The following is a 57,671-nucleotide window of genomic DNA, read 5'->3' as shown; positions in this document are numbered from 1 at the left end:
TTGGTTGGGTTGATTTTGACAATTCCGGGATGTTCGGACTGTTTCTAAATTTTGAGGCGTTAAATTCATTTGTCATTAGTATGTTCTTAATCTACTTTGTGACAGGATATTTATTGTATGCAATGCTATATGCAGCTATGGGAGCAGTTGTATCTAAAACGGAAGATTTGCAAACTGTTGCAACGCCAATTATATTTTTAGCAATGGGCGCACTTTTCATTAGTATTAAAGCATTAACAGATCCAAATAGTACACTTGTTGTAATTAGTTCTTATATCCCATTCTTTACGCCGATGGTTACATTCTCTCGTATTGTTGCTGGTGAGGCAGGGGCTATAGAGATTAGTACTACATTAGCGATTTTATTCCTAACGATTGTAATCATTAATTGGATTGCAAGTCGCATTTATGTCAATGGTGTTATGAACTACTCTGATAAAGTGAAATTTAAAGATTTAGCTAAGTTTATGAAGCGTCAATAAGGATAAAAGCATGATTTTCTAAGGAGAATCATGCTTTTTCTTTATGTATAAAGAAGAAATGGTATATAATAGTATGTATGTTTTTTGATAGAATGAACGTAAAGGAGGGTGTGCAGATGGGAATTAGTAGCCGTTTTACAGTAGGTGTTCATATGTTAACGTTACTTGCGATCGATCGAAACTCTCGCTGTACCTCTGAATGGATTGCTGGTAGTGTAAATACAAATCCAGTTGTGATTCGCCGAATTACAGGAATGTTGAAAAGAGCAGGTCTTGTTGATGTTCAAGCTGGAAAAGGTGGTACATCACTTGCTCGTGATTTAGATGAAATTACATTACTTGATGTATATAAAGCGGTGGAAGTAGTAGAAGAAGGACATTTATTTTCCTTCCATGAAAATCCAAATGTCGAATGTCCAGTCGGAGCGAATATTCAATCGGTATTAGAAATTATTTTAATACAAGCACAAGAAGCAATGGAGCATGTACTTGCGAATGTAACAGTACAGCAGCTTGTGACAAGCTTACAATCGAAAATACAAAAATAAACAAGCGAGCCTTTCTACATAAGGCTCGCTTGTTTATTTATCATATTATTTTCAGTATTTAATACAAATCTCCCAACAATAACAGCAACGATACCACTAATAATTAGGGTAACAATAAACACTCATAATTGAGATACAGCCTCTCCACCAGCGAATAAAGCTGATGCAATATTATGAGCCGGGTTAACTGGCGTATCTGTTAAATGATAGGAATTAACACCGAATATCGGTGCTAATAAGAGCGTGGCATGAGTAATAAGCAGATAAGATAAGCTAAAAATCCTGTTCCAAAGCATAAGAACGCAATAACCCAGAGGATACGAATCATACTAGAGCTTATATCAAAATATCCACCTAAGCCCCCACATACACCGAATAGCATTTTATCAGTTTCAGACTTACGTAACTGTTTTGCCACTATACGCTCCTCTCCTTTCGTATGTGAATCACCTATTTTTATATATCGGTGATTCTATGTACTTTTATTGTATATAATATAGAGGGACAATTCAATTATATGAAATAAAAACGCGATATATATGTATCTCATACTAAATGAAGTAAAATTGTTTTCGTTTTCAGTTGATTATACGACTGGAAGGGATGTTACATTGACAGTTCCTATTTATAGGTATGTCATTCCAATCCCATTGTTAGATCAGAAAGATGTAAAAGTTGCATTGAGAACTGATAGTGTTACATGAAGAATATAAATTGCATACAAATGTGTATTCGCACACAAAATGTAGCCTATTTTCATTCACCACTCGTGCGCTTTGTTCATACAATATCTTGACTAAATAAAACACCCAACTTACACATGTACAGCTCTGGCTTAAGCAAGGAGGGTTATACCAGTTGAAGGATAAAGCGTATCAATCTAAACCGTTACTCACAAAGAGAGAGAGAGAAGTATTTGAATTATTAGTTCAAGATAAAACAACAAAAGAAATTGCAAGTGAACTATTTATTAGTGAAAAGACCGTACGCAACCATATATCAAATGCAATGCAAAAGCTAGGGGTTAAAGGACGCTCGCAAGCGGTTGTTGAGCTTCTTCGTATGGGAGAACTCGAGTTGTAATAGGTGAAGCCGATCTTTTTTAAAGGTCGGCTATTTTTTCTGTCTTGCAAATTGCGAAAAAAAGGAGCAAAATAAAAAAGGTCCTGGTCTATACAGGTACATATGAAAAATTGTGAACAGAGGTACTTTGTGAAATGAAATCGTAAAGTATATAGAATATATAAATAGAGAAACAGATGATGAATAAGAAATAGGTGATTATGTTGAATAGAGCGATTGGTGTCATTGATTCAGGAGTTGGTGGATTAACAGTAGCGAAGGAGTTAATTCGTCAGCTGCCGAAAGAGCGTATTATATATTTAGGAGACACAGCGAGATGTCCGTATGGCCCGCGCTCGCGTGAGGAAGTGCGTCAATTTACATGGGAAATGACGGAATATTTGCTAGCATTAAATATTAAAATGTTAGTGATTGCATGTAATACAGCTACAGCAGTTGTGCTGGAAGAAATGCAAAAACAATTACCAATTCCAGTTGTTGGTGTAATTCATCCGGGATCACGTACAGCTTTAAAAGTGACGAATACGTGCCATGTTGGGGTGATCGGCACGATTGGAACGGTAAAAAGCGGTGCGTATGAAGACGCATTAAAATCTATTAATAATCGGGTGATGGTAGAGAGTTTAGCTTGCCCGCCGTTTGTCGAACTTGTAGAAAGCGGGAATTTTGAAAGTGAAATGGCATATGAGGTTGTAAGAGAAACATTACAACCATTAAAGCATACTGAAATTGATACATTAATTTTAGGATGTACACATTATCCAATTTTAGGTCCGGTTATTAAGCGGGTAATGGGTGAGAAAGTACAGTTAATTAGTTCCGGAGACGAAACAGCGCGTGAAGTGAGTACCATTTTATATCATAGTAAGATGTTAAATGAGGGTGAAGAACAAAGTGACCACCTATTTTTAACGACAGGTAAAATAGATTTATTTAAAGAGATTGCATCTAAATGGTTTGGACAACCGATTGAGAATGTGAAACATATTGAGTTGGAAACAAAATAATAAATAGGTTCGTATAAAAACTCCTGATTTTGTTCAGGAGTTTTTATATTGGATCGATAATGATAAGAGAAGTTGTGATTGCGTGTTCTAAAAGATAACAGGCTTGTATACATATAGTACAAACTTAGATTTTAGGGGGAATTAGTATGCCAAAATCCACTTTCAAATGGCTTGCTTGTGTTACGGTAAGCACAGCATTGTTATCTGGGTGTGGTTTGCTAAATAAGGAGAACGAAATAGAACAGATTGATCCGCCAAAGAAAGTTTCCTACACAGACGGAGGAAAGAAAGAAGTAACAATGAAAGAAAAGCAAGGACAAACTATACAAAGAGAATTGTACCTTGTTGATAAAAATGGTTATGTCGTACCACAAACTTTAGCGTTGCCTATTCCAAAACAAAGTGAAGTTGTGAAACAAACGTTAGAATATCTTGTGAAGGATGGTCCAGTAGAAAATATATTACCAAATGGATTTCGAGCAGTTTTACCAGCAGACACAACTATGACAGTTGATTTGAAAAAAGATGGGACAGCGGTTATTGATTTTTCAAAGGAAATGCAAAACTATAAAAAAGAAGAAGAACGTCAAATCGTTGAATCCGTTGCATGGACGTTGACGCAATTTAAAGATATTAAACAGGTGAAGTTTCAAATGAACGGAGAGAAATTAACAAAGATGCCTGTTGGAGGAACCCCGCTTGGTGAGAGTGTGAGCCGTGCTGACGGTATTAATTTTGATGATGAACAAATAACAGATGTAACGAATACAAAGCCTGTGACACTTTATTTTATGGCGCAAAATAATAAAAGGCAGTACTATGTACCAGTAACGCGCCGCGTTGCGGAAGAGAAAGAAAATGAAGTGGAAACGATAATCAATGAACTTGTGAAAGGACCATCGCATTCTTCCTTGTTAAATGACTTTAATCCTGGGGTAAAACTCGTTAGTGAACCGAAAATACAAGATGGAAAGGTGACGTTAAACTTTAACGAAAATATATATGCAAATAAAGATAAAAATATGATTTCGAACTATGTGTTGCAGTCTCTCGTTTTATCTTTAACGGAAAAGCAAGGGGTAAAGAATGTATCTGTTGAAGTAAATGGGAAAGCCAATCTTATGAATGAAGAAGGAGAAAAATTAATAAAACCTGTTCAACGACCACAAAACGTGAATACTGGTAGTTTTTAATCATCAATAATTTGATATACTTATGTAAGAAAGGGGAATGTCTTTTTTGAATTCCCCTTCTTCTATTGTTATACATATCCTACATTTAAATTTGGCTATACTAACAAATAGTAGTTATGAGGGGGTTATTTTATGCGAGTAGATGGTAGAGAAGTAAGAGAATTACGCCATGTACATATTCATACAAATTATTTAAAACATCCAGAAGGTTCTGTGTTAATTGAAGTTGGAGATACGAAGGTGATTTGTTCGGCGACGGTTGAAGAACGAGTACCTCCATTTATGCGCGGTGAAGGAAAAGGCTGGGTAACAGCGGAATATGCGATGATTCCACGTGCAACGGAACAGCGTACCATTCGTGAGTCTAGTAAAGGGAAAGTAACAGGCCGTACAATGGAAATTCAACGTCTTATTGGACGCGCGCTGCGAGCGGTTGTTGATTTAGAAGTGCTTGGAGAAAGAACAGTGTGGATTGATTGTGATGTGATTCAAGCAGATGGTGGAACGCGAACAGCATCAATTACGGGCGCATATGTCGCAATGGTATTGGCATTTGAAAAGTTATTACAAGCAGAAAAAGTGACGAAAATTCCAGTGAAAGATTATTTAGCTGCGACATCAGTTGGAATTTTGGAAGAACAAGGCGTTGTTCTGGATTTGAATTACGCAGAAGATTCGAAAGCAGATGTTGATATGAATGTAATTATGACAGGAAAAGGACATTTTGTTGAAGTGCAAGGGACTGGCGAAGAAGCGACATTTAGCCGCGCTCAATTAAATGAATTACTTGATGCTGCAGAACATGGAATTTTACAGCTTATTGAGAAACAAAAAGAAGCATTAGGTGATATCGTATCTCATATTGAATAGGGGTGGAAGTATGAAACAGGTTGTAATTGCAACGAAAAATATGGGGAAAGTGCGCGAATTTGCTGAGCTATTTGAGAGATTTGATTTAGAAGTAAAATCTCTTCATGATTTCCCTCATATTGAAGAAGTAGAGGAAACTGGTGAAACGTTTGAAGAAAATGCAATTTTAAAAGCGGATAGTCTTTGTAAGCAATTAAACTCAATTGTCATTGCGGATGATTCCGGTTTAATTGTGGATGCTTTACATGGAAAGCCTGGCGTACGCTCTGCACGCTATGCAGGTGAACCAAAAGATGATCAAGCGAATATTGATAAAGTATTAAGCGAATTAGAAGGCGTTTCGCTTGAAAAGCGCACAGCACGTTTTTACTGTGCATTAGCGGTTGCTTTCCCTGAAGACGATAAAGAACCGGTCATTGTAAATGGAACGTGCGAAGGGAAAATTTTAGAACAGCGCCGTGGTCACAATGGCTTCGGATACGATCCCATTTTTTATGTAGAGGAATATAAAAAGGCGATGGCTGAGCTCAATTCAGATGAGAAAAACACCATTAGTCATCGCGGACGTGCACTTCGCAAGCTAGAAGAAAAAATCCCGGAATGGTTTTTAGAGGAGTAAGGGAGAGAGACTGATGAAGGCTTTAATTGTAAGTGATAGTCATGGTTCAGTAAAAGAATTACAGCAACTAAAAGAAATGTATGAAGGAAAAGTTGATGTGATGATTCATTGCGGTGACTCTGAATTAACTTCAGAGCATCAAGATATTCAAGGATTTCAAATTGTAAAAGGAAATTGCGATTTTCATAATGATTTTGAGAATGAGATTGTTATGGATGTGAAAGGCGTTCGCTTTTTAATTGTGCATGGTCATCGTCATAATGTGAAAATGACATTACAAACATTGGCCTACTATGCAGAAGAAGTAGCAGCTAACGTTATTTGCTTTGGACATTCGCACGTTTTAGGGGCAGAAATTTATAAGGATATGTTATTTATTAATCCGGGTAGCATTTTACTGCCGCGGACTCGTAAAGAAAAAACATTTGCGTTGCTGCAAATAAATGAACAAGAGATAGAAGTTCAGTTTAAAACTTTAGAAGGACAAGTTGTTGAACAAGTAACGTTTCAAAGAGGATAAAAAATTCTTATCCTCTTTGAAAAAAAGTATTGACTTTATCTTTACGTACAAATATAATAAACATTGTCGATAAGACGTCAGCAAAAAAATAAAATATGCGGGTGTAGTTTAGTGGTAAAACAAGAGCCTTCCAAGCTCTGGTCGAGAGTTCGATTCTCTTCACCCGCTCCATGTCCCAGTAGCTCAGCTGGATAGAGCAACGGCCTTCTAAGCCGTCGGTCGGGAGTTCGAATCTCTCCTGGGACGCTATAAAAAACCTTGTTATCATTGATAACAAGGTTTTTTGTTTGTAGATTAATTATTGATAAATTTTTCAAAGATAAAGCCATAGTCTTTTATGTTGTATTGTTTTTTTTGTATCGACAAGCCAATTGAATGCAATTTGATTTATTTTTTTTAAATTGTTCTGCTAAATTTAATTGTGCGTTTGTAATACGACTAAACGTATGAGAAGCCATATTTAAACCGTTATGAGCGTATTGTAAGGTAACGTCATTTTGAGAAATGTTTTATATGAACATTTTAATTAATAAATATGTTTTTTATGAACATCAATGGAGTAATATTCATCCCCCATATGAAATTTAATTTCTACATCTAAATCGATTGTACCAGCAGTTTCAAGCATTACGTTTTTAATTGGATATTTGCTGTAACTAAATCGTTTTAACGTACGCTTTTTACTTGTAGCATTCGTCCTATCTAAATGAATTCATCCTTTGTTTGTAAAGCAATATTCATCTGATTTTGATTTGATAAGAAAATAAGTTTTTTCTCCATCCTCATGCATCACATAATCATCAGCATCGACTTTATCATAATCTTTCGGTTTGATTACAGAACCTACATCACTTAAGCCGAGAATGGTCAAGAAAAGAATGTCGATTTTGTAACTCATGTAGAGAACTACCATGAAGGGTTGTGTCCCCAAAAAATAGGTTTCACTGATGTTTTGGATAGCCTAAAGAAATTTGTTCAAGTTTTCTACTCTACCATAAATGCAAAAGTTTTCCTAACACATATTTCAATAAATCTAAAATAATAAAGTTATTTTAAAAGGATAAATATTTTGTATATATTTTACGATCTAAATGTAATTAGAATACAATTTAAATGCTTAAAAGTTAAAAATATGCAATTATTATGGAAAATACTTGAAAAATAATTTGTATTTTTGTATGATTTTGGTAAATAAACTAATAGTGTACTTTAAATAACTTAAAGTTTTACGTAAGGAGGATACATGGGAATTATAGAAAGAAAAGAGAGGGAAAAAAAGATTCGTAGGGAGGATATTCTGAAAGCGGCAGAGGCGGTTTTTTTTGCCAAAGGCTATGAAGGTGCAACGATGGATGAAATTGCAAACGTAGCGGAGTACAGTAAAAGAACTCTATATTCGTATTTTCAAAGTAAGGAGCAATTGCTTCATGGAATCATTTATAGAGCGTATCAAGCTTTAAATAGAATTGTTAGTGATACTTTAGATGAACGGGAAGATTTAAATGGAATTATGAAGCTTAAGTTATTAGGAAAGGCATATGTGCGTTTTATCCAACTTCATCCGAAGTACTTTGAGATGATTGTGTTGTATAACGGAGCGATGAGTGAGTTACCTGCGGATGATGAATTTAAAGTTATGAGCGATTTAGAGGGTGAAAAAACATTTCATTATTTAGTAAATCTTCTTCAAGAAGGTATCAAGGATTCCAGTGTTCGAGCGGATATTGATGTGACGAAAACAGCGTTTGTTCTCTATGCGAATATTATTGGGATGTCCAATTTAGCCTTAAGTAAGGAAAGTTATCTGCTTGAACATGGGGTCGAAGCGAAGGAGTTTATTGCGGAGATGTTTTATTTTCTTGAACAATCCATTGCAAATCATAACGATTGAGGTGATGAAATGGAGGCGATAAAGTTGGTTAGCAGACGGAATTTTTTAAAGGGATCTGCTGTCGTAGGAGGGCTTTTAGCAGCTGGTGGGTTTTGGAGAGCAATTGATGCAGGGGTTTTTAATTCGGGGGAAGGCCTCGCTTATTCAGCTTGGAATACAAGTGCTCAAGGGATGGAAGAAATTGTGCGTGCGGCAACGTTAGCTGCAAATTCACATAATACACAGCCATGGTGCTTTGATATTGGAGATACATATATTCATATTTTTGCGGATAAAGCTAGAAATATCGGTACAGCCGATCCATTTTTGAGAGAAATGCATGCTAGTTTAGGATGTTCTCTTGAAAATTTAGTTATCGCTGCCGCAGCCAAAGGGTATTCTTCTGAAATTGAATATTTCCCTGATTCCTCACAGAAAAATCATATAGCAAAGGTCAATCTTTCAGAAGGAAAAACTGTTCGTTCAGAACTATATGATGCCATTCCGAAAAGGCATATGAATCGGGCTCCGTATGACACGGAGCGAACTGTATCGAAACATATGCTACAATCTTTACACAAATTAAACGAGGAAAAAGAAGAAGTGAAACTATTTTTATTTGATTTGTCGTCAGATAAGAAAATGATTAGTGAAGCGATGTTTGAGGCTACAGAAGCTTTTATTGCAGATCAAGATCAAGTAAATGATGATGCGAAGTGGATGAGACAAACTTGGGATGCGATTGAAGCACATAAAGATGGTATCACTTTAGATGCACAAGGATTATCTCCATTTATGAGGGTAGTTGCCAAAATGTTGCCTCCTCTTTCAGTAGAACAGAATAATGCATTTTGGTTAAAAACAGTGAAGGAGAAACAGCTTCCTACAGCAGCAGCTTTTGGCTTTATTGCAGTGCGCGATTTGAACAATTATGAGCAAGTAATTAAAGCGGGACAATTATGGCAAAGAATCCACCTTTTTGGTACGGCAAAAGGTCTTGCGTTGCAAGTATTAAATCAATTGTCAGAGCGCCGTGATAGGGAAATTTCTTTAGGGATAGAAACTAAAATCGGTAAGAAATTAAATGGGATTATAAATGACCCAAATTGGCAAAGTGTGATTCAATTTCGTTTAGGTTATCCGACGTTACAAGGATTACCGAGTCCGCGTCGTCCTGTTTCAGAAGTTGTCATCTCACGGTAATCATGCTTTTACACGACCCATTTCAAATATGAATCGAGGTAGTAGTGAATAAACAATTTTTGAATGGAGGGAAGAGTGTGCAAGCGATTATAAAAGGGAAATGGTTCATCCTAATCGGATGGATCATTGCGCTCGCGGTGTTACTTTCTACTGCTCCTAATATGATGGATCTTGTACGAGAAAAAGGACAGTTCAAACTTCCAGATGGTTCTTTATCGAAGACAGCAGCAGATTTGTCTTTGCAAAAAAGTAAAGATGAAAACCATCAAATTGCACTCGTTTTTTATAAGAATAAGAAAATAACGGGTGAAGATGAAGATAGTATGCGGAAGGCTGTTGCGAACATAGAAAAGAAAAAAGAAGAGTTGGGGATCTCTAAAATATTACATTATTTTGATAATAGTAAGCTGAAAAGTGAAATGCTATCCAAGGATGAGAAGACTGTATTAGTGTCCCTTTCGTTTCGGGATAAGGGGTTATCTGTGGATGCTGTGAAAAAGGGATTAGATAAAGCTTTACAGGGGGTGAAGGTGAAGTATTATTATACAGGAGCTTGGGTCATCACTGACGACGTATTGAAGAGTTCTGAAGAAGGGTTAAAGAAGACAGAAGGGATTACGGTTATATTTATTCTTGTTGTTTTAATCCTTGTCTTTCGTTCAATCGTTGCCCCATTTATTCCGCTTATTACCGTTGGTTTAAGCTATTTAGGATCGCAATCGATTGTTGCATTTTTAATTGACTGGATTGACTTTCCTTTATCGACATTTACGCAAATCTTTTTAGTTGTCGTTTTATTCGGAATTGGAACGGATTATTGTATTTTACTGTTAAGTCGTTATAAAGAGGAACTTACAACTTCAGATCATGTAGCAGATGCTATTGTAAAGACATATAAAACAGCTGGAAAGACCGTTTTATATAGTGGTATAGCGGTTATGATTGGTTTTGCAACAATCGGTTTTTCTCAATTTAAGTTATATCAATCTGCTCTTGCTGTCGCAGTTGGGGTAGCTATTTTATTAATCGCTTTGTTTACCATTGTGCCGTTCTTTATGGCGGTATTAAATCAAAAATTATTTTGGCCACAGAAAGGCTCTCTAGAACATAAGGAAAGTAAAATGTGGGAATTTTTTGGCAGAGTGTCCTTAAAGCGTCCATTTTTAACGATTGTATTTTTAAGTGTTTGTATCGCGCCATTTCTTTTTTTCTACGATGGAAAGTTATCATTTAATGATATGGATGAAATTGGTGAAAAGTACGATTCCGTAAAAGGATTTCAAGTAATCTCTGATAGCTTTAGCCCAGGGAAAGTGCTTTCCTCGACAATTGTACTAAAAAATGATGAACCGATGGATAATGAAAAGTATCTTCCGTTGTTTGAAAAGGTAAGTCGAGAAGTGAGTAAAGTGAGTGGGGTAGATTATTTGCGTAGTGCGACTCGACCGGTCGGGGAAGAAATTTCAGAATTATATGTGAAAAATCAAGTGAAGATAGTAGATGAAGGGCTCCAAAAAGGAAATGAAGGTATTCAAAAAGTTGCTGGTGGATTGAAGGATGCGAGTACATCTATTTTGAATTCGAAACCGAAAGTGGAAGAGGCAGCAAGCGGGGTTACAGACCTTATTAATGGAACAGAGAAATTAAAAGGTGGTATCGGTGAATTAAGTACCAATTTAAATCTGTTGGAACAGGGAATGACAAAAGGAGTAAAAGGAACCGGTGATGTAAAGAATGGGGTTGTTGAAATAAAGAAAAATGTAGAGAAGTTATTGGAAGGAAGCCAACTGTTGCATGAAAATTATAAACGAGTTGAGGAGGGCTTATCGATTCTCGCTAGTAAGTATGAAGAGGTAGGAGCGCAGTTTGGTAAATTTTCAGGAACGTTACAAGGTGCGGATCAAAAATTTGCTGAGGTTGAAAGTAGATATTCACAACTATCTCAAGATCAACAGTTCCAAATCGCAAGAAAGATGATTCAAGAATCGAATAAAGGTGTTGGGCAACTGACAGCAGGCATGCAAGTTTTAAATAAGGAACTTAATAAAGCAACAGCAGGAGTGAAAGAGGCAAATGCGGCATTAGGAAAAGTAAAGGAAGGACAACAGCAACTTACGAATGGACTCGAAAAGGTTATTTCTAGTTTAGGTGAGCTTGAACGTGGGATGAATCAAGTGACAGATGGCCAGAAAAAAATAATACAACAATTACCACAATTTAGTACAGGGCTTGAAAAATTAAAAGATGGTCAGAAACAGATCCAATCTGGTTTTTCGAGTTTCTCTGGGCAATTACAAGATTTATCCTCTGGTTTAAAAGAGGGGGTAAATGGATTAAATCAAGTTTCTGGCGGGATACAAAATGCAGGGGAATATTTTACGGCACTTTCACAAGCACCAGATAACCAGATGGCAGGATGGTTTATACCGAATGAAGTGTTAAAGAGTAACGATTTTCAAGAAGTATTTGAAACATATATGTCACCCGATAAAAAAACTGTAACGTTCGATGTCATATTTAAATACAATCCATACTCATTAGATGCGATGAATCAAATTGTAGAAATCGAATCAGCTGTTAAGAGAGCTGTAAAAGACTCCCCCCTTGAGAATGCGAAATTAGGAATTGGTGGCGTATCGAGTTCGCAAGCTGATCTTAGAAATATATCAAATGAAGATTATAATCGAACAGTCTTGCTTATGTTAGCGGGAGTTGGATTTATTCTTCTAATCTTACTTCGTTCGATTATTATGCCATTATATCTCATTTTATCACTTGTGATTACGTATTATACGTCTATGGCCGTTTCGGAAGTTGTGTTTGTTCATCTTCTAGGTTATAGCGGAATTAACTGGGTTGTTCCATTTTTTTCATTTGTTATATTAGTTGCATTAGGAGTGGATTATAGTATCTTCCTTATGTCTCGTTTTAATGAACATCGAGATATGAAACCTGAAGAGGCAATTGTACTTGCGATGAAAAAGATGGGAACCGTAATTGTTTCAGCAGCGATTATTTTAGGTGGAACATTTGCAGCGATGATTCCATCAGGTGTACTATCTTTATTACAGATTGCAACGATTGTTTTAACTGGCTTAATGTTATATGCATTATTGTTTTTGCCGTTATTTGTTCCTGTTATGGTGAAAGTATTTGGAGAGGCGAACTGGTGGCCGTTTAAGAATGATAAATAGTATGTACTATGTGTACGCATAGTAAGACTCCCTTCGTCTTAAGATTGTAAAGAGTTCATAAATTTTAAGACGAAGGAGATATTACTCGTATAAATCGGGATTGGTGAGGGAGAGGCGAAATGATAAGTACAAGCATTGTTCATATAATTTTGTGAATATATCGATAATTTTATATAACGTTATAAATATATAAAATGATAAAAGGTGTCATTTGTGAAGAATGAAGAAATTTCACGTTTTGTTTAGAAAAATCCATAGATTTTCTAAGGCTTTGAAAGGAGGAGATAGAAGAAAAATGCACGTTGTTTTGCTTTGATATAAATATTATATTTGCTACATTTGTTTCAACTCGTATAGATATGAAAAGATTCATAAATAGAAGAACTGGAGGAGTTTTATATGACTGTATATCGATTGAGTGAGAAAGATAAAATGTCGGTTTATAAATTAATAGCAAATGTAACAGGGCATCGTGTAGAAGATTTAGATACCGATATGTATCTTGAAAGCGATTTAGGATTAGATTCTATTAAAATGATTACATTAATGAATGAGCTAATTAAGTTGATTCCACAAGAACAAGTAGAGGATTTTATGTCTAAAAATCCAATTCAAGTGCTAATGTCGTTACAAACCATTCATGACATTATAGATATTATGGTGAAGTGGAAAGCAGAACAGCATGCAACGAATGGTTTGTCCAGCAGTATAAGTTCTGTAATAGAAATAAATGATAGCGATGATAAACATAAAAAAATAGATGAACCGAACATATATGATGAGCAAACGATTGCTTCTATTTTCTCGGTTATATCGAATGTAACAGGACACAATGTTGCTGACCTAGATGTGGGTTTATATCTTGAAAGTGATTTAGGAATAGATTCTATTAAAATGATTACGTTAATGAATGAATTGATGAAATTGATTCCACAAGGACAACTACAAGATTTCACAGAGAAACATCCGGTACAATTCCTTATGAATTTACAAACAATTGGCGATATCGCATGTATTTTTACCAAATGGAAAGGTGAGTTATCAACTTCTGTTCCTTTGAATCATAATTCTGGGTATACTAACTCGGAAAAGGTGGACACACTTGAAATGATACATGCGCAATACCCATTTTTAATATCTTACTTTGCTGTCTCAACGATTACCATTTCTTCAGGGGTAAAGGTCAAAGGAAGCTTGGATACAAATCTTTTAAAGCAAGCTTGGCAGGAATTAGTAGGGCGTCATCCAATATTGCAATCTGTATTTCAGGTACAACAAGGTGCAGAAAGTTTTAAAGAGTACTGTTTAAACATTGTGAAAGAAATCGAACTTCCTGAAATCCCAGTATTAGACCTCAGACATCTTGCTGTTGACATGCAAAAGAAAGCAATCAAACATCATTTTGAAACCTCACTAAATAAAAAGATTAATATTTTTCAATGGCCATTACATTTCGTTGAAGTGATTCGAACAAGAGATGAAGAATATGAAATAGTCCTCTCAATCAATCATACAATCTCAGATGGAATAGGAAACCAACAAATAATAAGAGAACTATTAGAATTATATAGCGCTAAAGTGCATCACACGCCTAGTGGCTTAACAGAATCTATTTCGGCATCTGAATACAATCGTATCGTATCGCAAATGAATGAGTGGGTAGATGAAATAGAGCAAAAACGTCTTGAACAATTTTTGAACCATCAAGGGAGAGAGCAATACTTTTTCAATCCGTATCAAGTTGGTAAAGAAGCAATGACAAAACCGTTTGCTGGAGTAACAACGAAAACGCAAAAATTTTGGTTAGATGAAGAGTTAACAACTTCTTTAATGACTTGTGCAAAATTGCTAGAAACATCGCTGTTTACCTTATTGCTGAGCGCGTATATAAAAACGGTTAAGCAATATGACGTGGAAAATAAGAATTTGATTTTGAATATACCTACAAGTGGAAAAGTATACCCGAATGTTGATGCGACGGGAGTACTAGGAGCATTTGCACAAAATTTAGCATTGACATTTGATTATACACATACAGATTGGAAAACATTTGTCAACAAAATAGATACAGAAATGAAACGAAACGTTACATCGGGAATTGATCGAGCACAAACGTATAAAGCTGCCAAAGAAGCGAAGGAATATATTCAATTGCAGGACGGAAAGTTATCTGATACAGTGGCTCAGTTTGTTCGTTCAACGTTGAAATCAAATCTTTACTTTTCTTTTATAGGAAATACGAATCTCAAGAAAAACTATGGCGGTTTGGAAGTATATGATTATGAGGCTTATACATGTACAAATTACAGGGCAATTGATAATGTAATGGAATTATTCCATGGGAAAATTATGATTACTTCTAATTACGACGGTGATTTTTTTAATGAATCATTTATAAGAGAATATATAGATGCTTTTATTTATAACATAAAGGATCTTGTTGCATATGCGCAATCCATTCATCAAAATATACGGCAACCGATCATTATAAATGAAGATGCTGAGGTGAAGGGGGCAGTTTGTAACATTGTCGAAGAAGTATGTGCAAGACCTATTTTGTTAGGAGATATGGATAAAGATTTAGATGTGGTGTTTGGAATGGATTCTTTACAACGAATTCGTGTCATCACTCGGATAGAGAAAGAATTTGGAAATTGTGATCAAGAAAAGATATTTGGATGCAGAACGATACGTGAAATGGTTTCAATCATTAGTGAAAAAAAGGGGCGTCAGCTTGTAGAAAGTGTAGAAGTTCCATATTTTCATATTATGGAACAATGTAAACAAACACCACAAGCTATTGCTATTGAGTATGGTGACGAGAAAGTTACGTATTCTGAGCTTGATCATCTATCGAACCGTTTGGCCCATTGTTTAAGAGAGAAAGGAGTCAAGCGGGGAGACTTAATTGGAATCATGACGAATCCTGGTCCATATATGTTAATTGGAATGTTAGGGATTTTAAAATCTGGTGCTGCATATGTACCGCTTGATCCATCTTATCCGTTAAATCGCATCCATTATATTTTAAACCATGCAAAGGTCGAGATCTTGTTAAGTGAGCAAGCTTTCAAAACACAAATCTCTCAATTGCTACAGAAACAGACGTTGATGGATATAGTTGTTTATATAGATCCTTGGGAAACAGATGTACAAATGTCTTTACAACAAATAGAGAAAGAAACATGGATGAGTTATTCTCATCAAGAAATTGAGCGTATCAATCATCCGGATGATATAATGACAGTTTTATATACTTCGGGATCTACAGGTCATCCGAAAGGGGTCGTATTACAACATCGTGGCTACATGAATCGGTTAAATTGGCATCAAGATATATTTAAGTTGAAGTTAGGGGAAAGAGTTGCGCAAAAAACATCATGCTGCTTTGATGTTTCGATTTGGGAATTATTTTGGCCGCTTATGTTTGGTGGGACAGTTTGCCCTGTTCATAAAGATGTTGTAAGAAATCCATGGCGTTTGGCAAGATGGATTATAGAAACGCGAATTAGTGTTATGCATTTTGTACCATCATTATTTGGAGAATTTATCCATTCTATTGAAGATAAAGCATATCATTTCCCTAATTTACGCTGGCTCATTTTCAGCGGTGAAGCATTACCAGCTTCCGTTATTAAAAAATGGCTGCAAACATACGGGGAAAGTACAGGCTTAGCGAATCTATATGGGCCAACGGAAGCGTCAATAGATGTGACATACCATATTATTGAGGGCAATCAGATTTTGGACGGTAGTGAAAATAGTATTTTAATTGGAAAGCCTTTAAATAATGTACACGTCAAAATATTAGATGAGGATATGAGAGAAGTTCCAAAAGGCATAATTGGTGAACTTTGGATTGGTGGGATACAATTGGCAAAAGGATATTTAAATAACCCATCAAAAACAAAAGAAGCATTTAAAATGAATTTGTTTTCGGAAATTCCTGGTGATTATTTATATCGTACTGGAGACCTAGTGAAAATGCGACCTGATGGGAATTTAGAATATCATGGACGCATTGATAACCAAGTGAAAGTTAGAGGGTTTCGAGTAGAGTTAGGAGAGATAGAAGCGGTAATCCACAGTCATTCGAGTGTAAAAGAAGTTGGAGTGGTGACGCTGGATAGTCCAGAGGAACATAAACAACTCATTGCTTGTGTGGTGGGAAATTGTTTAGAGGAGCAAGAGTTAAAACGATTTATCGGTCAAAAACTCCCTTATTATATGATTCCTCATCGTATAGAATTTTTATCAAGCTTGCCTAAAAATCATAATGGGAAACTCGACCGAAAAGTGATGTTAAGTATCTTACAAACAAAGAAAAAGGAGATGCGACAAGATGTAAGTTCTGTTGTGACGGAAACAGCAATTGTTACTAAAGATGACGTTATACCGTTAAGTCCCGCACAACAGTGGTTGATGAACTATTTTGAACATCCGTATCGCTGGACGGGGTATACGAGGTTTTTATATAAACAAGATATTGATATTACTACTTTTAACAAAGCACTCAATATATTGGTAAACCGTCACGATGCTTTACGAAGCGTCGTGACGAAAGAGAATGGTGGATGGGTTCAACGTATACTTCCGCAAGGTATATCGATAAGTGCAGAAACATATGACGGAACACAAATGGATGAGAATGAACGAGAGCGATCTCTCAAAAATTTGATTGATGAAGTCATTCAAACATTTGAGATCGGAGAATGGCCGTTATTACGAGTCATTATTATGAAAGTGTCTAAATCTATATACGATATAACGGTAGTTGGCCATCATTTAATTTCTGATGTGATTACGAATCAATTGTTGTTTAAAGAAATGTGGCAAATTTATGGGCAACTTTTATCAAGTAATGAAGAAGTGAAACTGCCTACTGTAAAGTCATACAAAGAATTTGTTTTATTAGTAGAAGAGAAAAAGAAAGAGAACCTTGTAGAGTATGTGGAGTATTGGAAAGGACAATTCCCAATGCATGAACATTCCTTTTATATTCCGGCAGATTTGAATTTAGGGACAAACGATGAACAATCGACTTGTATGGAAAGTTTTTTGATAGAGAAATCAGCGACAGCTATCTTATTAGGAAAAGCAAAAGATTATTTTAAAAGTAACGTTTATTCTATGTTGCTTGCACCATTATATAAAATGCTTAGCAGTTTGTATAATCAATCAAAAGTTGTTGTAAGTCACCGGACACATGGTAGAAACGTTGAAAACCAACAAATATTTTTTGATACACCTGGTAATTTTGCTATCAATTATCCGCTAAGTATAACTATTAATAAAGAGGATACTTGGTTAGAAGTTGTCCACAATATAAAAAATAATATGAATGAAGTTCCAATGGGAGGAATTAGTTATGACCTCGTTGCGCCTTATTTACCTTCCTATATGTATCCGGATACGAAATTGACACCAATCCGAGCAAACTATTTAGGAAACCGGGATATGCCAGATTTTAAAGTGTTCGAATTTTCTAAAGAGAATATGGATCGTCGCTTTTCAATGCCGGGGCAAAAAAGAATATCTATGATTGAATTTTTCTTTTCTATTGTGGAAGGAAAATTACAAGTTTGTATTGAATATTCGAAAAATTTGTATCATTCTTCTACGATTCGAAAACTTGGTGAAGAATATATGAAACAGCTAGATATGATGCTAGCAACGATAGATACGGGAACGAAGGTAAACCAAACACCTATGGTTATGAGTAATTCTTCTGGGGAAATAAGGTTATTAGCAGATAAAGTGGCGATTGTTACAGGTGGTGGAAGAGGAATTGGGCGAGCTATTGCTATTTCAATGGCTCAGGAAGGTGCAAGTGTTGCAATTGTATCTCGAACGGAGCATCAGCTTGATGAAACAGCATGTGAAATTCGGAAGCTGGGTATAGAACCGCTTGTTATCCCGGGAGATATTGGTGAATGGAATGATGTTCAACATATTGTAAAGACGGTTAGTAAGCAATTTGGAAAAATAGATATTGTTGTAAATAATGCTGGTATTACAAAAGTAGGAAGTGTAACAGATGTTACATCTGAAGAGTGGAAAGAAATTATTCGGGTCAATGTTTTTGGAACGTACCATATGTGCAGAGCAACTATCCCATATTTAATAGAACAAAAATGCGGGAAAATCATTAATATAGGATCTGATTCCTCCTTTATTGGTTATCCGTTTATGAGTGCATATGCAGCTTCGAAACATGGTGTCCTAGGATTAACGAAATCGTTAGCGGAAGAAATGAAGCCATATAATATTCAGGTGAATGCGGTTTGTCCATCTTTAGTGAATACAGATATGGCACCGAAAGCATTTAAAAATAAAGCGATACCGCCTGAACAGGTTGCTGAAACAGTAAAGTTCTTAGCATCTGCACAATCAGATTGTATTACGGGAGAATCCATTCGAGTTTATGGGAAACAAGATATGTATTGGTTTGGATCGGAACAAATTCCGATGCTTAAAGCGATATTGAATAAATAATCTCTAAGTTTATGAGTATACGGTGTGAGAGAGGAACTTATTTGAAATAAAAGGGGAATACTCAAAATGAGAGAGAAATATAGTAGGTTTTTCGATGAGAAAAAATGGTTGATTTATGGGATAGCTTTGTTTATAGGTGTAGCCATGGGGATGATTTCTCCCCTTGCTACTACACATATGGTACACCATCATATAGGGAATATAGGGGTTGGAGCAGTGTCCTCTTCTTTTTTTCTATTCATTGCTCTTGGTTCGCTTTATTTAGACCGTAAGATGCGAGGGAAAGACATTCACTTTACGATAGTGATAGGGTTATTATGTGCCAGTGTAGGATCAGTTTTATTTCCTTTTGTAACAAGTGTGTTTCTATGGTTTCTATTGATGTCCATTATGGGGATGGGGATTAGCTTCAATCTAGTTGGTATACAAACAGGTTTGCAAAAAGTAACAAAAGAAGATATTCGTGCAGCGGTTAGTGGATTGTATACATTCTCTTTTGCTATGGGATTGGTTGTTAGCTCAGTTTTTGGGCCGATTATGTATCAATATAAAGCATGGTTGCCGTTTCTAATTGGTAGCATGTCCTTAGGGATGGGAGCGTTGCTCATCTATAGCAAGCTGAAGGGTTTCTTTTTACTAGCAGCTTATCCAGAAGAAAAGGTGATGTCAAGAATTAAATTACCGTTATTGGGAGCGTTTACTTATGGTTTTTCTGAAACGACATTGATTACTTTATATCCAATGTTTTTGTTATCCCAAAGCTTTAACCTCTCTGAAATAGGATATGCATTAGGTGTTTTTGTAGTTGGAGGTATTATTGGTGCAATTCCAATCACATATGTCGCAGACAAAATAGGAAGGGGAAAATGTTTGGCGATTTGTCTGTTTATTGCAATTTTTGTTGTGTTAGGAATTCTTGTTTACGATGATTTAGTGAGTAAATTAATATTTTCATTTCTTGCAGGGTTTGCGATAGGGCCTTTATATCCATTAACGTGGGCTTTATCTATTCAACGTTTGAATGAACGGGAGTTGCCATCGGGGACAGCTCTATTTAATATCACATATGGTTTAGGTTCTACAATTGGACCGTTTCTTTCAGCGGTTATTATGAGAGTGCTTGGGAACGAGCATATATTTAGTTTATGTTTATTGCTTTTTATAGTGCTTCTTATTTGGGTGGTTACGATGAAGAAAGATACAAACAGTCATATATTTATGAAAGATTTTTGAGTTCTATATAAATAAAAATGGTTGATCAGAAGGAGCGAATCATAATGAAGCGAGTTAAAAGGGAGAAGAATTGTAAGTTATCTATAGCAATTGGAAAAAATATCGAAGGGGAATTATATAAAAAAGAAAATATTGGGCGATTGTTAATGGAAGCAGCAGATGAAAGAAAAGATAGTGGAATTACCTTTATTCAAAACGATGGAGTTGAGGATTTTTTATCCTATGAATCTCTCTTAAATCGTGCGGTACGATGCCTTGGTGGATTGCAGAAAAAAGGGATTCAGCAAGGACAACATGTCATGCTGGTATTGGAAGATAGTCGTGATTTTATTATATCATTTTGGGCATGTATACTCGGAGGGATTATACCTGTACCACTTGTTTATCCGACTTCGCTGAAGATGAAAAATTCGATTTTGGATAAATTATTTGTTGTATGGAATTTATTAGAGAAACCGGTTATTTTATCGGATGATCATGTCGTGAATCATCATGAAAAGATTGAATCGCTTCTAGCGGTAAAAGGAATGGAATTTCTTTCGATATCAACATTGTATAGTGCGAATGAAGGAGGAGAAATCAATCTTGCACCTTCTGATACACCTGCCTTTATTCAATTTAGCTCGGGAAGTACGAGTGTACCGAAAGGTGTTATTTTAACGCATCGAAATTTATTAACAAATATAGAGGCAATGATAGCAGGAATTCATCTCAATCATGAAGATAAATCGTTTAGTTGGATGCCTTATCATCATGATATGGGGTTAATTGGTTTTCATTTAGTACCAACAGCAAAAGGGATTCATCAGTTTAATATGAGTCCGATGAAATTCGTCAAAAGACCAAATTTATGGCTGGATTATATAACAAAACATCGTATTACACTCACTGGTTCTCCTAATTTTGGATATCGTTTACTGTTAAGTAGAGCAAAGGAAGAGCAGTTTAAGAAGTGGGATTTACGATCTTTGCGATTAATTTTTAATGGAGCAGAGCCTATTTCCGTTTCGTTAATGCGTGAATTTATGAGTAAATTGAAACAATGTCATTTAAGAAAAGAAGCGATGTTTCCAGTTTATGGGATGGCGGAAGCTTGTTTAGCTGTCAGTTTTCCAAAGTGGAATGATGAACCTTTCGTGAATTGTATAAACCGTAAAACGCTAGTTTCAGAATCGAGGGTAGAGAAATGTCTAGAAACAGATCGGCAAGCGATGTTGTTAGTTGAAGAAGGTTCTCCTGTAGCAGGAATGAAAATTCGGATTGTGGATGAAGTTGGAAATGTTGTCCCAGAAGGAATAGTGGGCGAAGTGCAAATATATGGTGAAAATGTAACAGATGGGTATATATATAATGATCGTGTTACAAAAGAATCAATCCAGGATGGATGGTTAAAGACGGGGGACACGGGTTTTCTACTGAATGATAGACTTACAATAGTAGGACGAATTAAAGATATTATTTTTGTGAATGGTCAAAATTTTTACGCTCATGATATAGAGGGAATAATTGAAAAGATAGAAGGAGTTAAACCTGGTCGCATTGCAATTTGCGGCTGGCACGATGAAAAAGAAGAGAAAGATAAAGTGGCTCTTTTTTCGAGTCTTCCTATTAAACAAAAAGACACGAACAAAATATATTCTAAAATTGTTAGTCGTGTGAATGAACTGATTGGAATCCCGATTGACTACGTAGTTTTAACGCCGTCTATACCGAAAACGACCAGCGGTAAAGTACAACGTTTCGTATTAATTGACGCATTTAAAAACAATAAATACGAAGGGAAAGTGCTTAGTAGAACGGATTTAAGTGTCGGAGTACAAGATGAAAATATAGTAGAAAAACAAGAAAAGAAAGAGAAACAAAAGACTATGGAGTTTGGTAAGTATGCAGAGAAAATTCGAGAAATATGGTCGGAAGTTTTAGAGATTCCTTTGGAGCATACGCCGTATAATGAATCATTCTTATCATTAGGTGGTACATCTATTAAAGCTATTCAAATACTAGGCTATCTTGAAGATGAATTATCATTAACTCTCAGCCATGATATTTTAATCAATTGTCGTACAGTGAATGAAATGGATGAGTATATTGTGAAAGTTGTACAAGGGAATGAAGGGATTGAGGGTGGAAAGGTAAAGGTTTCTTCTCGGAAAATGTCAGAAGAATATGAAGGTGATATTGCTGTTATTGCTCTATCGTGTCGTTTTCCGGATGCTTCAACTCCAGAAGCTTTTTGGGAAAACCTTGTTCAGGGGAAATGCAGCATTAAAGAAATACCATCTGATCGATGGAGCGTAAAGGATTATTATAATCAAATTCCTCAATTTGGAAAGACGTATTGCCGTAAAGGGGCCTTTATTCAAAATCCGTATGCATTTGATGCGAGTTTATTTAACATATCAGAAGAAGAGGCAGCTATTATGGACCCGCAGCAACGTATGATTCTTGAACTCACATATGAATTGATAGAAAGAGCTGGTTATACGACGCAGATGGTTGATGGAGAAAAAGTGGGGCTTTTTATTGGAGCAGGTATGAATTCTTACTATGAATACCATTTAAGTACGTTAAATCGTCAAAACTTACAAACGTTCGATAGTTTTAAGGCTCTTCCGAAAGTGCAACAAGAAGCTATTATGAATGAGTGGAAAAAGAAATTTGGAATCATGGCAGCGCATCCTAATATTTTAGTAGATAACATTTTAAATATGATTGCAGCACGTACATCGCAAGAATTTAACTTTAAAGGTCCAAGTATGGTTGTTGATACAGCGTGTTCTTCATCATTAGTCACTCTTCATATGGCATATGAGTCGTTAAAAAGAGGGGAATGTGAAGTTGCGATTGCTGGTGGTATTAATTTATTGTTAACGCCAGCTCCATATATATTTTTTAGCCATGCAGGAGCATTATCTTCCAGCGGGCGTTCCATGGTGTTTGATGAACAAGCGGACGGATTTGTTCCTGGTGAGGGAGCGGGTCTTGTTATGTTAAAGACTTTAAAGAAAGCAAAGGCAGATGGAGATAAAGTATTAGCGACTATAAAAGCGAGTACGATTAATAACGATGGTCGTTCTATTGGAGTTATGGCGCCAAATCCAGATGGACAAAGAGAAGTTATTGAGTCGTTGTATGTGGAAAATGAAATCAGTCCTCAAACAATTCAATATGTTGAGGCACATGGTACAGGGACACGGGTTGGTGATCCGAGTGAAGTGCGTGCGATTGATACTGCATTTCGTAAATGGAATGTAGGCCAACAATCCATTGCAATCGGCTCTGTAAAAGCAAATATCGGACATTTGCTAGGAGCAGCAGGAATTGGAAGTTTCATAAAAGTGATTATGTCACTACTGCATCGCAAAATGCCACCGAATATAAATATCTTTACTCCAAATCCGATGATTAAATTAGAACAAACGCCATTTTATTTATTAGATGAGCCGAAAGAATGGAGTAAGGAAAAAGGGGTTCCGAGAAGAGCTGCAATTAACTCGTTTGGATTTGGTGGAACAAATTGTCATTTAATTGTAGAGGAAGCATCAGAAACAAAAGAAGTGAAAGTAAATCAAGCGATAGAGCTTCCAAAACATGTATTATGTTTATCTGCTCATAGTGAATCTGCATTACAACAAAAAGTGACAAACCTTATTGCGTGTTTAGAAGACTCTTACGAATATTCTTTAGGGGACGTATGTTATACAGAAAATGTAACAAGGACACCTTTGAAGCATCGTTATTCTGTAATCGCAAGTTCAATAGATGATTTAATAGAGAAATTGAAAAATAGTTCATTAGACAATACGATGGTGCAAGCATCTCCTAAAGTTGCGCTCATGTTTACTGGTCAAGGTTCACAGTATGCAGGAATGGCGAGACAGTTATATAAACTTGTTCCACGGTTTAAAAAATATGTAGATGATTGTTCGGAAGCATTTTATCCTATTTTAAATCAAAGTATTGTGGACTTATTATATGTAGAAGCAAATGAGTCTCTACTTGCTCAAACTCATATTACGCAACCAGTTGTATTTACAATCGATTATGCTCTTGGAAAATTACTTTTAGATTTAGGTGTGAAGCCTGCGTGTATGTTAGGTCATAGTGTAGGTGAGTGGGTGGCTGCTTGTTTATCAGAAATGATTACGTTGCAAGATGCAGCAAGGCTTGTAGCGATTAGAGGGGAGTTGATGAATGAAATTCAAACAACTGGCGCAATGACAGCTATATTTAGTTCAATCGCTACAATTGAACCGTTGCTAGAACCATTTAAAGATTCTTTATGGTTTGCTGGCTATAATATTACGCATCAAGTCATTTCAGGACAAGCGGAAGCGATGGAGAAGTTTTTAAGTTTGCTTGAGAAGAAAGGGATTGTATTTAAAAAATTAAAAGTTTCACAGGCATTTCATACACCGCTCATGGAACCGATGCTAGCGCCATTTAAAAAGGAATTAAGTGCAATTACATTTAATAAACCGAAAATTCCTATTGTTTCTAATGTTACAGCGGAGTATATAAGCCAACCAATTCATCCGGAATATTGGCTAGAGCATATTCTTGGAACTGTGAAATTTGAGCAAAGTATGAAATATGTCCTTGATAAAGGAATTAATATTTTTGTGGAAGCAGGTCCTGATAAAGTATTGACCAGTATGGCAAACGGCCTTATTTCTTATAAAGACAAATGTCTTATTTCGATGATTGAACGAAAAAAAGAAAATTGGGATGTATATGTCAATGCAGTGAGTAAATTGTACACGCTAGGTGTAAATATAGACTGGAAAACATTTATGAAGGATTATGGGAATGAACGGGTTATATTGCCCTCTTATCCATTTGAACACAAGATTTTTAAACCGGATTTTGGAGAAGAACTTCGTTTTATGGACTGGCTTTATGAATGGAAATGGGAGATGGAAACACCTCTTTATATAGAAAATGACAAACGAGGCTCTATTCTTGTTTTCGACGATGAACAACAGGTAGGAAAAGAAGTATGTGGTATTTTGGAGCAGATTAATACTTCGGTTTATGTGGTCATTCCTGGTAATGAATTTCACTATGATGGAGATACACGTTTTACAATTCGTCCTGAAAGCATCGAAGATTATATGATGATGTTACAGCATATACAAGGGGATAGTATCTCTATTATTCATTTATGGAATGGTACAAAAGAAAGTGTAACTCCAACATTATTTCTTCAAGATGAAAGTGCGTTATTTCAAACATCTTATAGCATTATATTGATGGCAAAAGCTTTAAAGATAAAAGCATATAAGAATGTAGAATTTATAGTTGTTACAGATAGAGCCTTTGCCGTGTTACAGGATGAGGAAATTCAAAAACCGCAGCAATCTATATCTGCGGTAATTGGGCAGGTAATTGATCAAGAAAATAGTGAATTTAGCAGTTGTATATTGGATGTAGACAACAGGGCATATGAGAATAAATTTGCAGAATTAGCAGAACTCATTGTACGCGAATTAAGTATGGGTAGACAGGAAGAAGCGATTGTTGCGATTCGAGGTGGTAAACGCTTTGTTCGAAAACTAGAAAGAATTGTGCCTAGTAAGAAACAGGAAATTACAATACAAGATAATGAAACATATGTCATTACTGGAGGAACGGGGCATATTGGTGGAGAGATTGCACGCGCTTTTTTTAAAAAAGCAAAAGTGAATTTGGTTTTAACAGGAAGAGAGCAACTGCCTTCTAGAGAAGAGTGGAAGAAGGGAAATTTGAGTTCGAAAGTAGTAAGTAAAATAAATGTAATACAAGATTTAGAAAATCAAGGAGCGAAAGTTGAATACTTTGCAGTAGATGTTACAAATGAACAAAAAATGAAAGAAATGATACAAGCTGTTAAGCAACTGTATGGTTCTATACATGGTGTTGTACATGCTGCGGGAACTATTCATCATTCTGCAGGTAAACTTTTAAGTAAAGATTTAAACGACATCCAGCAAGTGATGTCTTCAAAGGTACAGGGCACAATCATAGCCGATATGGTAACAAGACAAGAACCATTGAAATTTTTTGTAACACTATCTTCTATTTCAGCATCTAAAAAGATATGGGCGGCAAATTTGGGGGACTATGCAGCAGCGAATGCTTTTTTAAATGGTTATAGTCAGTATAGAAAGAATACTGGTGCACCTGGTCGTTCGTTATCTATAAATTATTCTTTATGGGCTGATAAAGGGTTGTCAGAAATGTTTGGGGATTTATCTGCTCTTGCAGTAAAAGCGCAAAAACTAAATCCGCTTTCATCAGAAGGCGGAACGCAAGCATTTTTTGAAGTGCTGCAATATGAGGGGAAAAGTGTTGTTCATATTCTCGATCGGCAGGAAGATTGTGTAGCAAACAATGTAGCAGAAAAGGTGGTCGTATTATCTCCTTCCAATGAGCCTGCACATCCTGTTCGCTATAAAACTGCAAAAGAAATAAAAGAAATTGTGTATCAAGTAATTGCGGCAGAAATAAATTGTGATGCTGAAAGTCTTGAAGTTACAAAGAATTTCTTGGAGTTATCGATTGATTCATTAAAAGCTACGAAAGTGATTGCGGAAATTGGAAAACAATTAAATACAGAATTATATCCTACTTTATTATTTGAATATCAAACCCCAGAAGCACTAGCTGAATATATTGAAAAAACGTATGCAGTAAATCGTCAAGAAAAGGTAGAAGTGAGGCAGAAAGAAAAGATAGGTAAAGATGAAGAATCGGTAAAAGATATCGCAATTATTGGTATGAGTGTTCGAATACCTGGGGCAAATAATTTAGAAGAATACTGGAAGATATTACGAGAAGGGGAATGTATGATTCAAGAGGTTCCAGAGGATCGTTGGAGAAAAGAATATCATTATAGTTCAGATCAAGGGATATTGCATAAAACTTACTCTAAACACGGTGGGTTTATTGAGAGACCATATGACTTTGATCCGTTATTCTTCGGCATGTCCCCGAAAGAAGCGGAAGCAACTGACCCACAACAAAGAATCTTTATGCAAGTTGCTTGGGAAGCTTTGCAACAAGCGGGTTATGGTGGAAAGCATCGAACAAATCAGATCGGTGTGTTTGTCGGATGCGAACAGAATACGTATATGGAGCACTTTATTGGATATCGTTATTACATGATGATGAAAGATGTATTAGAGAAAGAGAACACTTTTGCACATCTTCCTCTGTCAGATCGCCAAAATCTTCTTAAACAGATGGTACGTATATTAGAGCCTGGACAACTAGTGGCAGATGCAATTGCAGGAAATGGATTGAATGAGGTCGCTGCAAGGGTTAGCCATTGTTTAAATTTAACGGGACCAAGCATGATTGTAAATACCGCTTGTTCGTCTTCTCTTGTTGCTCTTCATCATGCATGTCAAAGTATACGACAAGGTGAAACGAATATGGCGATAGCAGGAGGTGTGAATTTAAACTTATCACCTACGCCATTTGTTAGTTTGAGTAGAGTGACAGCCTTATCATCCAATGGAAACTGTTATCCTTTTGATGCAAGGGCAAATGGTATGGTTTTATCGGAAGGAGCAGGGGCAGTTCTTCTGAAATCATTAGAGCAGGCAATGGAAGATGGGGATCATATATTTGCTGTTATTAAAGGATCGGCTATTAATAACGATGGACGTTCTCAAGGCATTACAGCACCGAGACCTCAAGGACAGGCAGAAGTGATTCGAAGCGCATATTTGAATGCGAATGTTCATCCAGAAACAGTCTCGTATATTGAGACGCATGGAACGGCAACACCATTAGGAGATCCAATTGAAGTAGAGGGGATGACTCGCGCTTTTCGTACTTTTACAGATAAAGAAGGTTTTTGTGGGATTGGATCTGTCAAATCATCTATCGGTCATATGCTTTCAGCAGCAGGGATTGTTAGCCTTGTTAAAGTAGCGCTTGCGATGAAACATAAAGTGATTCCGCATACAGTCAATTATGATACGCCAAATCCAAATTTAGATTTTCAACATTCACCGTTTTATGTAGTAGCGAAACAACCTCAAATTTGGGGTGACGAGAAACAAAATCATCCGCTACGAGCGGGTGTAAATGCTTTTGGGTTTGGTGGGACAAATGCTCACGTTATCCTTGAAGAGGCACCAATTTTGCAAAGAAAAGTGAATCATTCTGTACCTGAAATGAAAAGGCCTTCTTTATTGCTGCTTACTGGAAGAACAGAGAAGGTAATCCAAAACGTGGCAATGCGTTTAAAAGAACATATGAAGCAGAATCCAGATCTTTGTGTTCCCGAAGTTTGTTATTCTATGAATAGTTCGCAAAAAGAGTTATCGTGCAAAGTAGCAACGGTGATTAAATCGAAGGAACATCTTTATTCCGTTTTAGAAGCGATTGAAATGGGAAGAGAACGCTCTGAAGTGATAAAAGGTCGTTCAAATCCAAATAAACGAATGACAACTCATTTTCTATTTGATGGTACATTATGCTTGGATAAAGCACATATAAAGCAATTGAATGATACATTTTCTATTTTTCACGCAGCGTATAAAAAGTGTTTAGATGTGTTTGAAACGGAAGAGAATGAAAATAGTACTTCTTATCGACAAATACAAAGTTTTTCGTGTCAATATGCGATTGGAAAATTGTTGTTGCATTCTGGAATACAGCCTAAAAGTTTCGTGTGTGAAGGAATTGGGATTCTTGTTGGGGCTGCGTGCACAGGAATCATTACGGTAGAAGCGGCAATCCAATTTATTAAAGGGAATAAAAATCTAACAAGTGAAATTTTGCAAAATAGAAACGATACAGAATATAAATATACGATTATAACTCCGATGGGAATTATCCATAAAGAGCATACGGATATTTTAAAATCTTTATGTATGACAGATATGCAGTATACGATAACGACAAAGGATGTTGCCGAATATGTAGATAAGAATGATGTTGTGATTCAATGCGGAATAAGTAAGAGTGATTTGCAAGGAAGATTAATATCAATGGATATAGGCAAAGTTTCTGATTCGGTACATGAGCTTCTTTTGTGTATGGCTAAACTTTATACGTTAGGTGTGAACTATAATTCAGTTGCATTTTTTGAAGGAAATGAGAACCGAATACCGTTACCAACATATCCATTCGAAAATAAAATGTACAAAGTTACGTTCGAAGATGAAAACATATATAAAGAAGCACTTTCTAATACGGAGTTACACCAAAAGAGTAATCTAGTTGAAAGAGATGTGCATAAATTAGTTCCACTTCATCTAGATGAAACTGTACAGGATTCTGAAAAAAGTAAAAATATGAAACAGCTCAATCATGACTTAGTCATGTTATTTGGAAACATAATTCAATAAGGATCAAATATTGTGATTGGATAGCGACATAGCGTATATAGAATAGTACCTATGTTGCTATTCATTATTTATATTCTAGAATACAAAGTCACCTGGAATGATAGCAGTTTTATTTCATAGAGCGGTAAGGAGAAAGGAAACGATAATATGATTTATAATTTAGATGAGAAGATAAAAAAAAAGGTTGTTTTTCTATTTTCAGGACAAGGCTCTCAATACTATCAAATGGGAAAGGAATTATTTTTTCGTTTTAATCGCTTTCAAGAAATCGTCATGGACTTCGATCGAATTGTACAAGATTGGATTGGGAAATCAGCTGTAGAAGAATTATATGGTACAAAGCAAGTAGCACATTCGTTTACAGAAACAATGCTGACGCATCCGTCTATATTCATAGTGGAATATGCGTTAGCTCGCTTTTTAATCGAAAGTGGTATTAAGCCTGATTATGTAGTGGGAACGAGTTTAGGTGAATTTACTGCATTGGCTGTATCTCAAGTAATGACACCAGAATCAGCGCTAGCATGTGTGTTAAAACAGGCGCAACTGGTAGAAAGAGATTGTGAACCAGGAAATATGTTGTTGATTCAAGAAGATGTGAGTTTGTTTTACGAGACAGATTATTTATATTGCCGAAGTGATTTGGCAGGAATACAATCGAATCATCATTTTGTCATATCTGTAGTGAAACAGAATATGAAAGAGATAGAACAATTTTTAAGATTACATAATATAAACTATTATAAGTTACCTATTTCTCATGCATTTCATTCGACTTCCATGGAGGTAATAGCAAATGAATATAAGAAATTCTTGAGCAAAATAAAATATAATAAAGTGAATATTCCGTTAGTTTCTTCGGTAGATGGACAAATGAAGAAAGAAATATCATCTGATTACTTATGGGAGGTTACGAGAAAGCCAATCTATTTTTGTAAAGCGATATGTACGCTGCAGAAAATATGTTCTGATGCCGTATTTCTTGACTTAGGTCCAGGGGGGACGCTTCATAATTCATTGCGATATATAGGAAATCAAAATACTTCTTATCATAGTTTCCCTCTTATGAAGCCTTATCAGAATGCTGTTTGTGTTGAACAAATAAAAGAGTGGATCCGATAGTAGGGAGGAGTTACTGTTGAAACTTTCTAAATTAATAGCCGTTCAATTAACTGAAGATGTTCCTATGATAGATTTAGAGATTATTTTGTCTTTTGTAAGTCAACAAAAGCGCAGTAAATTGAAACAATATAGAAATATGAAAGATGTTCGCAGATCTCTTGTAGCGGAGTTAATTATTAGATTAGAAGTTCTGAAACAAGTAGAAATGAATAATGATGAGATTATATTTTTAAATAATGCCTATGGAAAACCGTTTTTACAAGGCCTAGATTTTTTCCATTTTAATATTTCCCATGCTGGTGAATGGGTGGTATGTGCATTTGATGGTATGTCTATCGGAGTGGATATTGAAAAAGTTGAGCGGATTGATCTTGATATAGCAAAACATGTTTTCTCGAAAAAGGAATACGAAAATTTGATGTTACAAAATGAACAGAAACAATTAGAGTGTTTTTTTGAATATTGGACAGCAAAAGAAAGTTATATAAAGGCTATTGGAAAGGGACTGTCTATTCCTTTAAACTCTTTTACAATTGATTTTGAACGGGCGAGTATTATTGCTGAGGAAACAGAATCAAAAGATTGGATGCTGAAGTCGTATGAACTCGACCTACAGTATAAGGTGACACTATGTACGAAAAATGCGTCATTTCCTGAAGATATAATGATACGAGAGGAAAAACAAGTGTATGATGAAGTGTTATCATACGTGATGAATCGCATAACAAAGTAAGTATACATAAAATGCTTGTAAACAAATGAAGGGTAGCAGTTTCCCTTTTTTATCATTTCTATCGGTTACATGATGAAATCTTACACTTCTGTAAGGTAAGTGTAAGGAAGTTCGATGGTAACAAATTGTCAGTCTTTTTATAATAAAGGTAACAAAGATGAATCGAGGAGGAAAAAACATGAAAGGATTAATCGTAACAACTTTAACAGTGGCATTTGGCTTTGTTGCGTATGAAAAGTTAATGAGTGTCATTGAGGTTGTGAAACATTTAGTAGCGTAGAAGAAATATGTTTATATGAGAAGGGGAAGGGAATGGGTAGATGAATGGAATGGTTATTTGGAATGATAGGTATTGGTAGTGTTATATTATTGTTATTTGTTCCAGTTGGTATATTAAGTTCGACCACAAGTTTATTTTTTCTATGTTTGCTTGCTTTCATTATGCTGATTATTATGTTTTTAGTGAAGCAAAGTAAACCGATCTTCTTTTTTAGCATAATTGTGATGGCAGTTATTGCTCTTCAGGTCATTCTTCTTTTTATCTATCCTACAATTACTCGTGCTTTCCAGTAATTTAAAATCTTCTGCGGTAGTTGTTGAGGATGTTTACCGCATGAAAAATCAGTATTTCTTTTGTTTATTTAGTAGATTTAAATGTAAAAAAAGAATATTTTTATATTTCGAACAAAGAGGTTTCGAATGTTGTGTTCTGATTCTTCATTTGATATATTTACTTTGAAGAGACTAAAAATCTAAAAAAAAAAGAGGCGAACGTATGGATAAAAAAGAAAATACGGTCGTATTGTTTCCGCAGTTGTCAGAGCGCTATATTGATCAAGGTTTTTTGGCGCTAAAAGAAAGGGAATTTGAAGAGGCGTTGCGTTGTTTTGAAATATTACGTCAGTATAATGCAGAAACAGAACAAACAGAATTGGCCTCGGTAATTTGTTTACTAGAATTAAAACGAATCGAAGAATCTAAAAAACAATGTGAGAAGTTGCTGGAAACAGGAACAGTTTTGTTTGGGGATATCCTTGAAACATATGTAACGATTTTAGTGCAAACAAATGATTATGAAGGTGTCATTCAAACGGTTGAAGAAGTGCTGCAGACGAAAGAACTGCTCCCGGAACAAAAAGAGAAATTAGCGCAGCTTGCTTTATTTGCACAAGGTATGCTTGGTGGGGAAGAACTGCCTCCGATAGATTCTAATTTTGAATTGAACGAATTTGCAAATGAACTATTTTCAGGTAACTTCGGGCAGCAGTTGCGAGCGATTAATGGTCTTTTATTAAAGGATCTTGATAAGGCGCTACCTGCTTTACAGAAGTTTCTTTTGGATGACAAGCAGCACCCTTATTTGAAAACTTCTATTTTATATAAGATGGTAGAAAATAAAATGGAAAAAGAGGTAGAAGTAGAGAAATTCGGTGAAACAATTACAGTTATTCCGGCACAGGTAGGTCATGATGAAGAGCAATCTGAAAAGATTATACATATATTATCGAATCGATTAGAAAATGATTACCCTGATATATTTAAGACAATTATTACATATTGGAGAGAGATGCAAACGAGCATTTTTCCTTTCCCTCTATTAATGAATAACCCAAAAGTTTGGGCAGCTGTTTTAGAGAGAATAGGAAGAAAACGTTTCGGGTTAATCGTCGATGAAGAGGAACTCATGAAAGTGTATCATATTCATTTAGAGGAATTTCATATTGCCTATCAATGGTTTTTACGTGTTGAGAAGGAAGGATATTTCCCTGTATAATTATGAAAAAGAATTGTTCAGTTATTGAAACGAGAATATTCTATGTTATAATGTAAGGGTTGCAAAAGGCTGAAGTCTGCCTGTTTGTAAGAGGAGAGAAGGATACTTCTCTTACTTAATATGTCTCATATTATTCTCGAACAAAATATACCTTAGTTGTTTTTTGTAAACAACGAATAGATTAGAGCGATGTATCTGAAAGCTTTTGCTAGAAGATAAAAATGCCTGCACTCATTGGGTGTAGCGCTCTCGTTGTTTCTAAAGAAAGGAATAATGGAATTTTAATCTATAGAGGTATGTGCATACATTATTATAGTTGGAGGGAAAGAATAAATGGCTGCAAAATGGGAAAAATTAGAAGGTAACGTTGGCGTATTAACAATCGAAGTTGATGCTAAAGAAGTTAACAAATCTCTTGACGCTGCGTTCAAAAAAGTAGTAAAAACAATTAACGTACCAGGTTTCCGTAAAGGTAAAATGCCTCGTCCGTTATTCGAACAACGCTTTGGTGTAGAATCTTTATACCAAGATGCATTAGACATCATCTTACCAAAAGCATACAGTGAAGCAATCGATGAAACTGGTATCTTCCCAGTTGCTCATCCTGAGATTGACATCGAGAAGTTCGAAAAAAATGAAAACCTTGTTTTCACTGCGAAAGTTACTGTAAAACCTGAAGTGAAACTAGGCGAGTATAAAGGTTTAGCAGTAGAAAAAATCGACACAACTGTAACTGACGAAGATGTAGAGAACGAATTAAAAGCTTTACAAGAGCGTCAAGCTGAACTAGTTGTGAAAGAAGATGGAACTGTTGAAAACGGTGATACAGCTGTAATCGACTTTGAAGGTTTCGTGAATGGCGAAGCATTCGAAGGTGGAAAAGGTGAAAACTACTCTCTAGCAATCGGTTCTGGTACATTCATCCCAGGCTTTGAAGAGCAATTAATTGGTCTTAAAGCAGGTGAGTCTAAAGATGTTGAAGTAACATTCCCAGAAGAGTACCATGCAGAAGAACTTGCTGGAAAACCAGCAACATTCAAAGTAACAGTTCATGAAATCAAAGCAAAAGAACTTCCTGAGTTAAACGACGAGTTCGCTAAAGATGTGAATGAAGAAGTTGCAACTCTTGATGAGTTAAAAGCAAAACTTCGCACAGACTTAGAAGAAGGCAAAAAGCATGAAGCTGAACACAAAGTGCGTGACGAAGTGGTAGAAAAAGCTGCTGCTAACGCTGAAATCGACATTCCAGAAGCTATGATCGAAACAGAATTAGATCGTATGGTTCGTGAATTTGAACAACGTTTAAGCCAACAAGGTATGAACCTTGAGCTTTACTACCAATTCACAGGTACTGATGCTGACAAGCTAAAAGAACAAATGAAAGAAGATGCGCAAAAACGTGTAAGAATCAACCTTGTTCTTGAAGCAATCATTAAAGCTGAAAACATCGAAGTTGCTGAAGAAGAAGTAAATGCAGAAATTGAAAAAATGGCTGAAATGTACAATATGCCAGTAGATGCTATTAAGCAAGCTCTTGGAAGCGCAGAAGCTCTAGCTGAAGATCTTAAAGTTCGTAAAGCTGTAGACTTCTTAGTAGACAATAGCAAAGCTGCATAATAAAATAACAAGGCGCGATTTTAATCGTGCCTTGTTTTATAAATATGAATATATTTGTAAAACTTTTTGGTGAGGAAGGAAAAGAACCTTTAAAAGTCGAATATACATATTTCAAAAGTTTTAAAAACTTTTTATTTGTACATAACTAATCATATTATTTGTATTTCTCGCCACGTAGTGACATAATATGTATTTACATACGATACATTTATCGTGTACATACGAAGGCAAGATATTAGCACTTTGTAAGGGGTGTGAAAATATGTTTAAATTTAACGATGAGAAAGGACAATTGAAGTGTTCTTTCTGTGGTAAAACACAAACGCAAGTTCGAAAGCTTGTTGCAGGACCAGGTGTCTATATTTGTGATGAGTGTATTGAGCTTTGTACGGAAATTGTACAAGAGGAGCTTGCGAAAGACGAAGAAGTAGAATTCAAAGATGTACCGAAACCAATAGAGATTCGTGAAATTTTGGATGAGTATGTCATCGGGCAAGATAATGCGAAGAAAGCACTAGCGGTAGCGGTATATAATCATTACAAACGCATTAATTCTAACAGTAAAATCGATGATGTAGAATTGGCGAAGAGTAATATCGCACTTATTGGGCCGACAGGTAGCGGTAAAACGTTATTAGCTCAAACATTGGCGCGTATTTTAAATGTTCCGTTTGCGATTGCGGATGCAACATCTTTAACAGAGGCGGGATATGTAGGGGAAGATGTAGAAAATATCTTGCTTAAACTCATTCAAGCTGCTGATTATGATGTTGAGAAAGCAGAAAAAGGAATTATTTACATTGATGAGATTGATAAAGTGGCACGTAAGTCAGAAAATCCATCCATTACGCGTGATGTATCTGGTGAGGGTGTGCAACAGGCACTTCTGAAAATTTTAGAAGGTACTGTAGCGAGCGTTCCGCCTCAAGGGGGGCGTAAACATCCACATCAAGAATTTATTCAAATTGATACAACGAATATTCTATTTATTTGCGGTGGTGCGTTTGACGGTATTGAGCCAATTATTAAACGTCGCCTTGGTGAGAAAGTAATTGGATTTGGTTCTGAGAAGAAAAATGCGGAAGTAAATGAAAAGCATGTTTTATCTCACGTATTGCCAGAAGACCTGTTACGATTTGGTTTAATTCCAGAATTTATCGGTCGTCTACCAGTTATTGCAAACCTAGAGCCGCTTGATGAAGATGCTCTTGTTGATATTTTAACAAAACCGAAAAATGCACTTGTAAAGCAGTTCCAAAAATTACTGGAGCTTGATGACGTTGAATTAGAGTTTGAAGAAGGCGCACTAATTGAGATTGCGAAAAAAGCAATTGAACGTAAAACAGGTGCTCGTGGACTTCGTTCTATTATTGAAGGATTAATGCTTGACGTCATGTTTGAACTTCCATCTCGTAAAGATATCGAGAAGTGTATTTTAACAAGAGAGACAGTAGCAAATAATGCACCACCAAAATTGGTGTTACAAGATGGTACTGTACTCGATACAAAAACATCTGCATAATGTTTAAAGGAAGAAACAGCAATTTTTGTAATTGCTGTTTCTTCTTATGTTTAGCGCGATTCCTCTCCGGAAATACTAAAGAGTAAAACCGTAGCGGGAGGAAATGAATCATGAGCTGGACAAACATATTCTTACTCGTTCAACTTGTTTTTGGTGTTATTGTCGGTTTATATTTCTGGCATTTGCTCCGAAATCAGCGAACGCAAAAAGTTTCCATTGATCGAGAATCGAAAAAAGAATTAGAGCAACTTCGTAACATGCGTGAGATTTCTTTAACAGAACCACTTGCGGAAAAAGTACGTCCCACATCTTTTTCAGATATCGTTGGACAAGAAGATGGGATTCGATCATTAAAGGCGGCACTTTGTGGACCAAACCCGCAACATGTCATTATATATGGACCTCCTGGAGTAGGGAAAACAGCGGCGGCGCGTCTTGTGTTAGAAGAAGCAAAGAAAAATCAAAAATCTCCATTTCGTAAGAGCGCAGCATTTATTGAACTGGATGCAACAACCGCACGTTTTGATGAGCGCGGCATTGCTGATCCTTTAATCGGTTCAGTACATGATCCGATTTACCAAGGGGCAGGAGCGATGGGACAAGCAGGAATTCCGCAACCTAAAAAAGGGGCTGTCACAGATGCACATGGCGGTATTTTATTTATTGATGAAATTGGAGAACTTCATCCTATTCAAATGAATAAAATGTTGAAGGTGTTAGAAGATCGAAAAGTATTTTTGGAAAGTGCATATTACAGTGAAGAAAACACGCTGATTCCAACGTACATACATGATATTTTTCAAAAAGGTTTACCGGCTGATTTTCGTCTTGTTGGAGCAACAACGCGCTCGCCAGAAGAACTTCCACCTGCGATTCGTTCTCGTTGTTTAGAGGTGTTCTTCCGTGAATTGGATACGGAAGAAGTTCAAAAAGTGGCAAAGAATGCAGCGGAAAAAATAGAGATGGAAATTGACGAGCAAGGAATTGAAATGATAGGAATGTATGCAAGAAATGGCCGGGAAGCCATTAATCTTGTGCAAATTTCTGCTGGGATGGCAATTAATGAAGAGCGTTCCTTTATTAAGAATGAGGATGTTGAATGGGTGATTCATGCTAGTCAACTTACTCCAACGTATGAACGGCGAATATACCCCATTCCGCGAATTGGCTTAGTGAATGGTCTGGCTGTATATGGGCCTAATACAGGAGCATTATTAGAAGTTGAAGTTACAGCTATTCCTTCTCAGGATAAGGGGACAGTAAATGTGACAGGTATTGTAGAGGAAGAGAGTATCGGGAGTCAAACGAAATCGATTCGTCGTAAAAGCATGGCGAAAGGATCGGTTGATAATGTATTAACTGTACTTCGTTCTTTAGAATTATTGCCAGAAGGATATGATATACATATTAACTTTCCTGGAGGGATTCCAGTTGATGGTCCATCAGCTGGAATTGCAATGGCTACGGGAGTGTATTCCGCTTTACATCGCGTATATATAAGTAACGAAATTGCGATGACAGGGGAGATTAGTATTCACGGAGAAGTGAAACCAGTGGGTGGTGTATATGCAAAAGTGAAAGCGGCAAAAAAGGCAGGGGCAAAAAAAGTGATTATTCCTGCTGAAAATATGCAGCCATTTTTGTATACGATAAAAGGAATTGAAATTATTCCTGTTCGCAAGCTAAAAGAAGTGTTTGAATTGGCATTCGTACAGGAAAATTTACATCGTGAACTGGATATGCGTAACGATTTAGAAGAAGGCGATGTACAATCTATGTAAATAGGGTGAAGCTTTCGGTAACGCGTTTCATTACATACGAATCAGAGCGTTGTTCGGTAGGGATTTTTGTAGAAATAAGAAGCATATTGCGCACAATGGTAAGAGAAATATTTGCCAGACTTCGTTTAAGTTTGTATGCTTAAGCGGAGTCCATTTTTCTTTTATGAGGAAAAAAAGTCGTGAAATTGCGATGATACAGAATCTCTGTAATTGCATCAGGGTGTATTGTAATATAAAATAGTTGAACAGGAGTTTAATTTATTATGGAGGTGCTATGTCTAGTATGAATACGAACGAAAGAATCTTGCCCCTCCTACCATTAAGAGGCGTTCTCGTATATCCGACGATGGTTCTGCATCTTGATGTAGGACGTGATAAGTCGATACAAGCACTAGAGCAGGCAGCAGTGGATGAAAATATTATCTTTTTAGCAATGCAAAAAGAAATGAATATTGATGATCCGAAAGAAGATGACATATATAGTGTAGGTACAGTGGCGAAGGTAAAGCAGATGTTAAAGCTGCCAAACGGTACGCTTCGTGTCCTGGTAGAAGGTTTACATAGAGCAAAAGTAGTAGAATTTACAGAATTAGAAAACGTAATACAAGTTTCTGTTCAAACGATAGTAGAAGAAGAGGAAGGCGACTTAGAAGAAAAAGCTCTTATGCGCACATTGCTAGAGCATTTCGAACAGTATATTAAAGTTTCCAAAAAGATATCAAATGAAACATTCGCAACGGTAGCCGATGTGGAAGAACCTGGACGATTAGCGGATTTAATCGCTTCTCATTTACCAATTAAAACGAAACAAAAGCAAGAAATTTTGGAAATCGTATCTGTTAACGAAAGATTACATACTTTAATCTCTATTATTCAAGATGAACAAGAGCTATTAAGTTTAGAAAAGAAAATCGGACAAAAAGTAAAACGTTCGATGGAACGTACGCAAAAAGAATATTTTCTGCGGGAACAAATGAAGGCTATTCAAACAGAACTTGGTGACAAAGAAGGAAAAGGCGGGGAAGTTGAAGAACTTCGTAAAAAAATTGAAGAGGCAGGAATGCCAGGAGAGACAAAGGAAGCTGTCTTAAAAGAATTAGACCGCTATGAAAAATTACCAGTAAGTTCTGCGGAAAGCGGTGTGATTCGCAATTATATTGACTGGTTATTAGCGCTCCCATGGACAGATGCAACAGATGATAAGATTGATCTTGCTCATTCTGAAATGGTCTTAAATAAAGACCATTATGGGCTGGAGAAAGTGAAAGAACGTGTATTGGAATATTTAGCTGTTCAAAAATTAACAAATTCACTAAAAGGACCAATCTTATGTCTAGTAGGGCCTCCTGGGGTCGGAAAAACATCATTAGCACGTTCGATTGCAAAATCGCTAAATCGTAATTTTGTCCGTGTTTCCCTTGGCGGTGTTCGGGATGAATCTGAGATTAGAGGGCATCGTCGTACATATGTTGGTGCTATGCCAGGGCGGATTATACAAGGCATGAAAAAAGCAAAGACAATCAATCCGGTCTTTTTATTAGATGAGATTGATAAAATGTCCAATGATTTCCGTGGAGATCCATCTGCGGCGTTACTTGAAGTGTTAGACCCAGAACAAAATCATAATTTTAGCGATCATTATATTGAAGAACCGTATGATTTATCAAAGGTTATGTTTGTGGCAACTGCGAATACGCTTGCTAGCATTCCTGGGCCGCTTCTTGATCGGATGGAAATCATATCAATTGCTGGTTATACAGAAATTGAAAAAGTGCATATTGCACGTGAACATTTATTATCGAAGCAATTAAAAGAGCATGGTTTACGAAAAGGAAATTTACAGGTGCGTGATGAGGCTCTTCTTGAAATTATTCGTTATTATACACGTGAAGCGGGTGTACGTACGTTGGAACGTCAAATTGCTAAGATTTGTCGTAAATCAGCGAAAATTATCGTTACAGGGGAACGTAAGCGCGTTGTTGTTACAGAGAAGAACATTACGGACCTTTTAGGAAAGCGTATATTCCGATATGGTCAGGCTGAAAAGATCGATCAAGTTGGTATGGCAACAGGATTAGCTTATACATCTGCTGGCGGCGATACCCTTGCAATTGAAGTGGCTGTATCTCCTGGGAAAGGGAAATTAATTTTAACAGGGAAGCTTGGAGATGTGATGAAAGAATCTGCGCAAGCAGCTTTTAGTTATATTCGTTCTCGCGCAGAGGAACTTCATATTGACCCGGATTTCCATGAAAAAAATGACATCCATATTCACGTTCCAGAAGGGGCAGTTCCGAAAGATGGACCATCAGCAGGTATTACGATGGCAACAGCACTTATTTCTGCCCTAACAGGTATTCCTGTAAGTAAAGAAGTAGGGATGACGGGTGAAATTACGCTTCGCGGCCGTGTATTACCAATCGGTGGCTTGAAAGAAAAAACATTAAGTGCTCACCGCGCAGGCTTAACAAAAATTATTTTGCCGGCAGAAAACGAAAAAGATTTAGATGATATTCCAGAAAGCGTAAAGGAAAATCTTACGTTTGTGCTTGTATCTCATTTAGATGAAGTGTTAGAGCATGCCTTAGTAGGAGTGAAACAATGAAAGTAACAAAAGCAGAGATTGTTATTAGTGCTGTTAGACCAGACCAATATCCAGAAGGTGACTTGCCGGAAATTGCTTTAGCAGGTCGTTCGAATGTTGGAAAATCATCTTTTATTAATACAATCTTAAATCGTAAAAAGTTAGTCCGCATTTCTTCTAAACCTGGAAAAACGCAAACATTAAACTTTTTCATCATTAATGATATGATGCATTTCGTGGATGTTCCGGGCTACGGTTATGCGAAGGTATCGAAATCAGAACGTGCAGCTTGGGGTAAGATGATTGAAACTTACTTTACAACACGTGAACAATTAGATGCGACTGTGCTAGTAATTGATTTACGCCATCCTCCAACAAAGGATGATGTAATGATGTATGATTTCTTAAAGCATTATGAAATTCCAACAATTATTATTGCAACAAAGGCTGATAAAATTCCAAAAGGGAAATGGCAAAAGCATTTGAAAGTTGTAAAGGAAACACTTGATGTAGAAGCCGGTGATGAAGTAGTTTTATTTTCTTCTGAAACAGGGCTTGGAAAAGAAGAAGCGTGGAAAGCGATTCATAAGTTTACAAAAACAAAAAACGCATGACGAATTCGTCACGCGTTTTTTGTTTTGACAATTATAGTAGCTTAAAAAGGATGCGGGGGATTTTGAAATAGGAAAGCTATTTTATGTAACATTATGGAACAATCATACATATTTTATGTGATAATGAAAGAAGATAGAGAAGGATAGTGCTTCAATGTATATGGAATAGTTTCCACTACTTGATTCTGACAGATTTTTTTGGTAACGTACAAATAGAGTTATTATTTTATAATGATTATAAAGTAGAGCGTTTTATAGGGAGATTTCCTCACTATTTTGTGAATTTGAGGAAAAACGATAAAAAATTTCGTTGTTCACACGATTGTTAGATTCATAAGAGGAAAGTTGTATTATGATAGTAGATAAGGTTATAAAACGGGTGAAGGGGGACATGCTGCGTGCATATTCTTGTTGTTGGTGTAAATTATCGAACAGCCCCTGTAGAGATTCGTGAGAAACTCACATTTCAGGAAACAGAACTAAAACGAGCAATGACGACATTACAAAGTCAAAAAAGCGTGTTAGAGAATGTCATTGTATCAACGTGCAATCGTACGGAGATTTATGCTGTTGTTGATCAATTACACACGGGACGATATTACATTAAGAAATTTTTAGCTGATTGGTTTCAGCTTGAGATAGAAGAAATTTCACCATACTTGTCTATTTTTGAGCAAGATGGTGCAATTGAGCATTTATTCCGTGTTACGTGCGGATTAGATTCTATGGTAGTTGGGGAAACACAGATTTTAGGTCAAATTCGAAATAGCTTTTTAACAGCCCAGGAGGTAAAGACAACAGGAACCATTTTTAACGAATTGTTGAAACAGGTTATTACGTTAGCAAAACGTGCACATTCAGAAACGACAATTGGTGAAAGTGCAATGTCCGTTAGCTATGCTGCTGTTGAACTTGGAAAGAAAATTTTTGGTGATTTAACAGACTGTCACGTTTTAATTCTTGGTGCTGGAAAAATGGGGGAGCTTGCACTGCAAAACTTATATGGAAGTGGAGTTCAAAAAGTTACTGTTATGAATCGTACATTTACAAAAGCGGAAACAATGGCAGAAAAATATATGGGACATGCGAAGCCGTTAAGTGAACTACAATGTGCTTTGTTAGAAGCGGACATTTTGATCAGTTCAACAGGATCCTCGAATTATGTCATTACGAAAGAAATGATGAAAAAGGTAGAACGCATGCGCAGTGGTCGCCCATTATTTATGGTTGATATTGCGGTACCTCGTGATATTGATCCAGAAATCAATGAATTAGAGGGTTCTTTCTTGTACGATATCGATGATTTACAAGATGTAGTGGAAGCGAATCGTGCTGAGCGTTTAAAAGAAGCGGAAAAGATTCAATTTATGATTGAAGAAGAAATCGTTTTATTTAAAAATTGGTTAAACACGCTAGGTGTTGTACCTTTAATATCGGCTCTTCGAGAGAAAGCGCTAGGAATTCAAAGTGAGACGATGAGAAGTTTAGAACGAAAAATTCCAACGTTAAGTGATCGGGAGAAAAAGGTTATTAGTAAGCATACAAAAAGTATTATTAATCAATTGCTGAAGGATCCAATCTTGGTAGCAAAAGAGCTAGCTGCAGAAGAGAAAGCAACGGAAAAGCTTGCTTTATTTGCGAAAATTTTTGATTTAGAAGTACAAGAAGAGGTTGAACATACGGAAGAACTGGAACATAAACGAGCGTGGACACCATCCGTTTCATCTTTATAATACGAAAGGATGATCGGATGAGCTTTTTAAATAATAGTATTATTTATCATATCACAATTATTTTATATGCTTGTAGCATTAGTTTATATTTTATAGATTATTTTCAAAGTAACCGAAAGGCGAATCGCTTTGCTTTTTGGTTACTTTCCATTGTATGGGTGTTGCAGTCTGTTTTTATGTTGCTAAGAGCTACAGAGTCAGAAACGAATCCGATTCTAACCTTGCTATCTGGGATTTATTTTTATGTATGGCTATTGATTACAATGTCATTAATAATCAATCGGTTTATGCGAATTGACTTCTTAGTTTTTTTTACAAATGTTGTTGCTTTTGGCGTAAGTGCGTTGTCTATTTTTACGCCACTTGGAAAGATGGCGCCTGTACTTGCTGAGCAATTAGTCTCAGAGCTTGTTTATGTGCATGTAGGTATGGCGATTATTTCCTATGCAACATTTACCGTTTCATTCATTTTTTCTATTATGTATTTACTTCAGTACCGGCTTTTAAAACAGAAAAAGTGGAATGCTAGATTAAGAAGATTAGGGAATTTACCAAAACTTGAGTCAATGTCTTATGGATTAAATTTGTTTTCTGTACCATTTTTCTTATTGGCGATTTTACTCGGATGTATATGGGGATATACGAAGTTAGATAATTTTCATTGGTATGACACGAAAGTAATCGGGTCTTTTGTTGTTTTATTTATGTATTGTGCAGGTTTATATTTACGAGGAGCAGATGCATTGCACGGAAAAAAGATTATCCAATGGAATATTGGTGCATTTCTAGTTATGCTAGTTAATATTTTCCTATTGAGCAGTTTATCCAACTTCCATTTTTGGTATTTATAATGAGGAGAGAAAGTTATGCGCAAAATTATTGTAGGTTCAAGAAAGAGTAAGCTGGCATTAACGCAAACGAATTGGTTTATTGATCAATTACAAGCGCTTGGCTTACCGTATGAATTTGAAGTAAAGGAAATTGTTACAAAAGGGGATGTCATTTTAGACGTTACGCTTTCTAAAGTAGGCGGTAAAGGGTTGTTTGTAAAAGAGATTGAGCATGCTCTTCTTACAAAAGAAATCGATATGGCTGTACATAGTATGAAAGATATGCCTGCTGTGCTCCCAGCTGGTTTAACAATTGGGTGTATACCAAAGCGTGTAGATCCGCGTGATGCATTTATTTCAAAGAATGGGAAATCGTTTAAGGAGTTAGCAAAGGGTGCAACTCTTGGTACGAGCAGTTTAAGACGTAGCGCACAATTATTAGCTGCTAGACCTGACTTACAAGTGAAATGGATTCGTGGAAATATCGATACGAGATTACGTAAATTACAAGAAGAAAACTATGATGCAATTATTTTAGCAACAGCTGGACTAAAGCGGATGGGTTGGGATAATGATGTAATTACAGAACATCTGGACGAATCTTTATGTGTACCAGCTGTAGGACAAGGTGCTTTAGCTATTGAATGTCGTGAAGATGATAAGGACTTATTACAGTTATTAGCACATATGAACGATGCAGCAACAGAACGAACAGTAGCGGCAGAAAGAGTGTTTCTTCATAAGCTTGAAGGAGGATGTCAAGTACCTATTGCAGGATATGCGACCCTTCAAGAAAATGGAAAAATTAAATTACATGCACTTGTTGGATCAACGGATGGCTCTGTCTTATTAAAAGAAACAGTAGTAGGTACAAATCCCGAGACAGTAGGGTTAGAGGCGGCAGAGCGCTTGATTCATCAAGGTGCAAAAGAGCTCATTTCAGCTGCAAATAAGGAGCAACAATAACTATGAATGCCCTTATTGGAAAAAAAGTACTCGTTACACGTGCCCGGCATCAAGCTGGGCAAATGAGCGCAGCAGTAAGAAAAGAGAGCGGAATTCCAATGGAAATTCCGCTTTTGCGTATGGATGGGGTATCTCAAGAAAAGCTTCAAAGTGTAGCCAAACAGTTGCATGTATACGATTGGATAATTTTTACGAGCAAAAATGGAGTAAGGTTCTTTTTGGAGGCAATCCATCAGAAACTTCCGCCTGCTGTAAAAATTGCTGCAGTCGGTATAAAAACAGCTCAAGAACTAGAAGCAAGAGGATATCAAGTTCATTTTGTTCCAACAGCGTTTGTTGCTGAAACGTTTGCGATGGAATTTGTGCAAACATTAAATGGGACAGAGCGTATTTTATTTCCAAAAGGGAATTTAGCAAGAGATGTAATTTCAGTGAAGCTTCGTGAAGCTCATATACTTGTAGAAGAGTTGGTTGTCTATGAGACGAAACTAAATGATGAGAAAAAAGAAGACCTAATCGCAGCTTTACAATCGAATCAAATTGATGTGATTACATTTACAAGCCCTTCTACAGTTGACAGCTTTGTAAAGTTACTTGAGGGTACAAACTGGAGAGAATGGATAAAAAAATGTACAATTGCTTGTATAGGACCAATAACAGAAAAAGAGGCAAGAAAGTATTTTAAAAATGTGCTTGTTCCTGAAGAATATACGATAGAATCATTGATACAATGCATTTCCAAATTTTATGTGAATGCATAATGAAAATAAAAGAATGGGGATAGAATTCTATGAACTCTTTACAATTTAATCGTCATCGTCGTTTAAGACAAAGTGGAAATATGCGTGCACTTGTACGTGAAACATTTTTACATACGGAAGACTTTATTTACCCAATTTTCGTACTTGAAGGTGAAAATATTCGTAATGAAGTTCCTTCTATGCCAGGCGTATATCAAGTTTCTTTAGATTTATTGCAAGCTGAAATGCAAGAAGTGGTTGATTTAGGCATTCGTTCTGTTATCGTATTTGGCGTACCTGCTGAGAAGGACGAGATTGGATCTTCTGCATTTTGTGAACACGGCATTGTACAACGTGCGATTCAACAAATGAAAGAGCAATTTCCAGAGTTAGTAGTCATTGCGGATACATGCTTATGTCAATATACAAGCCATGGTCATTGCGGTGTAATTGAAGACGGTATTATTTTAAATGATCAATCGTTAGAAATTCTTGCAAAAACAGCTGTAAGTCAAGCGAAAGCAGGAGCAGATATTATTGCTCCCTCTAACATGATGGACGGATTTGTAACGGCTATTCGTCATGCTTTAGATGAAAATGGTTTTTCACATGTGCCGGTTATGTCTTATGCAGTGAAATATGCATCTGCATTTTATGGGCCATTCCGTGATGCAGCGCATGGTGCACCGCAATTTGGAGATCGCAAAACATATCAAATGGATCCAGCAAATCGAATGGAAGCATTCCGAGAAGCTGAATCAGATGTAATGGAAGGAGCAGATTTCTTAATTGTAAAACCAGCTCTTTCTTATTTAGACATTGTTCGCGATGTGAAAAATAACTTTAATTTACCGATTGTTGCATATAATGTGAGCGGAGAATATTCGATGATTAAAGCAGCTGCTCAAAATGGCTGGATTAATGAAAAAGAGATTGTCCTTGAAAAATTATTAAGTATGAAACGTGCGGGAGCAGATTTAATTATTACGTATCATGCAAAAGATGCCGCAAGATGGTTACGAGAAGGGGGCGCACAATAATGAAAAAGCTTGATAAATCGATTAAAGCGTTTGAAGAAGCACAAGATTTAATGCCTGGTGGTGTAAATAGTCCAGTTCGTGCATTTAAATCGGTTGGGATGAATCCATTATTTATGGAGCAAGGAAAAGGTTCTAAAGTATATGATATTGATGGAAATGAGTACATTGACTACGTATTATCATGGGGACCGCTTATTCATGGACATGCCAATGAGCGTGTTGTAGAGTCGTTAAAAGCTGTTGCTGAAAAAGGAACAAGCTTTGGAGCGCCAACAGAAATTGAAAATAAGTTAGCTCAGCTTGTGATTGAGCGCGTGCCATCTATTGAAATTGTGCGCATGGTAAACTCTGGAACAGAGGCAACGATGAGTGCACTTCGTTTAGCACGTGGCTATACAGGACGTAATAAAATTTTGAAATTTATCGGTTGTTACCACGGTCATGGTGATTCTCTATTAATTAAAGCTGGCTCTGGCGTTGCAACACTTGGTTTACCGGATAGCCCTGGTGTACCAGAAGGTGTAGCCCAAAATACAATTACAGTAGCTTATAATGATTTAGAAAGTGTAAAATATGCTTTTGAACAATTTGGAGATGATATTGCTTGTGTAATTGTTGAACCTGTAGCAGGAAATATGGGAGTTGTACCACCTATACCAGGATTTTTAGAAGGACTTCGTGAAGTAACTCAGCAATATGGGGCGCTGCTTATCTTTGATGAGGTAATGACTGGATTCCGCGTTGCATATAACTGTGGACAAGGATATTACGGTGTAACGCCTGATTTAACTTGCTTAGGAAAAGTAATCGGTGGCGGTCTACCGGTAGGAGCATACGGTGGTAAAGCAGAAATTATGCGTCAAGTTGCGCCTAGTGGACCGATTTATCAAGCGGGTACGTTATCTGGTAACCCACTTGCCATGACAGCAGGATATGAAACATTAATACAGCTAACACCAGAATGTTATAAAGAGTTTGAACGTAAAGCGGAAATGTTAGAAAATGGTTTGCGCCAAGCTGCTGAAAAACATGGAATACCGCACCATATTAACCGAGCAGGTTCAATGATTGGTATTTTCTTTACGAATGAACGAGTGATTAACTATGATGCAGCAAAAACATCGAATTTAGAGTTTTTTGCGGCTTATTATCGTGAAATGATAGAACAAGGGGTGTTTTTACCACCATCTCAATTTGAAGGATTATTCTTATCAACAGCACATAGTGATGCTGATATTGAAGCGACAATTGCTGCGGCAGAAATTGCAATGGCGAAATTAAAAGCATAAATAAAAAGGTTGTTTGGAATTTTCCAGGCAACCTTTTTCATTTATAAGAAATGAAAAGGGCACATGTGCGATTTTTTTACTCATAAAATGTCTCCAAGACACATAAATCTGTAATGACATACAGTTTGAGAGGGGGAAAAGGAGTGGCAACAGATCATTCATTACGTTTTTCACTAAAAGAATCGGTTTGGTTCCAAAAAGGACAGGAAGTCGAAGAACTTTTGTCAATTTCGTTAGATCCAGACGTTGAGATAGAAGAGCTTGAACATGAAGTGATTGTGCGAGGGCAGTTAGATTTAACTGGGGAATATATTGCGAAGAAAGAGGAGTCTGAGTTTTCAACGAGTGAATTATCCCCAGCGAAATCAATTGATTATGTGGAAGAGAGAGAAGATGGTATTCATGAACTTGTTCATTCGTTCCCACTAGAAATTTCCATTCCAAGAAATCGGGTAAAGGTAATTGAAGAATTGTATGTTTCTATCGAGGAATTTGATTATGAGTTAAAAGAAAATGGATGCTTACAATTATTAGCTGACATTTCTATATATGGATTAAATGATGCTGGGCGTGAGTTGGATGATGAGGAAGAGCTAGAAAGTGAGCATACCAACGGTAAAAGAGAAGAAGGGATAGAAGCAGTTGAAGAGGAAAAAGAGCTGGAAGAGCCGGAAGAAACAGCAGAAATCATTCTTCAATCAGAATCAAACGGATGGCAAGATTATGCCTTTGAACCGTTTCAATTAGAAGAACGGAAAGAACAAGAGTTAATAGAGGAAGAAGAATTAGAAGAACATGATGTAGAAGATCGAGATAAAGAGGAAATGATGCCACAAGTTGAATTGTTTGGACGAACAGGTTTTAAAGAAAAAGAAACGAAGAAAGAAACAGAAGAACAAGAAGAACCTGTATACTCTCAAAGAGATGAAAATGCCTTATATTTAACAAAATTGTTTACAAAAGAAGCAGAAGAAGAATTTACAAAGGTGAGAATGTACTTTGTACAAGAGGGAGATACAATCGAGTCGGTAGCAGAGCGTTATGAGACATCTGTACAACATTTACATCGTATAAACCGAACGGATGACATTTATTTAACAGCAGGTCAAGTCATTTATATACCTGTTCCAAAAGCGAAGTCAAAATGAGTGAAGACTATTCTTCACTCATCTCTTTTCTTACATTTGAATTTGTGGATGAGAAAGGATTAGGCAGATGGATATAGAATTACGCAACCGCTATGAACCAATTGTAAGACGATATCAATTGAATGTAGAGCACATCGAAGAATACGGGAATGTAATGAAGATTTATACGAATCAAGGTCCGTATGCATTAAAAAAATTGCCGAATCAACGGCTAGAGCGCAATCACTTTATGCATCATATTCAATTTTTAAAAGAAAAAGGTTTTTCCAACTATGTTCCCATCTATTATGCGATGGATGGGAATTATATTTTGAGTGACGCAACATATAGTTATTATTTAATGCCTTGGCTTGAGAAAGCGGATGGGAATGACGAGGATAATGGTCAATATCATAAAATGTTTCAAACGTTAGCGATGCTTCATAAAAAAACAGTGCGAGAGGAATCGTATACAGAAGAGGCGTTAGAAAATCATTATACAAATATATCGGATCGCTGGGAACAAGATGGTGAACTATTAGAAAAATTTCTTGTTCAATCAGAATCAAAGTGGTATATGTCACCATTTGAATTGCAGTATTGTACGTATTTTCATCATGTGATGAGAGCGCGGGATTTTGCGACAAAGCAGCTTACCGATTGGTATGAAGTGATGAAAGAAAAAGAAAAAACACGCATTGCTTTAGTGCATGGAAATGTATCACTCAATCATTTTTTATTTGATTATGAAAGGAATGGCTATTTTATTAGTTTAGAAAGATCACAATTTGCGACCCCTATTCAAGATATTGTAGGTTTCTATACACGTTCTTTAAACACCTATCCAATTGCTAGAAGTGACCGTTTTGAATGGTATCAGGAATATCAAAAACATTTTCCATTTACAAAAGAAGAACAACTTCTAATGTTTGCTTATTTAACGTATCCCTCTCCATTTATTCGCCAAATCCGTTCGTATGTAAATAAGAAACAAGTTCGCAATGAGCAAAAAGAGTTTAAAAATGTGAAAATGTTGCAGCAATCTCATTGGCTTGTAAGTAATATTGAGTATTTTCTTTCTCAACTACAAGCTGCGCAGCAGGAAAACGGATCATAGCCGCAGTTTTGAAACTACGGCTGAAAATGTAAGCGAATCGTCGCTATAACAAAAATAATCAAAATGATAAAATCTAAAAATGTTGGTAGCAATAAGGTACGAATGCCCTGAAAAATAGTCAGTGGTATTGCGAAATCAGAAAACATTGTTTGTAAACTTCTAACCCATGAGGGGGTAGAAAAATTATAGGAACGCCGATAACGTTTCATCATAATGATTCCTCCATCTAGGAAGCCACTCTATTTTGTAGTCTATGAATACAGTATGTAGGATAAGTGCTGAATGTGCTTATCCTATTTTTACTTTGATTCGTGAAGGGGAATAATCGGTAGGGATGAAGAAATACGACTGAGTAACATTTCATGTTATCTCTTTGTAGTGCAAATAAAGAGAAGACTGAGTAATCATTTAAGATAAAAATTTTTTATCTTGACGAATATGGTTTCGTTTTTTACACTATTGTATATAATAAATAACAATTATATAAATGCATTGAAGGGGAAGAGTATAACATAAAACGTCTTCAGAGAGGAGAATTATTAGCTGGGAGATTCTCTAGATAGTCATGTTAGAAGGTAGCCCTGGAGCATCTTTTCTGAACGGATGTATTCTCATTAGGAAAAGACGGATTAGACCGTTATCAAATGAAGAGTATAAACAAATTTTGCATTTGTTTGTAAATAAAGGTGGTACCGCGATGTCCCTCGTCCTTTTTTGGATGAGGGGCATTTTTATTTTAAGGAGGGAAAGTAATGTCAAATACGGAAAAGAATTTACCGACTAAATATGATCATAAGTCCGTTGAAGATGGACGTTATCAATGGTGGCTGGAAGGTAAATATTTCGAAGCAACAGGAGATGAGAAGAAACAACCATACACAATTGTAATTCCGCCTCCAAACGTAACAGGTAAATTGCATTTAGGGCATGCTTGGGATACAACGCTTCAAGATATTTTAACACGTACAAAGCGCATGCAAGGTTACGATGTATTATGGCTTCCAGGTATGGACCATGCAGGTATTGCGACACAAGCAAAAGTAGAAGCGAAACTTCGCGAAGAAGGAATTTCACGTTACGATCTTGGACGTGAAAAGTTCCTTGAAAAAGCATGGGAGTGGAAAGAAGAGTATGCTTCTCACATTCGCCAACAATGGGGAAAAGTTGGTTTAGGGCTAGATTATTCTCGTGAACGTTTTACTTTAGATGAAGGTTTATCTGATGCGGTTAAGAAAGTATTCGTTCAATTGTATGAAAAAGGATTAATTTACCGCGGGGAGTATATTATTAACTGGGATCCAGCAACGCGTACTGCACTTTCTGATATTGAAGTAATTCATAAAGATGTTCAAGGTGCATTCTACCATATGAATTATCCGTTAACTGATGGTTCTGGTCACATTCGTCTTGCAACAACTCGACCAGAAACAATGCTTGGTGATACAGCGGTTGCGGTTCACCCAGAAGATGAGCGCTATAAACATTTAATTGGAAAAACAGTTACACTTCCAATCGTAGGTCGCGAAATTCCGATTATTGCGGATGATTATGTAGATCCAGAGTTCGGTACAGGTGTTGTGAAAATTACACCAGCTCACGATCCAAATGACTTTGAAGTAGGTAACCGTCATGATTTACCACGTATTCTTGTAATGAACGAAGACGGTACAATGAATGAAAAAGCTGGTAAATATAACGGTATGGACCGTTTTGAATGTCGCAAAGCGTTAGTGAAAGACTTACAAGAAGCTGGTGTATTAATAGAAATTGAGCCTCATATGCATTCTGTAGGGCACAGTGAGCGAAGTGGAGCAGTTGTTGAACCATACTTATCAACACAATGGTTTGTAAAAATGGGACCACTTGCCGAAAAAGCAGTGGCACTTCAGCAAAAAGAAGAAGAAAAAGTGACATTTGTACCAGAGCGCTTTGAAAACACATATTTACGCTGGATGGAAAATATTCATGATTGGTGTATTTCTCGTCAATTATGGTGGGGACACCGCATTCCAGCTTGGTATCATAAAGAAACTGGTGAAGTATATGTAGGTACAGAGGCGCCAGCAGATATTGAAAACTGGGAGCAAGATAACGACGTACTAGATACATGGTTTAGTTCAGCATTATGGCCATTCTCTACACTTGGTTGGCCAAATGAAGATGCAAAAGACTTCAAACGTTACTATTCAACAGATGCTTTAGTAACCGGTTATGATATTATCTTCTTCTGGGTATCTCGTATGATTTTCCAAGGCTTAGAGTTCACAGGAGAGCGCCCATTTAAAGATGTATTAATTCACGGTTTAGTTCGTGATGAACAAGGTCGTAAAATGAGTAAATCTCTTGGTAATGGTATTGATCCAATGGATGTTATTGATAAGTACGGTGCGGATGCAATGCGCTTCTTCTTATCAACAGGAAGTGCGCCAGGTCAAGACTTACGCTTTAGCATGGAGAAAGTAGAATCTACTTGGAACTTCATTAATAAAATTTGGAATGCATCGCGCTTCGTATTGATGAACATGGATGATATGAAATATGAAGATATCGATTTAACTGGTGAAAAATCCGTTGCAGATAAGTGGATTTTAACTCGTTTAAATGAAACAATTGAAAGTGTAACGCGCAACATGGATAAATATGAGTTTGGTGAAGCTGGCCGTTCATTATACAACTTTATTTGGGATGATTTCTGTGACTGGTACATTGAAATGGCAAAACTTCCGCTATACGGTGAAGATGAAGCGGCGAAGAAAACAACTCGTTCTGTGTTAGCATATGTACTAGATCAAACGATGCGTTTACTACATCCATTCATGCCGTTCGTAACAGAGAAAATTTGGCAGCACTTACCGCATGAAGGCGAATCGATTACGGTATCGGCATGGCCGACAGTTCGTGAAGATTTACAGGATGAAGAAGCAGCAGCAGAAATGCACCTTCTTGTTGATATCATTCGTTCTGTTCGTAATATTCGTTCCGAAGTAAATACGCCAATGAGCAAAAAGGTTCAACTGCAAATTAAAGCGAAGGACGAAGCGGTGCTTGCTCAACTTACAAAAAATAGTTCTTACATTGAGCGTTTCTGTAATCCAAGTGAATTAATCATTAAGACTGATTTACAAGCGCCAGAAAAAGCGATGACCGCTATCGTATCAGGTGCAGAGTTATTCTTACCGTTAGCTGACCTTATTAATCTTGAAGAAGAAAAAGCTCGCTTACAAAAAGAGTTTGAGAAGTTCAATAAAGAGGTAGAACGTGTGCAGAAGAAACTTGCAAATGAAGGTTTTGTAGCGAAAGCTCCTGCGGCAGTGATTGAAGGAGAACGTGCGAAAGAAAAAGATTACTTAGAAAAACGTGAAGCGGTTCGTCAACGCTTAGCAGACCTTGAAAAATAAAAATATTGAAAAGAGACTCCCTATCTTGGTGAGTCTCTTTTATTTGCGTATAATAGAGTTACAGTTCATTTGTGATATTGGTTTGCTCGTTGATTGGAAAGGGGATTGACTCGCGTGGTACATACATACGAAGAAGCAATTGGCTGGATTCATAGCCGATTAAAATTTGGGATTAAACCGGGATTAGAAAGAATGCGGTGGATGCTTGGAGAGCTTGACAATCCAGAGCGGCATATAAAATGTATTCATTTAGCAGGTACAAATGGTAAAGGTTCGACTTTAACATATATGCGCTATATGCTAGAGGCAGAGACATATAAAGTAGGAACATTTACATCTCCGTATATTGAAACATTTAATGAACGGATTAGTGTGAATGGAAAGCCAATTTCAGATCAAGAGATTACTGACCTTGTCAATATAGTAAAGCCTGTTGTAGAAAAGTTGGATGAGACAGAGTTTGGAGAAGCAACGGAGTTTGAAATTATTACAGTCATGGCAATGTATTATTTCGGAAAAGTGAACATTTGCGATCTCGTTTTATTTGAAACAGGTCTTGGTGGGCGTTTCGATTCTACTAATGTTGTGTATCCCGTTTTAACAATCATTACAAATATTGGTCATGACCATATGCATATTCTAGGAAATACATTAGCAGAAATCGCATATGAAAAAGCGGGAATTATAAAATCAGGGGTACCGGTAATTACGGGAGTGCAAGATGGAGAAGCACTTCAGGTGATTCAAAAGGTTGCAAATGAAAAGAATGCTAGCCTTTATGAGATAGGAAAACAATTTACAGTCGTGCACCAGCGTTCTAATGAAGAGGGAGAGCACTTTGACTTTTCTTGTCCATTTGCTTCATTTAAAGATATACAAATTTCTATGAAAGGAGATCATCAAGTAAGAAATGCAGCACTTGCGTTAATGGCGGTGTTATATTTGAAAACATACATGTCATTTTTAGTGGAAGAAGAAAATATTCGCATAGGTTTAAGTGAAACGTATTGGATTGGTCGATTCGAAAGATTAAGACGTAATCCAGATGTGATTATAGATGGCGCACATAATCCAGAAGGCATAGCAAGCCTTGTTCAAACGGCAAAAGCGCATTACAGTGACAAGAATGTGAGTATTTTATTTACGGCTCTTGGTGATAAAGAACTAAGTCATATGGTAGGACAATTGGAAGCGGTAGCGGATGAAATGATTTTTACAACTTTTGATTTTAATCGTGCAATCTCTGCTCAAGAATTAGCAAATTATGCAACTAAGGAAACAAAAAAAGTAGTTGAGAATTGGAAAGAGGCAATTGATCAAAAGTTACTAGAGTTGCAAGAAAATGATGTGTTTATCATAACAGGTTCTCTTTATTTCATCTCAGAAGCTCGAAAATATATTGTTGAGAAAAACTAGGATAGCGATAGCTATCCTAGTTTTTTTTTGTGCTACAAATGAAGTCAAATACATATACATAAAGTAACTATATAGGGCAATTTGACGAATCTTTTTGACAAATATCTTGTTTATTTGTAAATGGAATATGATATGATGCGGACAATGATAAGAGGCGAGGTGTGATAGTATGGACAAGCAATCACGGAAAATCTCTATTAAAGTGAACGGAACAGAAGCAAAGTATGAAGAAAAGCAAAAGGGAGTGGATGAATTTGATTGGAAGGTAGTGGAAAGTCAAACGCCGCAAAATGTAGTCCCTTTTCAACAAGTAAAGTCTTCGAAGATCAAGACATTTCGGGAAAAATGGAGCAATGTTCTGGTCTTTACGATCGCGACTGCAATTATCATGGGGACAGCGCTAGGGATGGGAATGCTTCATTTATTAACGGGAAAAGGCGCAAGGGAAGAACACACTGCAATGACCTCACAACAATATACGGCGGAAACAAAGCCTAAAGAAACAAGTATGGAAGAACAGAAAGAAGGTGCTTCAAAAGTCGAGAATACAAATGCAGCATTAGCGCCAATTACATTGTTTTTTGTACAAGGGGGGCTATATTCGTCAGAAGAAAAAGGACAGGCTGCTGTGAAAGAGTGGAAAGAGAATGGTCGCATCGCTGCTCTTAAGCCAAATGGAGATAAATATGCACTCGTTGCAGGGATTATGAGTGATGAAAAAGCTGCAGGTAAGTTAATGGAACAATATAAGAATGACGGTATACCTGTTTTGAAAAAGAATTGGGAAATTACAGATAAGGCGTTGTTGAAAAATGATAAAGAGCTTGGTATTTTTCTTAGTAAGTTACAGTCCTTATATAGTCATTTTATAAAATATGTATCCAGTACCCAAATTGGGGAGAAAGGAAATCAAGCAGAAATCGCTGCCATCGAAAAAGAATGGAAAGGGCTTGAAAAGGAAGGGGCGGAAATAAAACGGAATGATGTAAAGAAATTATATACGTATACATCTGTAGCAGTGCAGACAATTAAGGAAGGAAAGCAAAATAAATCGACAGTAGCAAAACTGAATCAAGTTGTGATTGATGGTTTGCTTTCCTATGAAAAAATTGTTTCCCAAAAAGCGAAATAATTATGATAATAGAATGGAAGAAGTGCATATATGCTTCTTTCTTTTCTTTTTGGATGTCATAATAGGTAAAAGCGCTTTATTACTGCGGGGAACATAATAATTTAATTTAGTAGAAGTATGTATGTTTCAAAAAGAAAGTGTTTTTTTATAATTTGTGGGAATGATATTCATTTGATACGATTAATTTATCCCGCTATTTTAGGGCAGTAAGATTCCCACCTCAAGATTCAGAAAGAAGCAAGAATGATGGGTGGGAGTAGGGCTACCCATAACAGCCCGATTGGTGAGGGCTCATAATCAGTAGGGGATGAAGAAAATCCCCACTGATTAAAGTTTCACTTTATATGGTTCTGCTGTATGTAAGACAGAAAGGAGAAAATATGAAAAAATTTATTTTAGCTTCTGGATCACCTCGTCGAAAAGAACTGCTTGAACTTGCAAATGTTCCGTTTGAGGTTGTTGTGAACGAGGTGGAAGAAACAATAGGAGCATATTCATCACCAGCTGATATTGTAATGGCGCTAGCTTTACAAAAAGCATCTGCCGTAGCAGAAACACATGAAGAAAGTATTGTACTAGGTGCAGATACAATTGTTACATATGATTCGCGTATTCTTGGAAAGCCTAAGGATGCAGCAGAAGCAAAAGAGATGTTGCAACTTTTATCTGGGAAAACACATGAAGTATATACAGGTGTTGCCCTTATGTCGAAGGAGAAAACAGTTACTTTCTATGAGCGTACAGAAGTTACATTCTGGGAGTTAACAGAAGAAGAAATTGATGTGTACATTGCAACAAAAGAGCCGCTTGATAAGGCAGGAAGTTATGGTATTCAAGGGAAAGGCGCTATTTTTGTTCAGCATATTCAAGGGGACTACTACAGTGTAGTAGGTTTGCCGATTGCACGTCTCGTTCGCGAATTGAAACAGTTTGATAGCGGTGCATCCCATGCGTGAATTTGCATGGGGTTTTCTTTGCGGAAAAAATAAGAAGGAGTGACAAGATGAACGGCATTCGTGATGTTTTGAAGGAAGAACAACCACGTGAACGTTTAATTTCGGAAGGAGCAAGTAGCTTATCAAACCGGGAACTTCTGGCGATTTTACTAAGAACAGGATCAAAGGAGGAATCGGTATTAACATTGGCAGACAAAATTTTACGCCATTTTGATGGTTTGCGAATGTTAAGAGATGCTACGATGGAAGAAATAACAAGTATTCATGGTGTCGGAGTAGCCAAGGCCTCTCAACTCATCGCCGCCTTCGAACTCGGGAGAAGAATGGTGCGTTTAGAGTACCAGCATCGGTATAGCATTCGAAGTCCGGAAGATTGTGCAAGTTATATGATGGAAGAAATGCGTTTTTTACAGCAGGAGAATTTCGTTTGTGTAAACATAACATAAACACTAATAAAAATCTATATTTGTAATTACAGTATTTCCTTCATTTTTCGTAACGTTAATACCTTCTATAAAC

The 57,671-nt window shown here is 36.5% G+C and carries 37 protein-coding genes, 2 tRNA genes, 3 pseudogenes and 1 other annotated feature (1 of these 43 running past the window's edge); of the genes and pseudogenes, 38 read left to right on the top strand and 4 right to left on the bottom strand.

The genetic code is table 11. The features are described from left to right. On the top strand, positions 1 to 482 hold the 3' end of the coding sequence (locus MR056_RS07825; protein WP_087099261.1) for an ABC transporter permease. Its footprint begins 745 nt before the window's first position; only the last 482 of its 1,227 coding nucleotides appear in the window; its start codon lies beyond the left edge, outside the window; the stop codon is at positions 480 to 482. 116 nt (positions 483 to 598) lie between these two features. After that, a complete protein-coding gene (locus tag MR056_RS07820; RefSeq protein WP_012095668.1) occupies positions 599 to 1,030 on the top strand; it encodes an Rrf2 family transcriptional regulator in 432 nt (143 codons plus the stop codon). A gap of 14 nt (positions 1,031 to 1,044) precedes the next feature. Here the strand turns inward: MR056_RS07820 and MR056_RS07815 are convergent. Both MR056_RS07815 and MR056_RS07810 read right to left on the bottom strand, forming a co-directional pair. Continuing rightward, positions 1,045 to 1,290 (bottom strand): annotated as a pseudogene (locus tag MR056_RS07815) (hypothetical protein); the annotation flags it as partial. Further along, on the bottom strand, positions 1,263 to 1,448 hold the full coding sequence (locus MR056_RS07810; protein ID WP_242136539.1) for a PspC domain-containing protein: 186 nt from the start codon (positions 1,446 to 1,448) through the stop codon (positions 1,263 to 1,265). The pseudogene MR056_RS07815 and the gene MR056_RS07810, both read right to left, overlap by 28 nt. Positions 1,449 to 1,888: 440 nt before the next feature. On the opposite strand from MR056_RS07810, the gene gerE reads away from it, so the two are divergent. The 8 genes from gerE to MR056_RS07770 all read left to right on the top strand — a co-directional run bounded on the left by gerE (position 1,889) and on the right by MR056_RS07770 (position 6,568). Beyond that, the gene (gene gerE, locus MR056_RS07805; protein WP_012095666.1) at positions 1,889 to 2,113 is read left to right on the top strand and encodes a spore germination transcription factor GerE; all 225 of its coding nucleotides are present in this window, start codon (positions 1,889 to 1,891) and stop codon (positions 2,111 to 2,113) included. Positions 2,114 to 2,313: 200 nt separating this feature from the next. Then, the gene (gene racE / locus MR056_RS07800; protein WP_219339312.1) at positions 2,314 to 3,120 is read left to right on the top strand and encodes a glutamate racemase; all 807 of its coding nucleotides are present in this window, start codon (positions 2,314 to 2,316) and stop codon (positions 3,118 to 3,120) included. A gap of 146 nt (positions 3,121 to 3,266) precedes the next feature. Further along, positions 3,267 to 4,313 carry a GerMN domain-containing protein gene (locus MR056_RS07795; RefSeq protein ID WP_012095664.1) on the top strand — a complete coding sequence of 349 codons (1,047 nt, stop codon included), beginning with the start codon at positions 3,267 to 3,269 and terminating at the stop codon, positions 4,311 to 4,313. A 132-nt stretch (positions 4,314 to 4,445) separates the two neighbouring features. Continuing rightward, positions 4,446 to 5,183 carry a ribonuclease PH gene (rph, locus tag MR056_RS07790; protein WP_012095663.1) on the top strand — a complete coding sequence of 246 codons (738 nt, stop codon included), beginning with the start codon at positions 4,446 to 4,448 and terminating at the stop codon, positions 5,181 to 5,183. Positions 5,184 to 5,193: 10 nt separating this feature from the next. Continuing rightward, entirely contained in the window at positions 5,194 to 5,802 is a 609-nt protein-coding gene (locus MR056_RS07785) for an XTP/dITP diphosphatase (protein WP_012095662.1), read from the top strand. A 13-nt stretch (positions 5,803 to 5,815) separates the two neighbouring features. Further along, the gene (locus MR056_RS07780) at positions 5,816 to 6,322 is read left to right on the top strand and encodes a metallophosphoesterase family protein (RefSeq protein ID WP_012095661.1); all 507 of its coding nucleotides are present in this window, start codon (positions 5,816 to 5,818) and stop codon (positions 6,320 to 6,322) included. Positions 6,323 to 6,419: 97 nt separating this feature from the next. After that, a tRNA-Gly gene (locus MR056_RS07775) sits at positions 6,420 to 6,493 on the top strand. Between the two features lies 1 nt (position 6,494). Continuing rightward, a tRNA-Arg gene (locus MR056_RS07770) sits at positions 6,495 to 6,568 on the top strand. A 48-nt stretch (positions 6,569 to 6,616) separates the two neighbouring features. Here MR056_RS07770 and MR056_RS07765 read toward each other — a convergent pair. Then, a pseudogene (locus MR056_RS07765) lies at positions 6,617 to 7,220 on the bottom strand (PH domain-containing protein). 345 nt (positions 7,221 to 7,565) lie between these two features. Between MR056_RS07765 and MR056_RS07760 the strand changes: the two are divergent. The 23 genes from MR056_RS07760 to ysxE all read left to right on the top strand — a co-directional run bounded on the left by MR056_RS07760 (position 7,566) and on the right by ysxE (position 50,250). After that, positions 7,566 to 8,213, top strand: a complete 648-nt coding sequence (locus MR056_RS07760) for a TetR/AcrR family transcriptional regulator (RefSeq protein WP_012095660.1) — start codon at positions 7,566 to 7,568, stop codon at positions 8,211 to 8,213. A gap of 9 nt (positions 8,214 to 8,222) precedes the next feature. Further along, positions 8,223 to 9,395: an Acg family FMN-binding oxidoreductase gene (locus MR056_RS07755; RefSeq protein ID WP_087099259.1), complete on the top strand. Its 1,173-nt coding sequence runs from the start codon at positions 8,223 to 8,225 to the stop codon at positions 9,393 to 9,395. A 77-nt stretch (positions 9,396 to 9,472) separates the two neighbouring features. Continuing rightward, positions 9,473 to 12,589, top strand: a complete 3,117-nt coding sequence (locus MR056_RS07750; protein WP_048724130.1) for an MMPL family transporter — start codon at positions 9,473 to 9,475, stop codon at positions 12,587 to 12,589. 399 nt (positions 12,590 to 12,988) lie between these two features. After that, positions 12,989 to 19,084, top strand: a complete 6,096-nt coding sequence (locus MR056_RS07745) for a non-ribosomal peptide synthetase (RefSeq protein ID WP_210351369.1) — start codon at positions 12,989 to 12,991, stop codon at positions 19,082 to 19,084. A 66-nt stretch (positions 19,085 to 19,150) separates the two neighbouring features. After that, the gene (locus tag MR056_RS07740; RefSeq protein ID WP_012095653.1) at positions 19,151 to 20,317 is read left to right on the top strand and encodes an MFS transporter; all 1,167 of its coding nucleotides are present in this window, start codon (positions 19,151 to 19,153) and stop codon (positions 20,315 to 20,317) included. Positions 20,318 to 20,361: 44 nt separating this feature from the next. Continuing rightward, entirely contained in the window at positions 20,362 to 29,661 is a 9,300-nt protein-coding gene (locus MR056_RS07735; RefSeq protein ID WP_087099255.1) for a type I polyketide synthase, read from the top strand. 147 nt (positions 29,662 to 29,808) lie between these two features. Beyond that, complete coding sequence (locus MR056_RS07730; protein ID WP_087095386.1) at positions 29,809 to 30,783, top strand: acyltransferase domain-containing protein; 975 nt, start codon at positions 29,809 to 29,811, stop codon at positions 30,781 to 30,783. Between the two features lie 16 nt (positions 30,784 to 30,799). Then, positions 30,800 to 31,516, top strand: a complete 717-nt coding sequence (locus tag MR056_RS07725) for a 4'-phosphopantetheinyl transferase family protein (protein ID WP_087099253.1) — start codon at positions 30,800 to 30,802, stop codon at positions 31,514 to 31,516. Between the two features lie 324 nt (positions 31,517 to 31,840). Continuing rightward, on the top strand, positions 31,841 to 32,089 hold the full coding sequence (locus MR056_RS07720) for a hypothetical protein (RefSeq protein WP_012095648.1): 249 nt from the start codon (positions 31,841 to 31,843) through the stop codon (positions 32,087 to 32,089). A gap of 202 nt (positions 32,090 to 32,291) precedes the next feature. Continuing rightward, positions 32,292 to 33,290 (top strand): hypothetical protein, encoded by a 999-nt coding sequence (locus tag MR056_RS07715; RefSeq protein WP_087099251.1) that lies wholly within the window; start codon positions 32,292 to 32,294, stop codon positions 33,288 to 33,290. Between the two features lie 333 nt (positions 33,291 to 33,623). After that, entirely contained in the window at positions 33,624 to 34,907 is a 1,284-nt protein-coding gene (tig, locus tag MR056_RS07710; RefSeq protein ID WP_012095646.1) for a trigger factor, read from the top strand. Between the two features lie 262 nt (positions 34,908 to 35,169). After that, complete coding sequence (gene clpX, locus MR056_RS07705; protein ID WP_012095645.1) at positions 35,170 to 36,429, top strand: ATP-dependent protease ATP-binding subunit ClpX; 1,260 nt, start codon at positions 35,170 to 35,172, stop codon at positions 36,427 to 36,429. 110 nt (positions 36,430 to 36,539) lie between these two features. After that, on the top strand, positions 36,540 to 38,210 hold the full coding sequence (gene lonB, locus MR056_RS07700; protein WP_048724141.1) for an ATP-dependent protease LonB: 1,671 nt from the start codon (positions 36,540 to 36,542) through the stop codon (positions 38,208 to 38,210). Positions 38,211 to 38,484: 274 nt separating this feature from the next. After that, positions 38,485 to 40,815: an endopeptidase La gene (gene lon / locus MR056_RS07695; RefSeq protein ID WP_041810052.1), complete on the top strand. Its 2,331-nt coding sequence runs from the start codon at positions 38,485 to 38,487 to the stop codon at positions 40,813 to 40,815. Further along, positions 40,812 to 41,408: a ribosome biogenesis GTP-binding protein YihA/YsxC gene (yihA, locus tag MR056_RS07690; RefSeq protein WP_048724143.1), complete on the top strand. Its 597-nt coding sequence runs from the start codon at positions 40,812 to 40,814 to the stop codon at positions 41,406 to 41,408. The genes lon and yihA overlap by 4 nt, the downstream gene beginning before the upstream one ends. A gap of 398 nt (positions 41,409 to 41,806) precedes the next feature. Next, positions 41,807 to 43,141, top strand: coding sequence for a glutamyl-tRNA reductase (hemA, locus tag MR056_RS07685; RefSeq protein WP_048724145.1), 1,335 nt, complete (start codon positions 41,807 to 41,809; stop codon positions 43,139 to 43,141). 17 nt (positions 43,142 to 43,158) lie between these two features. Beyond that, complete coding sequence (locus tag MR056_RS07680; protein WP_012095640.1) at positions 43,159 to 43,992, top strand: cytochrome c biogenesis protein; 834 nt, start codon at positions 43,159 to 43,161, stop codon at positions 43,990 to 43,992. A gap of 15 nt (positions 43,993 to 44,007) precedes the next feature. After that, complete coding sequence (gene hemC / locus MR056_RS07675) at positions 44,008 to 44,937, top strand: hydroxymethylbilane synthase (RefSeq protein WP_012095639.1); 930 nt, start codon at positions 44,008 to 44,010, stop codon at positions 44,935 to 44,937. Positions 44,938 to 44,939: 2 nt separating this feature from the next. Then, a complete protein-coding gene (gene hemD, locus MR056_RS07670; RefSeq protein WP_012095638.1) occupies positions 44,940 to 45,698 on the top strand; it encodes a uroporphyrinogen-III synthase in 759 nt (252 codons plus the stop codon). Positions 45,699 to 45,727: 29 nt separating this feature from the next. Then, entirely contained in the window at positions 45,728 to 46,717 is a 990-nt protein-coding gene (gene hemB, locus MR056_RS07665; RefSeq protein WP_012095637.1) for a porphobilinogen synthase, read from the top strand. Then, positions 46,717 to 48,006 (top strand): glutamate-1-semialdehyde 2,1-aminomutase, encoded by a 1,290-nt coding sequence (gene hemL, locus MR056_RS07660; RefSeq protein ID WP_012095636.1) that lies wholly within the window; start codon positions 46,717 to 46,719, stop codon positions 48,004 to 48,006. Before hemB ends, hemL begins: the two co-directional genes overlap by 1 nt. Positions 48,007 to 48,119: 113 nt before the next feature. Next, on the top strand, positions 48,120 to 49,154 hold the full coding sequence (gene spoVID, locus MR056_RS07655; RefSeq protein ID WP_041810050.1) for a stage VI sporulation protein D: 1,035 nt from the start codon (positions 48,120 to 48,122) through the stop codon (positions 49,152 to 49,154). A 67-nt stretch (positions 49,155 to 49,221) separates the two neighbouring features. Further along, positions 49,222 to 50,250: a spore coat protein YsxE gene (gene ysxE / locus MR056_RS07650; RefSeq protein WP_087099247.1), complete on the top strand. Its 1,029-nt coding sequence runs from the start codon at positions 49,222 to 49,224 to the stop codon at positions 50,248 to 50,250. A 14-nt stretch (positions 50,251 to 50,264) separates the two neighbouring features. Here ysxE and MR056_RS07645 read toward each other — a convergent pair whose 3' ends face one another. Beyond that, positions 50,265 to 50,462 carry a hypothetical protein gene (locus tag MR056_RS07645; protein ID WP_235436507.1) on the bottom strand — a complete coding sequence of 66 codons (198 nt, stop codon included), beginning with the start codon at positions 50,460 to 50,462 and terminating at the stop codon, positions 50,265 to 50,267. Positions 50,463 to 50,733: 271 nt separating this feature from the next. Further along, positions 50,734 to 50,965: a binding site (T-box leader), on the top strand. 37 nt (positions 50,966 to 51,002) lie between these two features. Here MR056_RS07645 and MR056_RS07640 point away from each other — a divergent pair. The 5 genes and pseudogenes from MR056_RS07640 to MR056_RS07620 form a co-directional block, all read left to right on the top strand. Further along, on the top strand, positions 51,003 to 53,648 hold the full coding sequence (locus tag MR056_RS07640; protein ID WP_012095633.1) for a valine--tRNA ligase: 2,646 nt from the start codon (positions 51,003 to 51,005) through the stop codon (positions 53,646 to 53,648). Between the two features lie 114 nt (positions 53,649 to 53,762). Beyond that, positions 53,763 to 55,064, top strand: a complete 1,302-nt coding sequence (locus MR056_RS07635; RefSeq protein WP_012095632.1) for a bifunctional folylpolyglutamate synthase/dihydrofolate synthase — start codon at positions 53,763 to 53,765, stop codon at positions 55,062 to 55,064. A gap of 169 nt (positions 55,065 to 55,233) precedes the next feature. After that, on the top strand, positions 55,234 to 56,196 hold the full coding sequence (locus MR056_RS07630) for a stage II sporulation protein B (RefSeq protein WP_012095631.1): 963 nt from the start codon (positions 55,234 to 55,236) through the stop codon (positions 56,194 to 56,196). A 380-nt stretch (positions 56,197 to 56,576) separates the two neighbouring features. Further along, entirely contained in the window at positions 56,577 to 57,152 is a 576-nt protein-coding gene (locus tag MR056_RS07625; protein ID WP_087099245.1) for a Maf family protein, read from the top strand. A gap of 47 nt (positions 57,153 to 57,199) precedes the next feature. Continuing rightward, positions 57,200 to 57,586 (top strand): annotated as a pseudogene (locus MR056_RS07620) (UPF0758 domain-containing protein); the annotation flags it as partial. Positions 57,587 to 57,671 lie beyond the last annotated feature (85 nt).

The sequence above is a fragment of the Bacillus cereus group sp. BfR-BA-01360 genome (assembly GCF_022663595.1).
Lineage (GTDB): Bacteria > Bacillota > Bacilli > Bacillales > Bacillaceae_G > Bacillus_A > Bacillus_A cytotoxicus.
This window is presented reverse-complemented; position numbering and strand designations above follow the sequence as displayed.

Excerpts from the sequence above, each read along its gene's own strand:
- MR056_RS07730 (WP_087095386.1), top strand. The coding sequence starts at position 29,809 with ATGATTTATAATTTAGATGAGAAGATAAAAAAAAAGGTTGTTTTTCTA.
- MR056_RS07735 (WP_087099255.1), top strand. The coding sequence starts at position 20,362 with ATGAAGCGAGTTAAAAGGGAGAAGAATTGTAAGTTATCTATAGCAATT.
- MR056_RS07780 (WP_012095661.1), top strand. The coding sequence starts at position 5,816 with ATGAAGGCTTTAATTGTAAGTGATAGTCATGGTTCAGTAAAAGAATTA.
- ysxE (WP_087099247.1), top strand. The coding sequence starts at position 49,222 with ATGGATATAGAATTACGCAACCGCTATGAACCAATTGTAAGACGATAT.
- MR056_RS07740 (WP_012095653.1), top strand. The coding sequence starts at position 19,151 with ATGAGAGAGAAATATAGTAGGTTTTTCGATGAGAAAAAATGGTTGATT.
- MR056_RS07785 (WP_012095662.1), top strand. The coding sequence starts at position 5,194 with ATGAAACAGGTTGTAATTGCAACGAAAAATATGGGGAAAGTGCGCGAA.
- MR056_RS07760 (WP_012095660.1), top strand. The coding sequence starts at position 7,566 with ATGGGAATTATAGAAAGAAAAGAGAGGGAAAAAAAGATTCGTAGGGAG.
- hemB (WP_012095637.1), top strand. The coding sequence starts at position 45,728 with ATGAACTCTTTACAATTTAATCGTCATCGTCGTTTAAGACAAAGTGGA.
- tig (WP_012095646.1), top strand. The coding sequence starts at position 33,624 with ATGGCTGCAAAATGGGAAAAATTAGAAGGTAACGTTGGCGTATTAACA.
- MR056_RS07795 (WP_012095664.1), top strand. The coding sequence starts at position 3,267 with ATGCCAAAATCCACTTTCAAATGGCTTGCTTGTGTTACGGTAAGCACA.
- MR056_RS07645 (WP_235436507.1), bottom strand. The coding sequence starts at position 50,462 with ATGATGAAACGTTATCGGCGTTCCTATAATTTTTCTACCCCCTCATGG.
- spoVID (WP_041810050.1), top strand. The coding sequence starts at position 48,120 with ATGACATACAGTTTGAGAGGGGGAAAAGGAGTGGCAACAGATCATTCA.
- MR056_RS07745 (WP_210351369.1), top strand. The coding sequence starts at position 12,989 with ATGACTGTATATCGATTGAGTGAGAAAGATAAAATGTCGGTTTATAAA.
- rph (WP_012095663.1), top strand. The coding sequence starts at position 4,446 with ATGCGAGTAGATGGTAGAGAAGTAAGAGAATTACGCCATGTACATATT.
- MR056_RS07680 (WP_012095640.1), top strand. The coding sequence starts at position 43,159 with ATGAGCTTTTTAAATAATAGTATTATTTATCATATCACAATTATTTTA.
- hemL (WP_012095636.1), top strand. The coding sequence starts at position 46,717 with ATGAAAAAGCTTGATAAATCGATTAAAGCGTTTGAAGAAGCACAAGAT.
- MR056_RS07630 (WP_012095631.1), top strand. The coding sequence starts at position 55,234 with ATGGACAAGCAATCACGGAAAATCTCTATTAAAGTGAACGGAACAGAA.
- MR056_RS07755 (WP_087099259.1), top strand. The coding sequence starts at position 8,223 with ATGGAGGCGATAAAGTTGGTTAGCAGACGGAATTTTTTAAAGGGATCT.
- hemD (WP_012095638.1), top strand. The coding sequence starts at position 44,940 with ATGAATGCCCTTATTGGAAAAAAAGTACTCGTTACACGTGCCCGGCAT.
- MR056_RS07820 (WP_012095668.1), top strand. The coding sequence starts at position 599 with ATGGGAATTAGTAGCCGTTTTACAGTAGGTGTTCATATGTTAACGTTA.
- yihA (WP_048724143.1), top strand. The coding sequence starts at position 40,812 with ATGAAAGTAACAAAAGCAGAGATTGTTATTAGTGCTGTTAGACCAGAC.
- lon (WP_041810052.1), top strand. The coding sequence starts at position 38,485 with ATGTCTAGTATGAATACGAACGAAAGAATCTTGCCCCTCCTACCATTA.
- MR056_RS07720 (WP_012095648.1), top strand. The coding sequence starts at position 31,841 with ATGGAATGGTTATTTGGAATGATAGGTATTGGTAGTGTTATATTATTG.
- hemC (WP_012095639.1), top strand. The coding sequence starts at position 44,008 with ATGCGCAAAATTATTGTAGGTTCAAGAAAGAGTAAGCTGGCATTAACG.
- racE (WP_219339312.1), top strand. The coding sequence starts at position 2,314 with ATGTTGAATAGAGCGATTGGTGTCATTGATTCAGGAGTTGGTGGATTA.
- MR056_RS07640 (WP_012095633.1), top strand. The coding sequence starts at position 51,003 with ATGTCAAATACGGAAAAGAATTTACCGACTAAATATGATCATAAGTCC.
- MR056_RS07625 (WP_087099245.1), top strand. The coding sequence starts at position 56,577 with ATGAAAAAATTTATTTTAGCTTCTGGATCACCTCGTCGAAAAGAACTG.
- lonB (WP_048724141.1), top strand. The coding sequence starts at position 36,540 with ATGAGCTGGACAAACATATTCTTACTCGTTCAACTTGTTTTTGGTGTT.
- MR056_RS07715 (WP_087099251.1), top strand. The coding sequence starts at position 32,292 with ATGGATAAAAAAGAAAATACGGTCGTATTGTTTCCGCAGTTGTCAGAG.
- clpX (WP_012095645.1), top strand. The coding sequence starts at position 35,170 with ATGTTTAAATTTAACGATGAGAAAGGACAATTGAAGTGTTCTTTCTGT.